Genomic DNA, 55,511 nt, shown 5'->3' on the forward strand with positions numbered 1-55,511 from the left:
CCGCCGCCCAGCCGATCAAGACCATCGCGCGCGGCCGGGCATGAGGACGAGAGCAGCTTCCGCAAGGCGTTTCGCAGACTGACCTTGATGTCACCGCAGGCTTACCGCACGCGGCGGACGGAGCGAGCCGTCTGAGGCTGGCGCGGGACGACCGACCGGGCGGGTCTGCGATTCAACCGCATTCGCGGCATACACCCTGCGCCTCGACAGCTTCGTTCTGCATCTGACTCCATTTCGTTCTCAAAGAACAAATCAGAGCCGCAAGAATCGGCTCGGACCAATTCCTACTGATTGGTTTATTCGCCCGAATGCCTGGCGCGTGAACGAAGAAAGGCTCGGGCAAAACGCGTGCGGGAGCGCGAACGCGCGTCTGCGATCTGGAAAGGCAATTGAAAGAGCGATGCAGGCACCCAGATTCGTCATTGCGAGCGCAGCGAAGCAATCTAGAACCTCGCCGCGGAAAGACTCTGGATTGCTTCGCTGCGCTCGCAATGACGACGTGAGCGTGCCCGACGCCCTCCTCCGCGCGCCCGACCGCCTACGCCGCCGCCTTCTGCCGCGCGACCAGCGCCTCGCCGAAGGCCTCGAACAGCTTGCGGTTGATGGGATTGCGCTGCGGATCGTATTCGGCGTGCCATTGCACGCCGAGCGCGAAGGTCGGGGCTTCCGCGATGCGGATCGCCTCGATGGTGCCGTCCTCGGCGATGCCTTCGATCAGCACGCGCTTGCCGGGCTCCAAGATGCCCTGGCCATGCAACGAATTGACCCTGATCTTCTCGCAGCCAAGCAGCTGCGCGAACGCGCCGCCCGGCGTCAGGTCGACGTCGTGGCGGTCGGCGAACACCACGGTCGGATCGGGGTGGATCTCGCCGTTCTCGAGCCGGGGCATGCGGTGGTTCATGCGGCCGGGGATTTCGCGGATCTCGGGATGCAGCGAGCCGCCGAAGGCGACGTTCATCTCCTGAAGGCCACGGCAGATGCCGAACAGCGGGATGCCGCGGGCGACGCACGCCATTGAGAGCGCCAGCGCGACCTCGTCGCGGTGGATGTCGTAGGGCTCGTGCTTCTCGCAAGGATCGACGTTGAAACGGGTCGGATGCACGTTGGCCCGGGCGCCGGTGAGGATGACGCCGTCGACGGTGTCGAGCAGCGCCCCGATATCGGTGATGTCAGGCGAGCCCGCGAACATCACCGGCAAGCCGCCGGAGACCTCGGCCACGGCGCGCAGATTTCGCTCGCCGACCATCTGGACCTGAAATCGATTTTCGACGCGATGGGCATTCCCGATCACGCCGACGACCGGCTTTCTCATCTGTCGTTCCGCGCCTCCTGCGGTGAGAAGATTCTCCAAACATGCCCTTGGGGTGGAACAAATTCAACAGAAGGGAGCGCGGGACGGCAATGCTATTTTCGCGCAAATGCCTCCCGGGCTTCCAACCCGGCCACCACGGGCAGGCCGGCGGCCTTCAGCGCGATTGCCGGCGCCTCGCCCGGCGAGGCCAGCCAGGGCAGCCTGGCCTCAAGTCCGCGCGTCACGGGCTCCCCGAGCGCGCCACCGAAATCGATCGGCCAGAACCCGTTGGGCACCACCTCGGCGCTGAGGCCGGCAATGGCGTAGCCGTCGCCCAGGACAGCTCCCGCATGGTCGCTGGCGACCAGGCGCGCGCTCTTGGGGTCCTTGAGATCGCCAAAGCTCACGAGCACGGGGATCAGCTCGCCCTGCACCGGGACAATGCCGGTCTGCCGGCTAATGTCCTTGAACGACACGCGGCTGCCGCGGGCGGCGCCATAGGCCCGGAGCGCCACGTAGTTGATGTCGTCGAGGTCGAGCTTGGCGTCCTGCCGATGCGCCAGCAATGCGACGAGGTTCTTGCCCCGGCCGAGGTCGACGAGCACAGCCTCTCCGCGCATCGTGGTGCGGCCGCTGCGGTTATAGTTGCGATCGGGCACGACGGCGAGAATGCCCGACCCGGTCTTGATCCCGTCGGGCGTCGTGACCTCGACCGTCAGGCGATATTTGTGGTCCGGCCGGTTGATCCGGATCTGGTCGCCGCCGACGAGCAAGGCCAGAAGCCCGAGCAGACCGGCCCATTTGCTGATGAAACCCAAGCGTCCCCACCTCTTCTTTCTTCCCGCTGTGCACCGTTCGCGCGGCAGCGTCAAACCGGCGCATTGCCGCTCTTGATCGGAGGCGCGTTTGTCGAAAGAGTGCCCCGATTGCAGCCGCCAAAGGACGGGATCCGACGTGACCATTTCCAGAGATGAACGGCCCCGCTCCGAGCTCGCGCACGATCAGGCCTGGGCGATCGCGGTCGGGGGCATCGGGGTCGTGCTGTTCACGGCAATGCTGCTGTTCACCTTGTATTTTGCCGCGACCCTGCTGCTGATCTTCACCGGCATGCTGCTGGGCGTCGGCCTCAACGCGCTGACTGGCGCACTCGGCCGCCGCGTGCCCCTACCGCATCCGGTCCGGCTCGCGATCGTCTGCACCGCCCTCGCCCTGGTGCTCGCGGGCGTCGCCTATCTCGGCGGTGCCACCATCGCCGAGCAGGCTTCGCTGCTGAGCAAGACCATCAAGTCGCAGATCACCAACGTCCGCAGTTTCCTCGACAGCCACGGCGTCGACACCAGCTTCTTCGATCTCGGCAATGCTGCGCCCGAAGCATCGATCGATGCGCCGGCGAACCCGACGCCCTCACCGCCAGCGGCCTCGCACAGTCCATTGCCCAGCGCGGGCGCCCTCGCCTCCAGCGGCGGTGCCATCGTGAGCCAGACCTTCAAGCTGCTGCTCGGCACCATCCACGGCGTCGGCAACATCTTCATCGTGCTGTTCCTGGGTCTCGCCTTCGCCGCCCAGCCGGGCGTCTACCATGACGGCCTGTTGTTCCTCGCGCCGGCCAGACATCGCACCCGCGTCAGGCTCATCATCGATCGCATCAGCGAAACGCTGGAGCGCTGGCTGATCGCGCAGATCACGGTCATGCTCGCGGTGGGCGCCGTGACCTGGATCGGCCTCGCCGTCATCGGCATCCCCGGCGCGTTCATCCTGGGGATCCAGGCAGGCCTGCTCGCCTTCATCCCGACCGTCGGCGCCATCATTGCCGGCGTCATCGTGGTGCTGGCGAGCCTTGCTTCGGGCTGGATCGCGGCGCTGTCGGCCTTTCTCCTCTTCATGGGCGTCCACGCCATGGAGAGCTACGTGCTGACGCCGATCCTCCAGCGCCAGGCACTGGACATCCCGCCAGCCACACTGTTCGCGTTCCAGATCCTGCTCGGGGTCGTGTTCGGCATCTGGGGCCTTGCGCTGGCGCTGCCACTGGTCGCCATCGCCAAGGTCGTCATCGACCACTTCAAGACGTATGAAGCCCCGGCCCTCGCGGAAGCGGCGTGAGCCGGCTCAGGTCGTCAGCACGGTCTCGGTGTGCTCGACCTCCGGAGGCGCGGCAAAATACTGGCCGACGAGGCCGCGCCATTCGGTGAAGTTCTCGGAACCGCGGAAATCGACCGTGTGGTTTTCCAGCGTCGCCCACTTCACCATCAGCCGGTAGCGCTGCGGCTTCTCGATCGACTTGTGCAGCTCGAAGCCATGAAAGCCCTTGGCGCGGCCGAAGGCAGCCTTGGCCTTGGTGACGGCGGCCTCGAAGTCCTTCTCGCTGCCCGGCTTGACGTCGATTTGCGCGATCTCGGTGATCATCGGTTTCCACCCGTTTTTGTTGGGTGGGCGTATCTACCGCAGCCGGCGCAAAAGAAGAAGGCGCCGAAACGGCGCCGGGCTGGCCGAAAAACGCAGATCACTCAGGCGAGCAGCAGGGCGGTGCCCGCCACGATCAACGCGCAACCGACGAACATCACGAACGGCCAATAGCTGCGGCCCTGCGTGTAGCGACCCTGGGCGCGGCGTTGCGTGATCAGCGCCGTCTCGTATTCGTCCGCGGTCGAGAACAGGCAGGCGAAACCGCCGCGGGTCGAGGCCGCAGCGGCTTCGAGTGACATCAGGGCGGCTTGCGGGTCCGGTCGAGGGATCGATTCCATGACCGTGAAGGTAGGGATCGAATGGTAAACACAAGATTACCGCAACGCCGCCTTGCTTCACGCCGTGGCGGGACGCACCTGCGGCGCACCGGGACGGGCAGCGCTCTGACGGCGCCAGTTCTCCAGCGACAGCGGCAGCTCTTCCGCCGCCTCGACGCGGTTGCGGCCGCCGCGCTTGGCCTGGTAGAGCGCGGTGTCGGCCGAAGCCAGGAGCACCTCGAGCTCGGTGCCGGCCGGACCGCCGGCGACGCCGATGCTCACGGTGGTGTCGACCGGGCCCTCGTCGACCACGACGCCGGATGTCTCGAACGCCTCGCGCACGCGCTCGGCGACCAGCACGCCCTCCTCCAGCGAACACGGCAGCAGCGCGGCAAATTCCTCGCCGCCGATGCGGCCCGACAGATCGGTGATGCGCAGATTGTTGACGACGACCGTGGAGAACAGCTTCAGCATCTCGTCGCCGGCGGGATGACCGAACCGGTCGTTGATCGACTTGAAGTGGTCGATGTCGAAGATCATCACGGTCACGGGCCGGCCGGCCTTTGCCTCGCGCTCGATCACGCGCGAGCAGGCTTCGGAGAAACCGCGCCGGTTGAGCATGCCGGTCAGGGGATCGGTCGATGCCGCCGTGCGGTGCGCGGTCACCGTGCGCTCGGACACCAACATGAAGATCACGAACACGGTGCCGACGGCATAGAGGATGAGCTCGACTGCGAACACCGTGACCCAGATGCTTGACGAGAAGCCGGCATCGTGCGGGCGCAGGAAGCTGCCGAGCACGATCGGCAGCATCAGCACGCAGCCGTGCATCACCGGCATCACCAAGGCCGGCCAGCGTCGTTGCAGGCTCTTGCGCCGTTCGGTCCAGAGCTCGCTGGCGGTCAGCGCCGCATAGACCGAGACGATGCCGGCGCCGACGATCATCCGCAGCATGGATGCCGCGGGATCGAGCAGCGTGACGGCGGCGACCCAGGCGAGCGCGCCGAGCACGAGACCCGGCCAGTTCGGCTTGCGGCCGTGGAAGACGCGCGCCGCATTCCACACCATGCCGCAGGCGACGAAGCCGACGGCATTTAACGCCAGATAAAGATGCGGTCCGAGCTTGTCGCCGGCCGCAGTCCATAGCGCGACGGAGGCGGCACCGAGGAGATAGGCGGTGCCCCACCATTTCAGCGCAGGACTGTCCTCCTGCCTGCCGAAAAACACCATCATGGCGCCGAGCAATGCGGCGACCATGGTGGCAACCAAATAGAGCGTGATGCTATCGAGCGACATCATGTCGGCCCCCTTTAGAACATAGCAGTTACGCGATCGGCCCCGCCGATTTGCGCGCCCTTCCAAAGGCGACGCTATGTCCCGCGGGTTCCATTCAGGTTGTTGCGGGTGGCCAAGTTTTCGGGAAACACGCCATCAATTTGCGTACAAACGAACAACAAAAAGGGCGCTGAAAACAGCGCCCTTTTGCATCTCATTGAAGCCGCTTTCGCGGCGAATGTGACCGAAGCGATTAACGCTTCGAGAACTGGAAGGACCGGCGGGCCTTGGCCTTGCCGTACTTCTTGCGCTCGACCACGCGCGAGTCGCGGGTGAGGAAGCCGCCCTTCTTCAGCACGGAGCGCAGCTCCGGCTCGAAGTAAGTGAGCGCCTTGGAGATGCCGTGACGGACGGCGCCGGCCTGGCCGGACAGACCGCCGCCGGCGACGGTGCAGATCACGTCGTACTGGCCCGAACGCGCGGCCACCGAGAACGGCTGCTCGATCATCATGCGCAGCACGGGACGCGCGAAATAGACCTCGACCTCACGCGAGTTGACCGTGACCTTGCCGGCGCCCGGCTTGATCCACACGCGGGCGACGGCGTCCTTACGCTTGCCGGTGGCGTAAGCGCGGTTGAACTTGTCGACCTTCTTCTCATGCTTGGGCGCGTCGGGCGCGGCCGCCGTCTTGAGCTGCGAGAGCTGGTCGAGCGACTGGATGGATTCGGCCATGTTATGCGGCCCTCGTGTTCTTGCGGTTCAACTTGGCGATGTCGATCTTCTCGGGCTGCTGCGCCTCGTGCGGGTGATCGGCGCCGCCATAGACACGGAGGTTACCCATCTGCACGCGACCGAGCGGACCGCGCGGGATCATACGCTCGACGGCCTTCTCGAGCACGCGCTCGGGATGCTTGCCCTCGAGGATCTGGCGCGCGGTGCGCTCCTTGACGTGGCCGACATAGCCGGTGTGCTTGTAGTAGGTCTTCTGCTCGCGCTTGCGACCGGTGAGGACCGCATGCTGCGCGTTGATGATGATGATGTTGTCGCCGCAATCGACGTGCGGGGTGTAGGTCGGGAGGTGCTTGCCGCGCAGCCGCATGGCAACGATGGTGGCGAGACGGCCGACGACCAGACCCTTGGCGTCGATCAGCACCCACTTCTTCGTCACCTCGGCCGGCTTTGCCGAAAAGGTTTTCATGTCAGAATTTCCGTGAGGGAGACATCGGCGCGAACACCGCACCGGACTGCGCGGGTTCTAGAGAAGAGAGGCGCAACGGTCAATGCCCGCAGATGGAAAATATTCCCGTAATATCATGCACTTAAAAATATGGTATCAAGATACCCGCAAAAACATCAAACATTTGGAATGGAATAGGTCGAGGTGACATGCGCGATCGGATCGGGCGAGCTTCCGGACAGCAGCTTCACCTCCCCGACCGCCAGGCGCTTGCCGAGCTTGAGCAGCCGGGCTTCCGCCAGCACGTCCTGCCCGGGCTGGCCCTTGCGCAGGAAATTGATGTTGAGATTTGTGGTGACCGCGAGCCCGATCGGCCCGATCGCCGACAACAGGACCACGTACATCGCGAAATCGGCGAGCGCCATCAGCGTCGGGCCGGACACGGTTCCGCCCGGCCGCAGCATCCTTTCGCTATAGCGCTGCCGCAGGAGGCAGGTCTGGCCGTCGGCGCTTTCGATCGTGATGTCATCGCCGCTGAAGGCCTGGGGAAACTCGTGACGGAGAAACTGCTCGAGCTCCGCCACGCTCATTTTCGCTAACGCCATGCTCCGCCTCACCCTCGCTTCACGTCCTCTGTTACATTAAGTTATCTGCGTCATCCAAATGCAATGATCCAGACGGAAACGCTTCCAATGTCCGCCCAGGCCGCCCGCGCCCCCTCCCCGCAACCGCCGATCCTGCTGCGCGAGACCGCAGGCCCGATTGCGATCCTGACCCTCAACCGCCCGGCCGCGCGCAACAGCCTCTCGGAGGCGATGATCGCAAGCCTGCATGCCGAACTCGACGCGATCCGCGACGACAAGGCGGTCCGCGGCGTCGTGATCGCGGCCAACGGTCCCGCCTTCTCGGCCGGCCACGACATGAAGGAGCTGACCGCGCGCCGCGCCGACCCCGATCGCGGCCGCGCGTTCTTCGCAGGGATGATGAATGCCTGCAGCGCGATGATGCAGGCGATCGTGCACCTGCCCAAGCCCGTGGTCGCATCCGTGCAAGGCATTGCGACCGCAGCGGGCTGCCAGCTCGTGGCAAGCTGCGATCTGGCGATCGCCTCGGAGGCGGCGAGCTTCGCCACGCCCGGCGTCGACATCGGCCTGTTCTGCTCGACCCCGATGGTGGCGCTGTCGCGCAACGTGCCGCGCAAGCAGGCCATGGAAATGCTGCTCACGGGCGAGCCGATCCCGGCCGCCCGCGCCCGCGAGATCGGGCTCATCAATCGCGTCGTCCCCGCCGGGACCGAGCGCGCCGCCGCAATTGCGCTGGCGGAAAAGGTCGCGCTGAAATCCGCCTACACCGTCAAGCTCGGCAAGGAGGCGTTCTACCGCCAGGCCGAGATGAGCCTTGCAGACGCCTATCGCTATGCGACAGAGGTGATGACCGAGAACATGATGGCTCGCGACGCCGAAGAAGGCATCGGCGCCTTCATCGAGAAGCGCACGCCGACATGGCGGGATGAGTGAAATTCGTCATTGCGAGCCAATGGGTCCGCGCGAAGCGCGGCCCGACGGGCTCGTGAAGCAATCCACGAATCCCTTCGCGGAAACGGACTGGATCGCTTGGTCGCTTCGCTCCTCGCAATAACAAGGAAAAAGAACGACAAATGAACCACGACGCCTATCCCGACAATTACATCCGCGGCATCCTCAACAGCGTGAAGTCGATCGCGATGGTCGGCGCCTCGCCGGTCAATGTGCGGCCGAGCTATTTCGCGTTCAAATATCTGGCGCAGCGCGGCTACGACATGATCCCGGTCAATCCCGGCCATGTCGGCAAGGAGCTGCTGGGAAAGCCTTTCGTCGCCTCGCTCTCCGACATCGGCCGTCCCATCGACATGATCGACATCTTCCGCAATTCCAGTCACATCATGCCCGTGGTCGAGGAGGCGCTGACGCTCGACCCGCTGCCGAAGGTGATCTGGATGCAGCTTGGCGGGCGTGACGATGTGGCGGCCGCGAAAGCCGAATCGGTCGGCATCAAGGTGGTGATGAACCGCTGTCCCAAGATCGAATACGGCCGCCTGTCGTCCGAGATCTCCTGGATGGGCGTGAATTCGCGCACGCTCAGCTCCAAGCGGGCTCCTGCGCCGACGCAGGGCATGCGTCTATCCCTCAATCGGATGAGCGTCGGCGGCGGCGACACGGCCGCCTCCGATCGCGCCGCCAAAAACAAGACCGAGCAAGGCTGACGCGATCGCGAAGGATTCATTTCGTCATCGCGACAATGCGTAGCACGATCGTTTCGATGTGAAGCGGCGGCTTGACGGCGGGCACCACGCCGATCAGCATGCCGCGCGATTTCAGACCAAGAGAACAGGACGCCTCAATGAGCGATCGCCTTCCGGGATTTTCCACGCTCGCCGTGCATGCCGGTGCACAGCCCGACCCCACCACCGGTGCGCGCGCAACGCCGATTTATCAAACCACCTCTTTCGTCTTCAACGACGCCGACCACGCCGCATCTCTGTTCGGCCTCCAGGCGTTCGGCAACATCTATACCCGCATCGGCAATCCGACCAACGCAGTGCTGGAAGAGCGCGTCGCCGCGCTCGAAGGCGGCACCGCGGCGCTTGCGGTGGCCTCGGGCCACGCCGCCCAGGTCGTGATCCTGCAGCAATTGCTCCAGCCCGGCGACGAGTTCATCGCGGCGCGAAAGCTCTATGGCGGCTCGATCAACCAGTTCACGCACGCTTTCAAGAGCTTCGGCTGGAACGTGGTGTGGGCCGATCCCGATGACATCGCGAGCTTCGAGCGCGCGGTGACGCCGCGCACCAAGGCAATCTTCATCGAGTCCATCGCCAATCCCGCCGGCAGCATCACCGACATCGAGGCGATCTCGACGGTGGCGCGCAAGGCGGGCGTGCCGCTGATCGTCGACAACACGCTGGCCTCGCCCTATCTGATCCGCCCGATCGACCACGGCGCCGACATCGTCGTGCACTCGCTGACGAAATTCCTGGGCGGTCACGGCAATTCCCTCGGCGGCATCATCGTCGACGCCGGCACCTTCGACTGGTCCGCAGGCGGCAAATATCCGATGCTCTCGGAGCCGCGGCCCGAATATCACGGCATCCGCCTCCAGGAGACCTTTGGCAATTTCGCCTTCGCAATCGCCTGCCGCGTGCTGGGCTTGCGCGACCTCGGGCCGGCGCTGTCGCCGTTCAACGCCTTCATGATCCTGACCGGCATCGAGACATTGCCGCTGCGCATGCAGAAGCACTGCGAAAACGCCAAGGCAGTCGCCGAATTCCTCGCGGGACATCCGGCGGTGGCCTCGGTCAGCTATGCCGGCCTTCCGAGCGACAAGTACAATCAGCTCGCACGCAAATATGCACCGAAGGGCGCAGGCGCCGTGTTCACCTTCAGCCTGAAGGGCGGCTATGACGCCGGCGTCAGCCTGGTGTCGAAACTGCAGCTGTTCTCGCATCTGGCCAATGTCGGCGATACCCGCTCGCTGGTGATCCACCCGGCCTCGACCACGCACAGCCAGCTCGACGATGCCGCCAAGGTCAAGTCCGGCGCCGGCCCCGACGTGGTGCGGCTCTCGATCGGCATCGAGGACAAGGAAGACCTGATCGCGGACCTGGAGCAGGCGCTGGGCGCGTAAGCCTCTGAGTCATTCCAGGGCGCGCGTAGCGCGAACTCTGGTGCGCAATTTGCGCACCAGAGAATCCCGACCTTGCCTGATCATCTCTGGGTTCCGGGTTCGGTCCTGTCGGACCGCCCCGGAATGACAGCGGCGCCGTTTTAACGACCGCCCCGTTAACAGTCATTAACCATGTCTGCCGCATACATCGTCTCTGGATCGCCCCTTGATTCGGAGCCGAGGATGCTGCGCTGGATGGTACCCGCCCTTGCGGCAATGCTGACTATCTCCGGCGCCCTCGCCGCCGACCTGCCGGCCACGCCGAGGCGGCGGGCCGCCGCTCCGCCGCCCGAGCCGCCGAAAGTCTGGGTCGAAACTGACCCGGACGCACTGATCTCGCCGGCTTATGGCATCGGCAGCTACATCCGCAATCTGCCGGGAACGCCGCTACTGCCCGGCTCGCACACGCTGCCGGGCTATTACGGCCGCCCGTGGGACTACGATTATCAAGGCGCATACTACGGCGGACCGCAGGTCGATTATTACTGGCGACTGCCCTACGCCTGCGGCGTTTACGGCTATTGCTGATCAGCGATCAGCTGACCTGACCGAGCGGAACTGCACGCGGCTGCGCTTGCACGGATTGCCGCGAGGCCAGACGCTCCACCTGCATCACGGAAAGAGTCAACACCACGATTGCGACCGCCTGATGCGCGAGCGCGAGGCCAATCGGGACCTGATTGAGCAGCGTGAGGATGCCCAGCACCGCCTGCAGGCTCACCGCCGCGAACAGCCACAGCGCGCCGCTCGCAGCTGGACCTGCGCGCGAGCGCACCGCGTCGATGGCGTGCAGCGCCGTCAGCGCGAACAGCAGATAGGCTGTCATGCGGTGCTCGAACTGCACCGTCAGCACGTTGTCGAACATGTTGCGCCACCACGGCGTCTCGAACCACAGCCGTTCGGCCGACGGAATCAACGCGCCGTCGATCTGCGGCCAGGTGTTGTAGGCTCGCCCGGCGCGCAGTCCCGCGACCAGCGCGCCGAAATAGATCTGCACGAACGTCACGACAAGAAGCAGCGCGCTCGTGAACCGGAGCCGCGCCGGTGCTGCGATCCGCGGCCGCTCCTTGAGCCGCCGCACGGTCCAGACGATGCCCGCGAAGATCAGAAGCGCGAGCATCAGATGCGTCGCCAGCCGATATTGCGACACCTCGGTGCGTTCCGTGAGGCCCGAAGCCACCATCCACCAGCCGACCGCCCCCTGAAGCCCGCCCAGCGCGAACAGCAGCCAAAGCCGCCGCTTCAATTCACCGGAGAGGCCGCCGCGCCACAGGAAGAACAGGAACGGCAGCAGATAGGCTACGCCGATGAAACGGCCGAGAAACCGGTGGCTCCATTCCCACCAGAAGATCTCCTTGAACTCGGACAGGCTCATGCCCGCGTTGAGCTCGCGATATTGCGGGATCTTCTTGTAGGCCTCGAACGCTTCGGTCCATTGCGCCTCGGTGAGCGGCGGCACGCTACCCGTGACCGGCTTCCATTCGACGATCGAGAGGCCGGATTCCGTGAGCCGCGTCGCGCCGCCGACCAGCACCATCAACGCGATCAGCCCGGCCACGGCGATCAGCCACGCGCGCAAGGCGCGATGCGGTTCGGACGAGGCGCAAATCGACGTCATTCGGGGCAAAAACCAGGACTTGAACCAGGGAGGCTTGAACCGGACTGCGCGCCCCTTATAGTCCCCCGCTCCCGCAGCGCAAGTTACGCGAAAGCCACGATATTCCGTCATGACGATCCGCACCCGCAAGTTCCTCGGCGCCATCCTGCTCCTGGTGCTGGCCACGGTCTGGGCCCTGCTCGGCATGGCGGCGGCGCAGATGCCGTGGATCGCCGAGTCCGGCTGGCGGCAGGCGATCTACTATGTGGTGGTCGGCCTGGGCTGGGTGCTGCCGGCGATGCCGATCGTGAGCTGGATGCAGCGGCCAGACCGCGTCAAGTCCGGCTCGTAACGCTGCCCGTCGGCTTCACCGGCGCGAAGGCAACACCCGAGACCAGCACGCGCAGCATGCGCAGCGACTGCAGCCGGCCGTCCCAGGAGATCCGCGGCAGCGCGCGCAGATTGGTGCGTCCTTCCGCATCCACGATGCCCGGGATCGTCGAGACGGCGCTGGCATAACCGGCCTCTTCCGCCATCACGACATGGCTGCGCCGGAATGCGGCGCGGTCCCCGAACGGAAAGGCGAGATGGCGGATCTCGCGCCCGAACGCCGCTTCCGCGACCGCCTTGCCCATCGTCATCTCGCGCAGCGCGGCTGCGTCCTTCATGTTGGCGAGTACGGGATAATTCACGGTCGCATTGCCAATCGTCACCAGCGGATCGGCAGCGAGCCTCGCGAGGTCCTCCCAATCCATCGACGCCTCGCGCGAGAGCGTGGCAAGATCGATCCGGTAGCGCGTGCAGAGATCGGCGATCGCCACCGACAGCTCCGCCGGCGGCAGCGAGCGCAACCAGCCCTCGAGATAGGAAAACAGCGCGCGCTTGCCGGCATTGTCGGTGACGGTGAAGCGCTGCTCCTTCTCGCCCATCATCAGGCTGACGCGGCCCTCGCGCGCAATCACCCGTTCGAGCCCGAGCCACCAGGCCTCGCCGACGCCATCGGGGAACGCGGTGGGGACATAGATCGTGAAGGGCTCGCCGTGGCGCGCCAGCACCGGATAGGCGAAGTTGATGAGGTCCTTGGTGGCGCCATCGAACGTCAGCGCCACGAAGCGGCGCTTTTCCGGCAGTGTCACCGCGCGGCGGCAGACCTCGTCCATGCCGAGGAAGTCATACTTCCAGCGCTGCAGCGCACGAATGGCGCGGTCGAGGAATTGCGGCGTGATCTCGTGCTCGCGCAGCGGCTGAAAGGCGCCGCGCCGGCGCGGCCGCACGCGTTGAAAGCGCAGGATGGCGCCGGCACCGCGGCCGCGCAGCGCCGCCTGACCGCTGAACCAGGCCAGCTCGAGCCGCAGCCGCTCCAGCCATCTGTCGTCGGATGCCAAGGTTCCACCTTCGCGCACGCTGGCGCCTTGTTCCCTGTCCTATCGTCATTACCCTTTGTTGACCTTTCTTTGCAAAGGTCGGCCAGAGGCCGAACTACGTCTATTTTGATTTCTCGACAGGTTTCGCAAATGACCATGGCTGCGGCGATGCAAAGCCGGACGGCAGAAGCGCCAGCGCGGTCGAAAGCGAGCCGCATCGCCCATGTCGATATCGTCACCGATCTCGGCGAGGTCGAGGCGGCCTGGCGCGCCTTCGAGCAGAGCGGCCACCTCTTCACGCCCTATCAGTGCTTCGACCTGCTCGGCCCCTGGCAGCAGCTGGTCGGTGCCCGCGAAGGGGCGCGCCCTTTCGTCGTGATCGCCCGCGACGCCGAGCACCGGCCACTGCTGCTGCTGCCGCTGTCCCTTCACCAGAGCCACGGCGTGCGCACAGCCTGCTTCATGGGCGGCAAGCACACGACCTTCAACATGGGCCTGTGGGACGCCGAATTCGCGGCGCAGGCGGTTCTCGCCGATCTCGACGCGCTGCTCGCGCCGCTCCGCAAGCACGTCGACGTGCTCTCGCTGACGCAGCAGCCCGAGCGCTGGCACGACCAGCAGAACCCGTTTGCGCTGCTGCCGCGGCAGAGCTCCATCAACGGCTGCCCGTTGCTGGCGATGGAGCCGGGCGGACCGCCCGAATCGCGGATCAGCAATTCCTTCCGTCGCCGCCTCAAGAGCAAGGAGAAGAAGCTCCAGGCCCTCGCCGGCTACCGCTACCATCTCGCGACGGCCGATGCCGACATCGTGCGCCTGCTCGACTGGTTCTTTCGCGTCAAGCCGGCGCGCATGGAGGAGCAGAAGCTGCCGAACGTCTTCGCAGAGCCCGGCGTCGAGCAGTTCATCCGCCGCGCCTGCCTGTCCCGGCGCGGAGATGGACGCGTGATCGACATCCACGCGCTCGAATGCGACGAGGAGGTGATCGCGATCTTCGCGGGCGTTGCCGACGGCCAGCGCTTCTCGATGATGTTCAACACCTACACGATGTCCGAGCACGCCCGGTACAGCCCGGGCCTGATCCTGATGCGCTACATCATCGACCACTGCGCCGGGCACGGCTACCGCTCGCTCGACCTCGGCATCGGTTCGGACGACTACAAGCGGATGTTCTGCAAGGACGACGAAGACATCTTTGACAGCTTCGTTCCCCTGACCTCGCGCGGAAAGCTCGCGGCAATGGCGATGTCGTCATTGAACCGCGGCAAGCGGCTGGTGAAGCAGAACCAGATGCTGTTCGACCTCGCCCGCAGGCTGAGGCAGGCGTTCGGGTAAGAATTCTCCGCTTGCGAGGTGCCCTTCCTTCTTCCCTTGCGGGAGAAGGTGGCGCGCGAATGCGCGCCGGATGAGGGGTATGTCTCCGCTCGCAGGACCGTTCGTGAGGATAGAACCCCTCACCCGTCTCGCCGCTATGCGGCGATGTCCAGCGGATGGATGGGTAACACAATAGACCGGATGGATAGGTGACAGTCGTTCATGATTTGATCAGCTGCGGCGCTGCGCTAGCGCAGCGCCGCAGCTCGCGTGTTTGCTGGTCGATGATGCCGATCGGCACGTCGAAGAAGCGCACTTGCCAGGCTCCGTCCTCGGTTTCCTCGACAGCGACTGCTTCACCGCCGAGAGCGCTGCAGATGTGGATGAGGTCGCCACGCCATTTGATCTCGCCGTTGGAGCGAACCTGGCGAACCGCGGCTTCGGATGGATAATCAGGCTTGGGAAGCCGCCTTGGCATCTCACGGGGCGAAGGCTGATAGCAGCTGGCAGGCGGGCGCTGGCCAAGCGCTTCGTGCGGCCGCTCTTCATTGTAGTCGCGTGCAAATGCCGAGAACCGACGAGCCTGCGCCGCCCGGGTTGGCGGCGGTGGCCGCATGGCTTCCAGAAGCGTGAGGTGAAAGCGCTCGTGCCGGCCGTTCTGCTGCGGGTGGCCAGGATCAATCCGTTCATGACGGATACCAAGCTTGATCCACCATACCGACAGCGCCGTCAGGCCGGTGGTTCCGGTCGAGGCGAATGGCGAGCCGTTGTCGGAGCGGATGATCTGCGGCAAGCCGTACTCGCGAAACGCCCGCTCCAGCAGTGGTTGGCATTCGCCATATTGCGTGCTGCCCGTCGCCGCCAAACTAATCAAATAGCGGCTGAAGCCGTCGGTCACTGTGAAGGGTTCAACCCGAGAGCCGTCGCCCAGTCGAATCCAGCCCTTGTGATCGAGAGCCCATACATGGTTGGCATGCCGAGGTACCGTCAGCTGCCCCATGCGCGGCGGCGCTCGTCGCCGCACCCGGCGACTGCTGACCAATCCCGCCCGTTTAAGAATCTCGCCTGCCGTCGAGGCCGACGGCCAATCGACGTCCCCTTGCCGAGCCTCGAGCCTGCTCACGATCTTGCGCGGTCCCCAGCTCGGCCGCTCAAGCCGCAGCCCCACGATCGCATCCACGATGTGCCGTGGTGTCGCGCGCCCATGCACCCGCGCGGCGTGGGAGCGTTCCGCAAGCCCCCCAGGCCCCTCCAGCCGGTAGCGTTCCAACCATTTGTAACCGGTCTTGCGACTGATCTCGTAGCGGTCGCAAAGCTCCGTCATCGTCCACAATCCGCTTCGCTGATCCGCGATGAACTTAATCCGTTGGTCCATTGCGCAGCTCTCTCGCCAAGGCATCGGCTGTTCCTCCCAGCCGACAGAGAACTGTCACCTATCCATCCGGTCTATTGTGTTACCTATCTATCCGGTCTGGACAGCGAGCCACCCTCTCCCGCAGGGGGAGAGGGCAAGAAAGATCAAGCCGCCACCACGCGCGGCACTTCCACGGCGTCCGACGGCTGCACCGGCTTGTTCAGCATCGTCACGTCGCTGAAGCCGACCGCCCTCAGCTGCTCGCACATCAGCGTGCGTGCATCGACCGCCATCGATCCGTCCGGCACCACGACGGCGCGGGCATGCGCCGTCAGCAGGTCCGCCGGCAGGTCGGAGGCGCTGCCGGCATCGATCAGGACGTGGTCGTAGGCCCGAAGCAGCGCATCGATCGCGAGCGTCACGCGCGGCGATTGCAACAGGCTGCGGTCGAAGCCGGGGCGGCCGGCCATCACCAGATGCAATCGTGAAAGCTTGTCCCGGGTGATGACCTGCGCGAAAGTCGCCTCGCCCTGCATCAGCTCGGCAAGGCCCGGCGCGGACGCATCGACCGACACAGCGGCAATGGTCGGCGATGACGCAGCGAGATCGACCACGACGACGCGCGCGTCGCGCGCCAGATGCCTGGCAAGCGTCAGCGCCGACAGCGTGATCGATTCACCGGCCGCGGTGCCGAGCACCGTGACTTTCTTCGCCGCCGCGCCTGCCCGGCGCAGGCTGTCGGCCAACTGCTCGATCTCGGTGAATTCGGAGATGTCGGCTTCGGCCGTCATCGCCGGCTGAAGCGACGGCTCCGGCTCGTCCACGACTGGATCGATGATCGGCGCGGCCACCGGCTCGGCCACCGGCTCAACCATCACGTCACGGCGCACCGGCGCCCGTGACGGCAGGACCGCCCCCACCGCGCGCGGCGCGGTCTGGCGCAGCAGCTCGCCGGTGACGACGACACCGGACGACAGCAGCAGCGTCGCGATGGTCGCGATCAGCACGATCGGCAGCTTCTTCGGATAGGCCGGCGTATTCGAGACGATGGCGCGCGAGATGATGCGGCCGTCCGTCGGCGCGGTGTCGATGGTCTCGCGGGTGTTGGCCTCGCGGTATTTGGCGAGATAGGTTTCCAGCAGGTCGCGCTGCGCCTTGGCTTCGCGTTCGAGCGCGCGGAGCTGCACGTCCTGGCCGTTAGTGGACGCCGCCTGCTTCTTGAGCTGCTCGAGGCTCGTCGTCAGACCGTCGACCCGGCTGCTGGCGATACGCGCGTCGCTTTCGAGCGTGCGCGAGATCTTGGCCGCCTCGTCGCGGATCTGATTGTCGAGGTCGCCGAGCTGCGCCTTCAACTCCTTGATCCGCGGATGATTGCCGAGCAGCGTGGACGATTGCTCGGCGAGCTGCGCGCGCAGCGTCACCCGCTGCTCCGACAGCCGCCGCATCAATTCGGAGTTCACCACCTCCGACGCCTCGATCGGCTTGCCGCTCTGGAGCATTTCGCGGATCAGCTTCGCCTTGGATTCCGCGTCGGCCTTGATCGAGCGCGCGTTGTTGAGCTGCGTGTTGATCTCGCCCATCTGCTGGTTCGACAGCGTGGTGTTGTTGGTGCCGACGAACAGGCTCGACTTGGAGCGGAAGTCCTCGACCCGCGCCTCGGCGTCGGAGACCTTCTTGCGCAGGTCCTCGATCTCGCCGGCCAGCCACTGGCTGGCGCTCTTGGCCTGCTCCTGGCGCGCGCTCTGCTGGAGCACGAGGTAACCCTCGGCGATCGAGTTGGCGACGCGCTCGGCAAGCTCCGGATCGGCGGACTGGAAGTCGACGACGATCACGCGCGACTTGTCGACGGCGTAGGCCTGCAGGCGCTCGTAATAGGCATCCAGCACGCGCTCTTCCGGCGTCATCGAGAACGGATCGCGGCCGATGCCGATCAGCGCCGCCAGCGATTTCAGCGGGGAAATGCCTTGCAGCACCGGATCGAATTCGGGGCGTTCCGCGAGCTTGTTCTTCTTGATGATCTCGCGCGCGAGATCGCGCGACAGCACGAGCTGCACCTGGCTGGTGACGGCCTCGGCGTCGAGCGCTTGCCGCTCCTCGGTGCGGTCGCTGCTCGGGCGCAGGAACACGTTCTCGCGCCCGTCGATCAGGATGCGAGCTTCGGATTTGTAGCGCGGCGTGACGAGGTTCACGATGGCGATCGATCCGACGAGCACCAGCATCATCGGCACGATGATCCAGCGGCGCTTGCGCGCCAATGCCCCGCCGAGCGCGTGCAGGTCGATGTCGCCGGCTTCGACGTGCGCCTGCTTCGCGACGACCGGCGCAGGCTTTGCCTCGATCTTGCTTTCGATCTTCGCCTCGATCTTGGGCGCGGCTTCGGCCCTGGATTTCGAGACAGCCCGCTCGATCACCGCCTTGTCCTTGCCGGCACGCCAGAACGCTAAACGCATCGAACACTCCCGCAGGCAACGCTGCGACTCTACCTCAGCCGCGGCGATTACACTCCATTAAGGTTGCCGCTGGGTTAATCGCGGCGTCCCGCCGACCGGCGCGCGCACGCTCGTCACCATTTGTTAACCACGAGGCCCCTTAATCCCTCTCGATTATTTCGTGACAATTGTTCGGTTTTCGCCGCCAAAGCGCTGGTTTTGATCATGCCCCCCACCCCCGACCGGCCGCTTCGCATCCTGCACGCCGTGCGCGCGCCAGTCGGCGGCATCTTCCGCCACATCCTCGACGTCGCCAATGGCCAGGTCGACCGTGGTCATCATGTCGGCATCCTCGCCGACAGCCTCACCGGCGGCGAACGCGCCGACAAGGCACTTGCCGAGCTCGCACCGCGGCTCAAGCTCGGCGTGCACCGGCTCGCGATCCGCCGCGAACCGTCGCCCGACGACGTCCTGGTGTGGCTTCGCATGCGGCGGCTGATTGCCGCGCTCAAGCCCGACGTCATGCACGGCCACGGCGCCAAGGCCGGCGCCTTCATCCGCATGCGTCGGCGCTCCGACGACACCATCCGCATCTATACGCCGCATGGCGGCTCGCTGCATTATCCCCTCAACACCTTCAAGGGCGAGTTCTACGCGCGGCTTGAGCGCACGCTGATGGACGCGACCGACCTGTTCCTGTTCGAGAGCGCGTTTGCCCGCGACACCTATCAACGCATCGTCGGCACGCCCAAGGGCGTGGTGCATTGCGTCTTCAACGGCGTCACGCCCGAGGAGTTCGAGCCGGTCGCGATCGCCGACGATGCCACCGATCTCGCCTATGTCGGCGAGTTCAGGCACATCAAGGGTGCGGATCTCCTGGTCGATGCCGTGGCGCGCCTGCACGAAGGCGGCAAGAAGGTCACGCTGACGCTCGGCGGCGACGGCGAGGAAACCGCGGCGCTGAAAGCGCAGGTCGAGCGGCTCGGTCTTTCCACCGCGATCCGCTTCATCGGGCACGTCAAGGCGCGTTACGGCTTCTCCAAGGGGCGCCTGCTGGTCGTTCCCTCGCGAGGCGATTCCATGCCCTATGTGGTGATCGAGGCGGGCGCGGCCGGCATTCCCATGATCGCGTCCCGCATCGGCGGCATCCCCGAGATCTTCGGCTCCGAGAGCCCGGCCCTGTTCTCGCCGAGCGATCCCGAAGCCATGGCCGAGGCGATCGCGGCCGCCATCGACGATCCGCAGACGACGGCGCAGCGCGCCGTGTCCTTGCGCGAACGCATCTCGGCGCATTTCTCGCAAGCCGCCATGGTTGACGGCGTGCTCGCCGGCTATCGCGACGCATTTGCCAATCATTAACCATCCTTAACTCCGCTTTAGAAAATCTTCCGATTTGTTCGATAATCGAAGTGCCAGGGGATGCTTGCCCGGGCACGCAAGGCCGTGCCGGGGGCTTTGGAATGGACGTGGACGCCCGTGGAACCGCTCAACGCACGCTCGATGCTCGATGCCGCGACCAGCGCCGCGGCAAAGCCCGCCGACCGCCCCTTCGTCGAGCGCCGCCGCCGGCTCTCACCCGCCGCGCTTGAAGTCGTCAATCAGAAAGTCGCCCGCGCCTATTCGCCGATCGTGATTGCCGGCTTCGTCCGTCTGGTTGATTTCGCGCTGCTCAGCCTTGTCGGCATTGCGCTCTATGTCGGCTATGTCATGCCGCTCGCCGGCGCCTTCAGCTGGGTTTATCCCGCCGAGGTCGTCGCGGTTGCGGTCGCCGCCGTGGTCTGTTTCCAGGCCGCAGACATCTACCAGGTGCAGTTGTTCCGTGGTCAGCTCCGGCAGATGACGCGGATGATCTCGTCCTGGTCGTTCGTCTTCCTGCTGTTCATCGGCATCTCCTTCTTCGCCAAGTTCGGCAGCGAAGTGTCGCGGCTGTGGCTTGCCGCCTTCTATTTCCTCGGGCTCGCCGCGCTGATGGCCGAGCGTCTCATCCTGCGCTCGCTGGTGCGCGCCTGGGCGCGCGAGGGCCGGCTCGACCGCCGCACCATCATCGTCGGCGCCGACAGCAATGGCGAGCAATTGGTCGAGGCGCTGAAGGCGCAGGAGGATTCCGACATCCACGTGCTCGGCGTGTTCGACGACCGCAACGACAGCCGCGCGCTCGACACCTGCGCCGGCGCGCGCAAGCTCGGCAAGGTCGACGACATCGTCGAGTTCGCCCGCCGCACCCGCGTCGACCTCGTGCTGTTCGCGCTGCCGATCTCGGCGGAGACGCGCATCCTGGAGATGCTGAAGAAGCTCTGGGTGCTGCCGGTCGACATTCGCCTCTCCGCGCACACCAACAAGCTGCGCTTCCGGCCCCGCTCCTATTCCTATCTCGGCGAGGTGCCGACGCTGGACGTGTTCGAGGCGCCGATCACCGACTGGGACCTGGTGATGAAATGGCTGTTCGACCGCGTCGTCGGCAGCCTCGCGCTGCTCGCCGCCCTGCCGGTGATGGGACTGGTGGCGCTGGCGGTGAAGCTCGACAGCCCCGGCCCGGTGCTGTTCCGCCAGAAGCGCTTCGGCTTCAACAACGAGCGCATCGACGTCTACAAATTCCGCTCGATGTACCACCATCAGGCCGATCCGACCGCCTCGAGGGTCGTGACCAAGAACGATCCGCGCGTCACCCGCGTCGGTCGCTTCATCCGCAAGACCAGCCTGGACGAGCTGCCGCAGCTCTTCAACGTGGTGTTCTCCGGGAACCTCTCGCTGGTCGGGCCGCGTCCGCATGCGGTGCAAGGCAAGCTCCAGAGCCGCCTGTTCGACGAAGCCGTCGACGGCTATTTCGCCCGCCACCGCGTCAAGCCGGGCATCACCGGCTGGGCCCAGATCAACGGCTGGCGCGGCGAGATCGACAATGAAGAGAAGATCCAGAAGCGCGTCGAGTTCGACCTCTATTACATCGAGAACTGGTCGGTGCTGTTCGACCTCTATATTCTCCTGAAGACGCCGATCTCGCTGCTGACCAAGAACGAGAACGCGTATTGAGTTTTGTAGTGCTCGAGCCCCACTGTCATCGCCCGGCTTGACCGGGCGATCCAGTAATCGCCGGCAGCGGAAACTGCCACGAACAGCTCGGCGTACTGGATGCCCCGCCCCCGTGCGCAAGGGCGCACTAGGCGGGGCATGACGGCGAAAGTTATGTCTACGAGTTGCGTAAGCGTATGAGTGTGTGATGGCGTATGCGGCGACAGCCGGCGAAGTGAAATTGGCCGCACCGGCTGCGCCCGGCGTGCTGGCGCTCCAGCGCGCGCTGGTGTGGCTGGTCGGCGCTTGCAGCGCCATCGTGTTCATCGAGCCGAGCCCCTACGAAATCGCGACGCTGCTCGCGACCGTCGCCTTCTTCGCCACCGGCCTGCGGCTGAAGCTCGTGCTGATGCCGCTGGTGCTGGTGCTGATCCTGCTCAATGTCGGTTACACGATCAGCGCGATCCCGCTGTTCGAGCAGTCTGAGGTGGTGAGCTGGATCGCGACCTCGTGGTACATGGCGGTGACCGTGGTGTTCTTCGCGATGGTCATCTCGGAAGACACCACGGCGCGGCTCGACATGCTGCGCCGCGGGCTCGTGGTCGGCGCGATGGTCGCTTCACTCGCGGCGGTCGCCGGCTATTTCCACCTGGTCCCGGGCGGAAACGACCTCCTGACGCTCTATGGTCGCGCGCGTGGCACGTTCAAGGACCCCAACGTGCTCGGCGCCTTCCTGATCCTGCCGGCCCTGTTCGCGCTCGAGAGCGTGGTCTCGGACAAGCTCGGCAAGGCATTCCGCAACGTCATCGCCTTCGGCATCATGTCGCTGGCGATCCTGCTTGCCTTCTCCCGCGCGGCCTGGGGCGGCCTCGTGCTGACCTCCGCCTTCATGCTGGCGCTGATGGTGCTGACCAGCCGCACCAATGCGCAGCGCTCGCGCATCGTCATCATGGCAATCGTCGCGGCGGTGCTGGGCCTCGCGCTGATCGCGGTGCTGCTGTCATTCGATGCCACCGCCGAGATGTTCAAGCAGCGCGCCAGCTTCGACCAGAGCTACGACGAGGGCCGCTTCGGACGGTTCGGCCGGCACATCCTCGGTGCGGAGATGGCGCTCGACCTGCCCTTCGGCATAGGTCCCCTGCAGTTCCACCGCTTCTTCCCCGAGGACACCCACAACTCCTACCTCAACGCCTTCATGTCCGGTGGCTGGCTCTCCGGCGTGTGCTATCCCGCGCTGGTCTTCACCACAGTCATCATGGGCTTCAGGCACATTTTCGTGCGCGTGCCCTGGCAGCGCGCTTATCTTGCCGTGTTCGCCGCCTTCGTCGGCACCGTCGGCGAAAGCTTCGTGATCGACACCGACCACTGGCGGCACTTCTGGATGATGCTGGGCACGATGTGGGGCATGATCGCGGCTGCGCAGGTCTACAAGCTCAGGGCCGGCGAGGACGCTCCTTCAGCTTGAGAGCGGGACGCTTCTCCGGCGGCGTATCGAGCAGGCCCTTCAGAGCCTCCGTCGCCGCGACCACACCCTTGTAGCCCTCATTGGTGAAGCGCAGCAGCAGGCGTAACTCTTCGTCCGAATAGCCGCCGCAAACCTTCTCCATGGCCTCCTGCATCGGCACATAGAACTGGCCGATCTTCATCGCGGCCTCCGGCACGACGGCGATGAACACCTTGCGGCGGTCTTTCTCGTCGCGTTCACGGCGGACGAGGCCCGCCTTTTCGAGCCGGTCGACCACGCCGGTGATGGCGCCCGTCGTGAGCCCCGTGACCTCGGCAAGACGGCCCGCGGTGACGCGTCCCTCGAGATAGAGGATGTCCATGCATTCGAGGTCGGAATTGGCAATTCCGGCAACGTTCGCAACGGTTTGGCCGTAGAGCACGCCCTGCGCGGAGGACCTGCGCATCGCCTCCTCCAATTCCCCCAACAACGCCGCGCGCGCCTTCGTCCTTGACAAGGCCAACCTCTTCTCTTACTCGATATATATCTTAGTCACTAAGAGATTTAGCGACCGTAATTTCTCCTAGCACCACGGAAACGTCGGGAGCAAGCCATGTCCAGCCGTCCTCGCAAGGCCTTGATCATCGGCGCCGGCATCGCCGGGCCTGTCGCCGCGATCCTGCTGCGCCGGGCCGGCATCGAGTCCGCGATCTATGAGGCGTGGCCCTACTCGAAGGGCATCGGCGGCGGCCTTCAGATCGCTCCGAACGGCATGCATGTCATGGACGAGATCGGCCTTGCGAAGGAGCTGGTCAGCCGCGGCTCGGTCGCAGAGTCTTTCGACTTCTATTCGCAAGCCGGCGAGCGGCTCGGCTCGATCAACCGCGACATGGAACGGCGCTTCGGCCAGCCGGCCGTCAACGTCTGCCGCGCCACGCTGAACGAAATCCTGATCGACAAGGCCTGGTGCGCCTGCGTCTCGCTCTATTTCGAGAAACGCCTGATCAAGATCGAGGACCGCGGCGACCAGCCGATCATCGCCTATTTCGCCGACGGCACCACCGCCGAAGCCGACTTCCTGATCGGCGCCGACGGCGTGCATTCGGTGGCACGGCGACAGGTGGTGCCGGACGGACCGCAACCGTTCAACACCGGCCTGATCGGCTTCGGCGGCTTCGTCCCGCATGCCGCGCTCGATGGCCGGCCGATCGGCCGGCACGTCGAGACGACGTTCGGACAGAGCGGCTTCTTCGGTTACGGCTATTGCAGCCCCGATCCCAACGACGGCGTGATGTGGTGGAGCACGCAGCCCGCGCACGATATGGACGCCGCGATGTTCCGCGCGCTTGACGAGGCCACGCTGAAGCAGCATCTGCGCGACTTCCACCGCGGCTGGCACGAACCGATCCCCGCCATCATCGAAGCGGCCGAGAACATCGTCGTCACCGACACGCTCGACGTCGCGACCCTGCCGACCTGGTCGCGCAAGCGCTCGCTGCTGATCGGCGATGCCGCGCATGCGACCAGCCCCCATGCCGGCCAGGGCGCTTCGCTCGCGCTAGAGGACGCGATGCGGCTCGCGCGCTTGATGCAGGAGGGCCAGGAGCTCGGCGCCACCTTCCAGGCCTTCGAGGCCGAACGCCGCCCGCGCACGGAAAAGATCGTCGCCATGGCGCGGCGCAACGGCAACAGCAAGCGGGAGTTCAGCGCCTCCGGCGCATGGATGCGCAATCAGATGATGAAATGGCTGCTGCCGCTGGGATCGAGGAGCATGGAGTTCATGTACGCGTACGACGCGCGCGCGGCGTAAGCACACGCCGCCATAGGGTGGGCAAAGGCGCAACGCGCCGTGCCCGCCATCTCTCCGCAATCGCGATGGACGTGGTGGGCACGCTCCGCTTTGCCCACGCTGCGACAGCGTGCGAGCGGAAAGACGGCGCTACGCTTCCACCGCAAACGTCAATCCAGCATGATCGACCAGCCGCTTGATCAGCTTGTGCTGCATCGCTGCGCCCGGGGTCCAGAAGCCGGCCGGAACGTCCGCTGCATCACGCAGCAGGCAGATCGCGCATTCGGAGATCATCTTCGAGGTCGAGCCGTAGCCGGGATCGCGGTCGCCGGTGACGCCGGCGCGTACCATGCGGCCGTCGGGCGCGATCGCGACGTAAAGCAGATTGAAGAGGCCGTTTTCGCGCTCCTCCTTCGACGGCCCCTCGCCCGGCTTTGGCGCGTTCGGGCCGGTCTTCTCGGCGTTGGCTGCCATCACGCGCTTCGCATTGGCCTCGCCCTTCTCGCCGGGACCGGTCAGGACCATCTCGTCGTAGACGAACTCCTTGCCGTAGGGAAAGCCCATCAGCATGTTGGAGCGGTGGACGTTGCGCGTGTTGATCAGCGCCATCATGAACGGCGCGGCCCAGGATTGCAGATCCTCCTCGTAAGCCGCCCTGTTGCCCTTCGGTTGCTTCGGACCTGCGAACCCGGGCGTCAGCGCAAAATGATCGTTGAGGATGGCGACGAGGCTGAGGTCCTTGGCGACCGCATCGAAGGTCGCTTTCGCACTCGCGGCGGTGCCGCCCGACAGCGTGCCGCGCATGTCGCGCACACGGCCCTTCACGCGCGCGGCCGGCGCGCCGAACACGCGTCTGGCTTCTTCCTGCACGAAGAAGGTTCCAAGCTCGAACGGCACGGAATCATAGCCGCAGGAGAACACGATGCGCGCGCCGCTCGCCTTGGCCGCCGCATCGTATTTGTCGATCATCTGCCGCATCCAGACCGGCTCGCCGCAGAGATCGAAATAAGCCACACCCGCACCGACGCAGGCCGCGAGCAGGTCCTCGCCATAGAATTGATACGGCCCGACCGTCGTGATCACAGACCTGGTCTGCGCCACCATCGCCTTCAGCGAGACCGCGTCCGACGCGTCCGCAACGATCAGCGGCGTGTCGGCAGGCGCACCGATCGCATCGCGGACCGATTTCAGCTTGTCGAGGCTGCGGCCCGCCATCGCCCATTTCAGCGCCGTGTCGTTCTTGTAATGCGCCGCCAGATATTCGGCCACGAGCTGGCCGGTGAAACCGGTCGCGCCGTAAACGACGATGTCGAATTTCGCAGAGCTCATGATCGGCCTTTACTTCTTCGCGTAGCTCACGCCCATGCCGGCACGGACGTCGCTTTGAATACCATAGGGCGGGATCGGATAGCGCAGACCGTTCCTGGCCAGCGCCTTCATGCCCTCGATCGCCTTGGCGAGATGCGACGGCTTGAGCGCCATCAGCATCTCCTCGTCCGGCACGCCGCCATAGCGCCGTTCGGCATAGCATGGCAAGGACAGGCTGGGCTCGCCGGTCTTGAGCGCCCGCCCCCAGGAATCCGCGCAAGCGGTCTCGCCGACGACGCCCCATTCGAACTTCTTGTAGCCGGTATATTGCAGCCCGTTGATCAGGATGATCATCTGCCCCGGCGTTGCATAGACCAGGCAGATGTCGGGCGGATCGAGCCGGCCGCTCGCCAGCGGACTGACGACGAGCGCCTGATACTGCCCGAACGGCACCACGTCCAGCGCCTCCTGGCGCTTGCGCGCGTCGTCCGCGGTGCCGTGCCAGACCCCGACATAGTTCGCGCCGGCGAGCCATGTCTCGTCCTGCGGCGCAAGCCCGATCACCGCGCGGCATTGCGCGCCGACGAGATCGTCGGCGGTGATGCCGACGGTCCAGCCCAGACGCGCGGCCATGCTGACGATCTGGTCGGTGGTGTGGATCGCATTCGGCCGGCGGATCTTCGGGATCGCCTCCATGTCCGCCGCGCGCGCGAACAGCTTCATGCCGATCACATTCGTCTTCAGCCGCAGCAGATTGTTGAGATCGGCGACGAGGCCGGCAAGATCGATCCTGTCTGCGCTCTGCTCCTGCATGGCGTTCCCTCCTTGCCGGCGATCGCGCGCCGCGTTTCTTGCTTTTCAGTCCTCGTTTTAATCCTTGCCCGGTCCCGGAAGCAACTCGCCGGTCCTGCCCATCAGGCGGTACGCCACGAGGCCGATCCACTCGCGCACGGCAACGTCGGTTCGTCGGAGGCCGTCCGCGCCCGAATTGGTGAAGGAGAAGAGATTGTCCCGTCCGCCCATTCGCCAGTCCACGGGATAGGCCTCGACGTCGAATCCGGCCTTGCGGAAGATTCCCATCGAGCGCGGCATGTGAAACGCCGACGTCACCAGGAGCCAGCGCTCGCCCGGCTTTGGCGATACCAATTGCTTGGTGAAGATCGCGTTCTCCCAGGTGTTGCGGGAGTTGCGCTCGAGGATCAGGCGTTCCTTCGGGATGCCGATGGCCTCCAGGACCGGCGCGGAATAGTCGGCTTCCCTCGACTCGGTCGAGATCAGGTTCGACGTGCCCCCCGTGAAGACGATGCGTGCATTGGGATAGCGGCGCGCAAGCTCGGCCGGCGCAAACAGACGATCGGCCGCGTGCGCGATCACCGGCGTGCGATGCGCCGCCGACAGATCGGTGTCGACGGAGCCGCCAAGCACGATGATGCCGTCGGGCGCACCGCGCGACGGGTCCCAGGGCGCAAAGCGCGATTCCAGCGGATAGAGCAGGAGATTGCCGAGCGGCGAGAACGCAGCGAGCGCGAGCAGGACCAGCGTGACCACCGCAAGCTTGCGGCCGAATGCGGCAAAGCGCGTCGCCATCAGCACCACGGACAGGATGCCGAGCTCGACCAGGAGGTTGATCGGCAGCAGCGCGATCCCGAGGGTCTTGGAAAGCGTGAAAAACAGGGGAGCCTCGCTCGAATGGTCGTGCCTGCCATATGCGGGCTTGACCGGCCCGGCCTTCTTCAGAAATCTTCTTGGAAGAGGATCGATCGCCGGGTCAAGCCCGGACCGATGAAACCAAGCGGACGCGGCAAATGACCCATCATCACCTGCATTCCAGCCCCGAAACCTGTCATTGGGGCTTCTTCGAAGCCGCGCTCGAGCCCGTCCTCACCGTGGCCAGCGGCGACGAGGTGACGGTCGACACCATCAGCGGCGGTCCGGACATGCTGCCCGACCGCGACGCCTTCCACATTCCGCCGGAGATGCACGAGGTTCACGCCAGGAACGAGCGCATGCTGCCCGGCCACATCCTCACCGGTCCGATTGCGGTCGAGGGCGCCGAGCCCGGGGACGTGCTTGCGGTCGAGATCCTCGACGTTCAGCTCCGGCAGGATTGGGGCTGGAACATGATCAAGCCGCTGTCCGGCACCCTGCCCGACGATTTCCACGAGACGCGCATCCTGAACATCCCGCTGGACCGGTCGCGGATGGTCGGCCGCATGCCGTGGGGCCTCGACCTGCCGCTCAAGCCGTTCTTCGGCGTCATGGGCGTGTCACCACCGCCGGCGTGGGGCCGCATCTCCTCGCTGATCCCGCGCGCGATGGGTGGCAATCTCGACAACAAGGAGCTCGGTGCGGGTGCGACGCTGTATCTGCCGGTGTTCGTTCCGGGCGCGCTGTTCTCCTGCGGCGACGGCCACGGCGTGCAGGGCGACGGCGAGGTTTGCGTCACCGCGATCGAGACCGCGCTTCGGGGCCGCTTCCGCCTGACGCTGCGCAAGGACCTGAAGTTCGACTATCCCCGCGCCGAGACGGCGACGCACTACATGACCATGGCGATGGATCCCGATCTCGACCAATGCGTGGTGCGCGCGCTGCGCGACATGATCGCGCTGCTCGGCGAGCGGCGAAACCTGTCGCGCCAGGACGCCTACACGCTGTGCAGCCTGGCCGCCGATCTGCGGGTGACCCAGACCGTCAACGGCGCCAAGGGCATCCATTGCATGATCGAAAAGGCGATCGTGCACGGCTGATCCGGCCCCGCCTTTCCCGACCCATCGACGCCAGGCCGCCGCCGGCCATCCCGCGCGGCGCGCTTTGCCGCGCCTGATTTCATGTGCGATTCCAATGGGCTGAGCGATCAGCCAAGGCCGCATTTGACTCCCACCCCCGAACCTAAATAGAGTCTTAAACGTTACTTTTATGTACCCGAGTATGAGGCTAGCGTTCGGGCCATGGCCACCGAAAAAGCCGAGACTGACCGTATTCCCGTAACCTTGGCGCTCTCGACCATCACCTATCTGGAGAAACTGGTGAGACAGGGCACCCACGGCACCAGCGTTCCCGGCGTCGCACGTACCTTGATCGAGGAAGGCATCCGTCTCGCCATCAAAGACGGGCTTTTGTCGATCCGCGACAACGGCAGAACGTGAGCACACGCCGGAGGTAAGGCGGACGGATCTCGAGCAGGCGGATGGCCGACATCTGCAACCTGGACCGTTACACATGCCTGCTCTTTCCCCGACTTCTTCACAGACTTTCTCACAGGGTTCTGCACAGACTTCTTCACAGGCTTCTTCGCAAGCTTGTTCGCAAACTTGGACCGACGAACGCATTGAGCTCCTGAAGCGGCATTTCGAGGCCGGCCTCTCCTGCCGCGAGATCGCCGCCGAAATCGGCGTCAGCCGCAACGCCGTGATCGGCAAGCTGTCCCGGTTGAACTTGACGCGCGGCCGGACGGTCGACGACCGCAAGGTTCACGACCGCGGCCCGGCGCCGGGGCGCGCGCGGAGAGCCGTCCCGCGCCTGCAATACGAGATGCTTGCCACGATCTATGGCGAGACCGATGCGCCCGTGGTCACCGGGCCGATCGACGAGGCCAACCGCTGCTCGCTGCTGGAGCTGTCCGAGAACCGTTGCCGCTGGCCGATCTCATCGCCGGGCGAAGACGATTTCTGCTTCTGCGGCAATGTCGCGCCCGACGGCCACTCCTACTGCGTCGGCCATAGCCGCCTTGCCTACCGGCCGAACTCGCGCATCCGCGCCATGCGCGGCTAGTTTCTGGTCACGCGTTGAAACCGCCATGCTCCAAAACGAAAAACCTCCGGCGGGGCATCACCGGAGGTTTCTGGAGGCTTAGCGTGAAGCTAAGAGCCGTACCTTTCGTATCCGGCCGAGAGCTATATAGCTTAGTAACTCAGGTAAGTAAATAAGTTTGAGGCGATTGAATCGCATGGCTCGTCTTCATCGGGAGCGCGGAAGGCTGCCGGATTTCCGAATTCATCATCACATAAAAAAGCCCCGGCGGTTTCCCGCCGGGGCTTATGTCATCTTCGGAAAGACCGAGCTTACCAGTTGCGCTGGGCGCGCAGCAGTAGGCTGTAGGTGTCCTGGTCCTTCAGCTCATACGTGGCCGCCGGCTTGGCAACGGCGGTCTGCGCACCGGGCGTGATCAGGCCCGAAAACTTCTGGTCGAGATGGCTGTAGGTGAAGTCGGCCGAGAAGGTCAGGTTCTTCACCGGCGTCCAGCGGGTGATGACACCGATCTGGCCGATGTTGAAGTCCGGGTTGCAGGTGCCGGTCAGGGTCGCGAACGCGGCGCTGCCGCAGATCAGGCTCTTCGCCGTGCCGCTGTAGTTGACCGCAGCCCACGCACCGTAGAGCGCGGTGTTCCAGAACGGGCTCCAGTTATGGGTGTAGGCACCGCGGAAGCCGTAGGTCTTGGTCAACTCGAGCTGGCCGCCCGGGCCGAACACTGCGTCAGACACGCCGGCAAAGCCGATGCTCTGATAGGCGGCGTTCGAGCTGCCGAACATCGAGTAGCTGGTCGCAGCCAGCTCCTGGAAGTTGTAGCGGCTCGCGCCCTCGGTGTAGACGCCCGAGATGTTGATCACGTCGCCTGCGCCGGTCGGGATGTTCTTGATGCCCAACGCGAGCTGAACGGCCCAGCCCCATTTGTCTTCCGGATGGCCGGTGGTTTCAGTGGCGCCGTAATAGCCGACATGGTTGTCGTGCGCGGCGACCGACGCCTGGAACAGGCCCCAGGCCTGGTCGACGCGAACCATGGCGACGAGGTCTGGCGAGCGCGTGCCGCCGAGGTCGTTCGAGCCGTAGGCCCCGCCGAGAACGCCGGTGGTGGACATGCCGGCGGTGTTCCAGATGTTGGTCTGGAAGACCTGCGTCTGGTCCTGCGCCGAGAACGCCGCCGTGATGCCCTGACCGAAATCGGCCGTATAGGTGATCTGGGCGACGCCGTTGGTGGTGCCGCTGCCGCCGACCAGCTGGTCGAAGTTGTTGCCGGGATAGTTGATCCAGGGCGCGTCGAATTGCGAGACCGACTTACCCAGGGTGAAACCGGCGAACTGGATGAAGGCGTAGTAGACGCCGAGCGAACCGCCGGAGATGCCGCCGTCGGTGCCGTTGACCGCGCCGCCGCTCGAGCCGACGAGACCGGTGCCGGCGGCGTTGAGGCCGAGGGTGCCGCTGTACTGGGTGCCGCCCGTGCCCGAGCCGGTGCCGACATAATTGCCGGTCGTCCAGGTGAAGACGGCGTCGAAATAGGTGCGGACCACGCCGTACTCGGTCGCAGTGCGCGTGTCGATGTTGAGATCTTCACGAGCGCGCATCGAGTAGTAGTTCGTCAGGCGGTTGTTGGCCGCGAAGACGTTGTTGTACTGGGCGCTGTAATTGCCGCCGGCATTGAGCGCCACTTCGGCACGCAGATAGCCGCCCAGCTTGATGCAGGTGTCGCTGCCAGGGATGTAGTAGAAGCCCGCACCGTAGAGCGAGCAGATCTTGACGTATTCGACCGCCTTGGCCTTCACCGGAAGATCGGCCGCCTGGGCTCCACCCACGGCGATCAGACCCGCCGCAGTGCCGAGCAAAAGGCTCTTCACCACTCTCATTTAAAACCTCCAAGTTGCTCATTTTACGGAGACCGGACCGTGAGGCCCCCCAAGATCCCCGTCTTTTCAAATCCGCTCGGCCGCTGTGCGCTTTCGGACACACCCGCATTCGAGCGAGGGACGTGAGCGAACCACCTGCAACGGGACGATCGAGTACCCCCCACCGTCGCGGCCAATATGCCTGCGTCGTTCCGCTAATCAAAATAGTTTATCAACTCAGCTTTATTGTTTCACTAACCCTGTGCCCCGCGCGCAACACCAATATGCTGAGCAGATCATATTTGTAGTTTTAGTGACAAAATAACGCAGCCCTGCACTTGCGTCAGAGCAGGCTTGCGTGGACTATGGCCCACCGCGAAGTTCGGCCTGAAGAATCAGTTCACGGGAGTGACGCTGTGTCCGCAACGAGGAAAGAGGGTGCGCGCCTGCGCTCCATCGGAAATCTGGATGTCATCAGGCGCTTCACCTGGGAGATATCGTCAATCAACATGTATCTGGAGGAGCTGCGCCAGTTCTGGGCGCGAACGCTCGGCATCAGCGGCCCGCAATGGCTGATCCTGATGGCTATCTCCGACCTCGACAAGGACGACGGCATCCCGGTCAACGTCGTCTCCAAGCTGCTCCACGTCGATCCGTCCTTCGTCACCACGCAGTCCAAGCTGCTCGAGAAGAAGGGTCTGTTGCGCCGCCGTCCCTCGCCGACCGACGCCAGGGTGGTCCGACTGTCCCTGACCGAGAAGACCCAGAAGCACCTGGCGAGCCTCAACGAACAGTACAAGACCATCAAGGAATTCGTCTTCCAGGAGTTCGACGAACACGAGCTGACGGAGTTCACCACCAAGCTCGCGATGCTGAAGACCCGACTGGAAAAGGCCTGCGTCCGCCTCACGCTCGACTTTTGATGCGAGCGCAAGACCAGGCGTCTAGATCCGCCCGGCGGCGCCGAGCCGCGATTCCAGCCAGTCGAAAATGTATTCGTTGGCAAGGCTCGGATTGTCCGCATGCGCCTGCGCCGCGCCGGTCTCCGCTGCGGTGAACACCTTCAGCATGACGTCCGAGCTTCCGAGCCCGGAGTTCTTGACGAGCTGACGCGCCCGGTCGGCCTTGAGCCAGCCGTCCTCGCCGAGCGTGATCAGCACCGGGCAGTCGGCGCTCGACGCCATCAGCGGGGCATGCGGCACCGGAACGATGCTGACGTCGCTCATCGCGAATCGGCTGGCGAAGAAAGCCCGCTCGTGCAGGTCCCACAGGCCGCCGTCGCAGACCGCTGCGGCGAGCCGCGGCTCCTGCAACACCGCGCGCGCCACGAAGGACGAGCCCCAGCCATCCGCGACGATTGCGACGCGATCGAAATCGACGTCGCCCCGCGTCTCCAGATAGTCCATGACGCACGGGATCGAGCTCTCGAGATCCCGCCGCCGCAACAGTGCATCGAGATAGTCGTCGCGCCGGTCGCCGAACAGGTCCAGCGCCAGCATGGAGAATCCGCGCTCGCGCGCATGCGGCGCGAGCTTGAACAGGAATTCTTCCTTCCGGTGGCCAGGCTCGCCGATGCAGATCACGGTCGGAGCCCGCCCACGTCCCGGCGCCGGCAGGAAGTAGCCCTCCAGCGGGTGGCCATCGAGCCAGGGGATGGTGACGACCTCGCCGGCCGGGCGGCGTGCCGCAAGATAGCGGCGGGCGCATTCCTGCATGGCCAGCACCGCGACCCAGCGGCGCTCATCGGCCGGGTCGAGTGGCATTGCCGCGGCGCCGTAATAATTCATCGCGCGCAGCCAATTGCGCTGCGCCGTCGCCATGTGGCCTTCCGCGAAAGCGGCCTCGGCGCGATGGCGATTGGCCTGCGCCAGCTTCTTCCACTCGCGATGCCAGGACTGATCTTCGCCCCGCTTCAGCTGCCGCGCGATCATCAGGCATTCGGCGATCGTGGCGCCGCCCTCCTGCGCCGCGGTCAGGAGCCGCGTGAATTCAGCGGATATGTCCTCTCGCTCCGGGCAAAGGATCCAGTCGTCGGAGAGGCATGCGGGTATCATCGGAGCTACGCTCTATCGTCGCGTTACCCTTGCTTGACTAGACTATTTCGGTTCATCGACCAAGCTGGCGTGCGTCAAATGAGACCCGTTTAAGATCACCATCGCTTGAACGCACGGGATGCGTCGCATGCGTGACATTCCAATTCGGCATGAGGTGACGAACACTGGCAAGAGGTGGCACACGATATCGGCTGCGCACCTCTTGCCATGACGATGATCATACCTAAATCGGCGCGCCGCCTGGCTGCTCAGCCGAGTCGCCAGCCGACCTCCTGCGTCAAACTTTCGTAGAAGGCGCGGTCGTAGGCCTGCTCGGGCGTGGCCCGCACGCGCTCGTCGAGGCGCATGGCGTCCTCGCCGACGAGAATGCGCCAACGCTCCGCCTTGACCCCGTCGAGGATGATCTTCGCGGCCTGTGCGGCCGTCGTCGGCGCGTCCTCGAGGAAGCTGCGGGCGCGTTCGGCAAACGCCGCCTGGACGTCCTCGTCCGTCATCCTGTCGGCGTCCGGCACGCCGGCCGCGACCATGCGCTTGCGGGTCAGCGCGACCTCGTCGGCATTGAGCCGCTCCGATCCGTCGGCGCTCTGCACCTTGCGCGAATTGGAGACGATGGAGGTGCCGATGTGGCCCGGCATCACCACCGAGCATTTGACGTGGGGCGCGTGCAGGCGGAGATCGTTGATCAACGCTTCGCTAAATCCCTTCACCGCGAACTTGGCGGAGCTGTAGGCGGTGTGCGCCTGGTTCATGCCGATCGAGGCCCAGAAGCCGTTGACGCTCGCGGTATTGACGATGTGGGCCTCGTCCGCGGCCACCAGCATCGGCAGGAAGGTGCGCACGCCGAGATAGACGCCGCCCCAGCAGATGTTGAAGGTGCGCTCCCACTGCTCGCGCGTGTTTGTGAACAGGCTGCCGCCGCCGCCGATGCCGGCATTGTTGAACAACAGATGGATCCGGTCCGTCTTCTGCTGCTCGGCGAGCTCGTCGCGAAAACGCTTCAGGTGATCCTCGATCGCGACGTCGGCGACATGCGTGGTGACACGCAGGCCCTGCGGCAGCTTCTCGAGCTCGCACAGCCGCTTGGTCTCCGCCATCGCGGCTTCCGAGACGTCGCACATCGCGACGTTGCAGCCTTCGGCCACGAGCTGCCGCGCGAGCTCGCGCCCCATTCCCGTGCCACCGCCGGTGATGACCGCGATCTTTCCAGCAAAATCCTTCATGGGACTTCGGTCCCTCCCCTCGTCGGTATGTTTCTTCGGAGCACCCCGTTGCGGGACGCCGGCGCGAAATGTAGCAGCGCCGCATCCGCGGGTAAAAGCGGATCGGCGCTGCTGTCTTCGCGGCCGTTATTTCGGCGGACGGACTATTCCGCCGCCTCGTTGCGCGCCCCGCTCAACGCGCCGAGCGCCTCCAGTGCCTTGCGGGTCGCTGCCTGCTGCGCACGTGATGCCTCCGGCATCGGTGCGCGCGGATACGTCTTCGGCAGACCCTGCAGCGTCTGCGCATAGCGCGTGCAGGCCGGCAGATTGTCGGCAATGATCGCGTTCCACAGCGTCAGGAGTTTCTTGTGCAGGTCGAGCGCGCGCGGATGGTCGCCCGCCTTCACCGCGTCCCACAGCGCGACGGAGGCATGCGGCGCCGCGGTCAGGATCGCCGCGATCGAGCCATGGGCCCCTAACGTATAGGACGGATACATCAGGGCATCGACGGCGCTGTAGATCAGCTTGTCCGGTGCCATCATCATGAGATCGGCGAACAGCTTGAGGTCGCCCGCGCTCTGCTTGACGCCGACCACCAGCGGCACCTCGGTCATGATCCGCGTCAGGAGCGCCGGCGAAAGATACGACCACGGCACCACGTTGTAGATGATGATGGGCATTCCGGTCTCATCGGCCATGGCGCGGAAATGCGCCACCATCGCCTCGTCGTCCGGCTTGAACAGGTAATGCACCGGCGTGACCTGGAGCGCGGCGACATTCATATCGCGCACGAGCCTGCCGCGGCGGATCGCATCGCGCGTCGAATCCACGATGATGCCGGCGATCACGGGAATGCGTCCCTTCACCGCGTCCACCGTGGCCGCCATCAGGTCGCGATATTCCTCGTGGTCGAGCGTGTGGCCCTCGCCGGTCGAGCCGCCGGCCGCAACGCCATGCGCGCCGGCCCCGATCATCCAGTCGACTTGCGGCGTCACGAGCTTGTAGTCAATCTCGCCATCCTTCCGGAACGGCGTCGTCATCGGCGGAATCACGCCGGTTGGTCGTACCTTCATGGTCTGCCCTCGCGTTTCCATTGCGTGTGACGGTGACCGCTCTTTTGGCGAGCATCCGTATATCTCCGAGCGTATCGGCTGCGCCGGCCGTGTGAAGGGCCGTCCGCGCGATACTGCCTCCACAATCGCTCATTCCTGCATCACCCCTGCCTGCATCATTTCTGCCCCGGTTCCCGTATTTGCCCGGCTTCGGTTTAAGGGTAATTTTTTTACAGTCCGAAACATCAAATGGACTCTCGGACGCTGGGTCGAGTCGGCTAGGCCAGCGTGTTGTGTGTGAGTCACAGGCTCTGGCACTCCGCTTGCATCCTTGTCGTGGTCAGAAACTACCGATGAGGTGACTGGAATGTTCGTGACCGTCGTTGCCGTGCTCTGCCGGCTGAGCGCAGCCAGCTCAGCCAGTTGCGTCGAGGAAATCGTGACCGACAGCAACATGACGCCTGAGATATCGATGATGCAGTGTGCGATCGGCGCACAGGCGCCGCTTGCGAAGTGGATGGGGGAGCATCCGATCTATCACGCCAATTGGCGCCTCGAGCGTTACAAATGCGTGCCGGGGCATTACGAGATCAAGGGTCACGCCTAAGACCCAGCAAAACTACCGATATCAATGCATCTGATATCGGGACTATCAGAGGAAACGCCCCGGGCCGCCTTGTCCTCCGCGCGGGCACCGTCAGCGCCAGCTCCGATCGCGCCGCTGCGGTTTGTGACAACGATCACGCCTTCCCTTTAAGCCACCGCGCGCAAAATCATCGCACGCGCGCGTCGCCCCTCCGGCGTCGGCATCAGCGCGTAATTGTGCGGCTGGTCGCGGAGCAGATGCAGCTCGACCGGCACGCCAACCGCCCTCGCTCTTTCAGCTAAATCGACGCTGTCCGGATACAGGAGATCGCGCGTCCCTGCGAAGATCGTCATCGGCGCGAGCGCGCGGAAGGCGCCGTTGAGCGGGCTGACGAACGGATGGCCGATATCGAGCTCGCCGGCATAGAGCCGTCCCGCCTCGGCGATTCCCGGAATGTCCTGGATCGGATCGCGCGCGGCGATCGCCATCTGCTCCGGGCGGCTGACCGAGGCATCGGCCGCCGGCGAGATCAGCATCATGCGATTCGGCTGCCGATGACCGCGATCGCGCAGCCACTGGCACGCCGCGAGCGCAAGACCCGCGCCGGCGGAATTGCCGACCACCGTCACCTTGGCGTCGCCTGCGTCTTCCAGCAGCATCCTGAGCAACTCGGCCGTCGCCGGCACGACGTCCTCGGCGGTCGCGCGCGGCGCCAGCGGATAGATCGGCACGACGCAACAGACGCGCGCCTTGCGCGTCATCTGGTCGATGAAGCGCCAATGCGCCGGCACGATCTCGTTGATGTAGCCGCCGCCGTGCAGGAACATGACGTAGTTGCAGCCTTCATGGCCGGAGGGCGGCGCGGTGTAGTAGACGGGCCAGCCGCCCATCTTGGTCAGGATCACCTCGACGTCACGGCCGAGTCCCGTCGGCTCGTAGGAGGCCGGCGCCAATGCCAGCTTCTGCACATGCGCCTGCACCGCCTCGGCTGATGCGAGCTGCTTCTTGTACGGAAGCTGTCGCAGCAAGAGGTTGAAGGCGCGACTTTGCAGGCTCGCCGCGGGATCGCGGCTTCGCTGCACGCAGAGGCCCGGGCAAAACTGCAAAGCCGACACAAGTCTCGCAACGCTCATGGTCCGTTCTCCGCCTGGCTCGGCATCCATATGGCGGCAAAAGGGGCTTGCCGACAGGCCTCCATGGGCGGATATAATGCGAGCGATCGCTCGCATTTTCTACTCGCATTCGGGATCGCAGGGCTCATGGCGCGCAAACCGCCGACAAATCCCCGGAAACATGCGTCCCAAGCGCGTTCGCGCGCCACCGTCGACGCGCTGGTCGAAGCAACCGCTCGCATTCTGGTCCGCGACGGCTTTGAGAAGACCAGCACCAACCGCATCGCCGAGATCGCGGGCGTCAGTGTCGGGTCGCTCTACCAGTATTTTCCCAGCAAGGAGGCGCTGGTCGTCGCCGTGATCGAGCGTCACAACGAGGAGATCATGAAGATCGTCCGCGCCGCCTTCGTCGAGGTCGCGGACATGCCGATCGAGAAGGCCGTGCGCCGCCTCGTCACAGCCGCGATCGAGGCCCATCATATCGATTCCAATCTGCACCGCGTCCTCGCCGAGCAGATCCCGCGCTCCGGCCAGCTCAAGGAAGTCGAAGCTTCGAACCGCGAGGTCCACGCCCTCGTGCGCGCCTATCTCGAAAGCCGCCGCAAGGAGATGCGCAGGATCGATCCTGATATCGCCGCCTTCGTCTGCGTCAGCGCGATCGAAGCGGTCGCACACAACACCGTGCTGAGCGGGGCGCAGATGCTCACGGAGAAGATGGTGCGGACGCTGGTGGACGAGACGACGCGGATGGTGGTGGGGTATTTGAGGTAGGCGGGCGGCAAGCCAAGGTACTTGCATTCCAGCGAAGCCGACGCTCCTTAAGCTCGCCGCATCTTCCGCCCGACGATCGCCCTCCTCCGGGGTCCAAAGCCGATCGTTGCGCGCCTCACTTCCGCCGGTACGAGATCACGACCCGCCGTAGCCCATCAGCCTCGGCTGCAATTTAAATATTTAATTTATTTAATTTCAGATGAATTAAATGTCGTATCATTTGAGATCATTGGGAGCAGGAACGCTCTTGCTCCGCAATGTCGGTATGTCATCACCGTTTTGCGCGTGTCAGGGAACGCGGCCTCATGAGCCTGCATTGTGGGTTTGATCTTCAATTTGTTCATGAGGTCGACAATGCATCTTCTCGTCAGAATGGTAGCGATTGCGACAGTCCCTGCTTGGATCGGATTGAACGCGGACCCTGCTGCAGCACAGGATTTCACCGACCGATGGTCCATCATTCCGAAGGCTCAAGCAGAGCCGGCGCCTGGGGGAGTAGACCAGATCAAGACGGATCAACCGGAGGCTCGACCTCCAAACGAACAAGAGCCATCGGCTGATCGCCCGGGCATGCGATCTTTCAATCGAGTCTTTTCGGGAAAGGCCTCCTATTATTGGTATTCCAAAGGCAAGACAGCAAGCGGTTCGACATTCAATCGGAATCACCTGACAGCAGCGCATCGGACCCTGCCGTTCGGCACCAAGGTCCGCGTGACCCATGGCGGAAGCAGCGTCATCGTCACCATCAATGACCGAGGCCCGTTCATTCGTGGCCGCGTCCTCGATCTCTCGCTTGCTGCCGCGCGCAGCCTGGGCATTACGGATCGCGGTGTAGCTCACGTCCGTGCCGAGGTGTTGTAGCGGAGGACTTTTGAAGCGCCGTGACATGGATAACCCGACGCCCCCTCGTGACCCACTTCCGTCTGCGTCCGCGATCGAGGCCGCCGCGCACAGCTCGGTGCTGAACCGGGAAGATCACGGAAGATGGTGCGGGCGCCGGTGGAGAAGACCACGCAGATGGTGGTGAGGTGTTTGAGACAGGTAGCGTCAGATCCTCAGCACCTCTGCGTCCAGGGAAGTCGGCGGAAACCTCGCCTGGTCAAAGCCGAGATGACGCCGAACTGAGAAGCGATCAGGAGCGTACAGCACGCCATCCGCGCCTCGAAGAACGCGACCAGGAAGACGTCTTTCACGTCGAAGCCATAGGCGGAGGGCGGCGCTGGACCCGAAACGAAAAGGCTCGCCACTGTGGGTGGTGGCGAGCCTTCGAGACTTAGCGTCCCTTCGATTTCGTATCGTTCATCGTTGCGCCAGGATTGGCTGAACTCGGGCTGCTCGATGCGCCCTGACCCGTTGCAGCAGCGGGTGAGTTACCTCCGCCTCCGCCTGCAGAGCCGCCTGCGCCAGAGCCACTTCCGCCGGACCCTCCCCCGGCACCGGCTCCCGCACCTGCGCCCGCTCCTCCAGCGCCTCCAGCGCCACCGCCGCCCGCTCCGCCGCCGGCTCCGCCACCGCCTTGTGCCGTCGCCGCCGCGATCGAACCGAGAATGAACGCTGCCGCCAACGCAATTTTCGTAACTCTCATCGTGTTTCCTCCGTTAAGGGTGCTTGCCAACGGAGGCCTTGGCACGTCGTTCCTAACTCGTGCGACCGATTGCTGCCGCAGCTTGTCAGCACGTCTAACGCCGTCGATTGTCCGAGGCGTCAAGTCATTTCGGAAAAACGTCATCCCAACAATGACTTCGCTACTGTGCATGGGGTTGTTTTCGGCATCCTGGTCCTGCCGGCCACCGGACCCGCCATGCCATACCGATCGCGCACGCGCCAACGGCGGGGAGCTCCACGCCGCCCCGTCGATCCACGCGACAAATGATTTGAGAAAAATGGTCGGAGCGAGAGGATTTGAACCTCCGACCCCTAGTCTCCCAGACTAGTGCGCTAACCGGGCTGCGCCACGCTCCGAACGTCGTTCCATTAGCTAGGATCGCTGCTTTGCGCAAGGCGACGTCACACCATTTTGGTGTCCTCGGCCAAAGCCCCCGGAACCGGGCGCAAGCTTGCCGATGGCGGCCCTAGCCGTCCTTCAACGCCTGATCCAGCATTTCCCTGGCTGCGACGAGGTCGGCGAGCGCCCGTCCCAGCCGCTCCCGGTCGAGCGCGCTGGGGCCGGCAGACGCTGCAGGCGCGCCGCCCTTGCGGAAGGTGGTGAGGATCTCCTCGTCGTCGATCTCGGCGAAGCGGAAGTCGATGCCTTCCTCCTCGTCGCCCTGGTAGTCGTCATCGTCGGTGTCGGTGATGCCCTTGATGGGGGCCTCGTCCTCGGGCTCCATCAGGCTCGCGCCGATGGCGTCCTCGATGGCGCCAAAGGAGACCGCGGCCGCGCTGTCGGCGAGACCCTGCACCGATTTGACGCCGTGCTCCTTGAGGATCCGTTGCACGCCGCGGATGGTGTAGCCCTCCCCGTACAGAAGCCGGCGGATGCCCTTGAGCAAATCGACGTCGTCGGGGCGGTAGTAGCGGCGGCCGCCGCTGCGCTTCATCGGCTTGATCTGGGCGAAGCGGGTCTCCCAGAACCGCAGCACGTGCTGCGGAATGTCGAGTTCCTGCGCTACTTCGCTGATGGTTCGGAACGCATCCGGCGCCTTGTCCAAATGCCAATCCTTTCCGAATGGCGGTTACGCCTCGGGTTGAGCCTTGCTGGCATCGCCATTGGTGCGATGCTGGGAATTGATGCGCTGCTTCAGGATCGCCGACGGCTTGAACACCATGACCCGGCGCGGCGAGATCGGCACCTCGGTGCCCGTCTTCGGGTTGCGGCCGATGCGCTGGCCCTTCTTGCGCACCATGAAGGAGCCGAACGAGGACAATTTCACCGTCTCGCCCTTCTCCAGGCAGTCGGTGATCTCCTTCAGCACGAGTTCCACGAAGGCGGACGATTCCGTGCGCGACAGGCCCACCTTCTGGTAGACGGCCTCGCACAGATCGACACGCGTTACGGTTTTGCTTTGATCGGTCATCGCCCTGCCCCACATCACGGCGAACAATTGTTGTCTGAAATTATGAGGTTACGATACGGCGGTCAACAGCGCTCATCAATGCCGAAGCATCGATAATCGGCGGTGATTCCGACAAAATTTTATCGACTGTTGCTACCAGCGCACGAGTGCGGAGCCCCAGGTGAAGCCGCCGCCCATGGCTTCCAGCAGAACCAGGTCGCCCTTCTTGATGCGGCCGTCCTTGCGCGCCACCGAGAGCGCCAGGGGGATCGAGGCCGCCGAGGTGTTGCCGTGCCGGTCCACCGTCAGCACCACCTTCTCGGGCGCGATGTGCAGCTTGTGGGCGGAAGCGTCGATGATTCGCTTGTTGGCCTGGTGCGGCACGAACCAGTCGATGCTGTCGGCGTTGAGCCCGGTCGCCTGGAAGGCGTCGACGATCACGTCGGTGATCATGCCGACCGCATGCTTGAAGACCTCGCGGCCCTCCATGCGCAGATGGCCGACGGTCTGGGTCGAGGACGGCCCGCCGTCGACGAACAGCTTTGCCTTGTGGCGGCCGTCGGAGCGCAGATGCGTGGTGACAATGCCGCGGTCGGTCGCGGCGTTGCCCGGCTGCTCCTGCGCCTCCAGCACCACCGCACCGGCGCCGTCGCCGAACAGAACGCAGGTGCCGCGGTCGTTCCAGTCGAGGATGCGCGAGAAGGTCTCCGCGCCGATCACCAGTGCGCGCTTGTAGGCACCGGTGCGCAGGAAATTGTCGGCCGTGGCGAGCGCGAACACGAAGCCCGAGCACACCGCCTGCAGGTCGAAGGCCGCGCCATGATTGATGCCGAGCCCGTGCTGCACGGCGACCGCCGTTGCCGGGAACGTGTTGTCCGGCGTCGAGGTCGCCAGCACGATCAGCTCGATCGATTGGGCGTCGAGGCCGGCGTCGGTGAGCGCGGCCTGCGCCGCCTTGATCGCGAGGTGCGAGGTGAACTCGCCTTCGGCTGCGACATGCCGCTCACGGATGCCGGTGCGCTGCACGATCCACTCATCGGAGGTGTCGATCCGCGCCGCCAATTGGGCGTTGGTCACCACCTGCTCCGGCAGATAAGAGCCGCAGCCCAGTACGACCGAACGAATTTTCGTCACGAAACAGCCTCCTGCGCGGCCTGCACGGGATTGAGTGCACCACCCTCGCGGTTGAGCATCTGATTGATCTTGTTCAGGAGATCGTAGTGAGCCATCTCATAGCCAACATCGATCGCGTAGGCAAAGCCTTCGGCATTGATTCCGCCGTGGCTCTTGACCACAAGCCCGTTCAGCCCGAGCAGCACTCCACCGTTCGACTTGTTCGGGTCCATCTTGTCGCGCAGGGCCTGGAAGGCATTGCGGGCAAACAGATAGCCGATTTTGGACAGCCAGCTCCGCTGAATCTCGTTACGGAGTAAGTCCGCCATCTGGCGCGCGGTTCCCTCGGCGGCCTTGAGCGCGATGTTGCCGCTGTAGCCCTCGGTCACGATCACATCGGCCAGCCCCTTGCCGATGCCATCGCCCTCGACGAAGCCGATATAGTCGAGTTCCGGCAGGTTCATCGCGCGCAGCATCTCGCCGGCCTCGCGGATCTCCTCGTGCCCCTTGATCTCCTCGGTGCCGATATTGAGCAGGCCGACCGTCGGACGCTTCTTGTCGAACACCACGCTCACCATGGCCGCGCCCATCACCGCGAGCGACACCAGATGGCGCGCATCGCCGCCGATCGTCGCCCCGAGATCGAGCACGACCGACTCGCCGCGCCTGGTTGGCCAGATCGCGCTGATGGCTGGGCGGTCGATGCCGGGCAGCGTGCGCAGATGGAACCGAGCCATCGCCATCAGCGCGCCGGTATTGCCGGCGGAGACCGCGACATCCGCCTCGCCCTGCTTGACCGCATCGATGGCCAGCCACATCGAGGAGGTCTTGCGGCCCCGCCGCAGCGCCTGGCTCGGCTTGTCCGAGCCGCTGACGGCGACATCGGTGTGGATGATCTTCGAGGCGGCCTTGAGCTGGGGATGCCGGTCGAGCTCGGGCTCGATCTTGGCGCGGTCCCCGACCAGCAGGAATTCGATGTCGCGATGCCTGCCCAGCGAGATGGCAGCGCCCGGAATGACCACGGCGGCGCCGGCGTCGCCTCCCATGGCGTCCAGCGCGATACGAACCTTGCTTGGCATGAAAGTCCTGGAAACCTGGTCTGGTGCGGTCTTGAGTTAGCGGGGCCGCAAAATGGGTTCGCCACGGACATGGCGACCGGCCAAGCGCCACGCCGCACCCGGACCGGGGCGCGACAATAGCGTTTTGTACCCCCGAAACAACCTCTTGCCCCCAGCCTTTTGCATTCGGGGCGATCCGGGAACGGGTGGATGAATTGGCAAGAAATACATCGAAATCAACCGGATATGGCCGGGCTTCAAACCATCGCGATAGACGGCTCATGTCCGGCCGCAAGCGGTCCGGCCGGATATGCCCCGGGCTATTTGCCCTTTTTCCTGTCCTGGAGGGCCTTCAGCGCTGCGAAGGGATGGTCCTCCGGATCGGGGGCGGTGACCTCCGCCTCGAACACCGCCCCTTCCTTGCGCGGATAGGGGTCGATTGCCAGGAACAGCGCGTCCGTGGCGAGACGGCCAAGGTCGATGATGCCATTGACGATCGCCTCCGGAGGGTCGGCGACCTCAGGCGGCTCCTCGTCGTCCTGCCCCTCCTCGATCAGGTCGGCCAGCCGGCGCGCCTCGGCCTCGGGGGCGAACATGAGGTCCACCTCCTCCTCGATCTCGCTCTCGATCGGATCGAGCGTGACGACGCAGGTCTGGCCGATCCGGCCGCGGACCAGCCCCGTGACCTGGAGCCGGCCGCCGCTTTTCGGCACGACATCAAAGCTCGCATGGGCGGACAGCACCTCCCGCAGACCCGCGATCTCGGCCATGGCCTGCCGCTCGGCCGCTGATGCCTCGAGCTCGCGATGCAGGCCGGTGTCGGGGACCTGCGCCACGATGACGGGCGCCCGCCAGGGATCTGGCTCGGATCCGGTCGTCGGTCGGGTCATGGCGTGACATCCTCTGGGAGCGCCGGGGGAAACTTGAACGACGCGCGCAGCAGCGCCGCTTCATCGGTCCGGCCGAGATCGGCTTCCGTGGCTCGGGCATAGGCCGCGAGGCTCCGGGCCTGATCCATGCCGGTACCATTCAAGATATTCTTGCAGATCGCCGACGCCAGCGCTTCGCCGCCACCGTCCATGGCCTGGTCATAAGCCTGGACGCGGCCGTAGAAGGCCTCGCCGAAAGCCCGCATCCGTTTCGGCACGGTCTGATCGCCTACCCCCATCTCGCGCAGATTGTCATCCATGTCCTCGCAGAAGCGGTCGAACAGCGCCTGGGACAGCTCCGTGGCGCTCTGGACGGTGCGCAGGCGGCGCAGCAGCAGCCACAGATGCAGCAGCAACAGGTCGAAACGACCGTTAACCGTATCCGGCACGCCCAAGTCCCGGTAAAATATGGGTTCTCGCGCCTGCGTCACGATCATGCCATAGATGGCCTCGATGGTGCCCGGGGCTAGCCGGGGTTTCCTGAAGTGATTGAACGGCCAAAGCATTGTGGTTTCCGCAAGCGGGCGCGCGCGTGTTGCATTCTGAGCCTCCGCCCGGTACTTCAGCGCCTCGCGCGACGCAAGGGGACGGAATCAGTTCCGCAATGACGATAACGAACCAGACCGGCCTGCGCGCTGACAAGCGGCGCGGCCTTCATGCACGCTGGCGCGGCTTGCGCCTGCTCGCGGCCGCGACCCTGGTCGGCGCCGCCCTTGCAGGCTGCACCGGCGAGCAATTCCAGAAGGGCTACATCCTGCCGCCCGGCGCGCTGGAGCAGATTCCGATCGGTGCGAGCCAGGACCAGGTGCTGATCGTGATGGGCACGCCCTCCACCGTCGCGACCCTCGACGGCGAGGTGTTCTATTACATCTCGCAGCGCTCGGAGCGGATGGTCGCCTTCATGAACCAGAAGGTGGTCGACCAGCGCGTCATCGCGATCTATTTCGACAAGAACCGGCGCGTGCGCCGGCTGGCGAATTACGGCCTGCAGGACGGCAAGATCTTCGACTTCATCAGCCGCACCACGGCGACGTCGGGCCAGGAGATGAGCTACCTCGCACCGCTGTTCAAGCTGCTGAGCTTCAACTGAGTCGCGACCGCTCTCGCGCGAAGCGGATACCGCTTCGCGCGAACAAAACGCGTCGAAACAAGATCTAAAGCCCGATCCAATTCCGTCGGAAGGTAAATCGCTCCAGCCTGCGGCGTCCTGCCGCTGTCCACGCGGCCCTTGCCGCCATGCGCGACTTGCCGCCGCACGCTGCGTTCCCTTACGCTCCCTGCAAAGCAAGAAGCAGGGAGTGGATTCGTGCCCAGGAAACTTCAGAACATTTCGTTGTCCCGCCGTCGCGTGCTCGCCGGTGCTGCCGGCCTTTCGGCCGCAGCGATCCTGCCGCGATCGAGCCTCGCCGACTGGAAGCCGACCGAGACCGTTCGTCTCATCGTACCGGCCGCAGCCGGCGGCTCGACCGACGTCATGGGCCGGCTGCTCGCTGCCCATCTGCAAACGGCCTGGGGGCAATCGGCCGTCGTGGAAAACCGCTCGGGCGGCGGCGGCACGATCGGAACCGCCGAGGCGGTCCGCGCCAAGCCTGACGGTCAAACCATCCTGGTCGGCAACCCCGGACCGAACGCGATCGCCTACAGCATCTTCAAGAACCTCAGCTACAAGCCGGAGCAGCTGCAGCCGGTTTCCAACATGATCCGGATCCCGAACATCGTCTCGGCGCATCCAAAGACCGGCATCAAGTCGATTCCCGAGCTGATCACCTACCTGAAGGGCAATCCGGACAAGCTCAGCTATGCCTCCTCCGGCGTCGGCCAGAGCCCTCACCTCACCGGCGCGTGGTTCCTCCAGCTCACCGGGCTGAAGATGACGCACATTCCGTTCCGCGGTGCCGGCCCGGCGCTCCAGGCCGCGCTTGCCGGCGACATCCAGATCCTGTTCGACAATCTCTATCCGAGCCTGCCGCAGGTCCAGAACGGCACACTCAATGGCCTCTGCGTCACCACGACCGAGCGCAGCGAGCTCGCGCCGAACCTGCCGACCATGCGCGAGAGCGCGCCGGAGCTGGCGAATTTCGACGTGTCCTCCTGGTTCTCCGTCTTCCTTCCGAAGGGGGTCTCGCCCGAGGTGCTCAGCGCGCTCAATCTCCAGATCAAGGCGATGCTGGAGCGCGACGACGTCAAGAAGCAGATCGCCGCCATGGGCGCCCGCGCCGACTACGGCACGCCAGAGCAGTTCGCCGCCTTCGTGGACGCCGAGACGAAGAAGTTCGCCGGCATCATCCAGAAGGAAGGGCTGCAGATGGACGTGCAGTAGCGCCACTTCCGTCATTGCGAGGAACGTAGCGACGAAGCAATCCAGACTGCATCTGCGGAAAGACTCTGGATTGCTTCGCTGCGCTCGCAATGACGTGGTGAGAGCGTGCAGTCCACCAAACAAAAACCCCGCGGCTCGCGCCGCGGGGTTTGTCTTGTGTCGTTGACGCCGCTCAGTGCGCCAGGATCGCCAGCAGCAGCAAGGCCACGATGTTCGTGATCTTGATCATCGGGTTCACCGCCGGGCCGGCCGTGTCCTTGTAGGGGTCGCCGACGGTATCGCCGGTCACCGCCGACTTGTGGGCATCACTGCCTTTGCCGCCGAAATGACCGTCCTCGATGTACTTCTTGGCGTTGTCCCAGGCGCCGCCGCCCGAGGTCATGGAGATCGCGACGAACAGGCCCGTCACGATCACGCCGAGCAGCATCGCGCCCACCGCGGAGAACGCCGCCGACTTGCCGGCTACCCCGCCGCCCGCGATCGCATAGATCACGAAGTAGACGACGATGGGCGACAGCACCGGAAGCAGCGAGGGGATAATCATCTCCTTGATCGCCGCACGGGTGAGCAGGTCGACCGCCTTGCCGTAATCGGGCTTGTCGGTGCCCTGCATGATGCCGGGCTTCTCGCGGAACTGACGCCGCACCTCCTCGACGATCGCGCCGGCGGCGCGGCCGACCGCGGTCATGCCCATCGCGCCGAACAGATACGGCAACAGGCCGCCGAACAGCAGGCCCACCACCACGTAGGGGTTGTTGAGCGAGAAGTCCGGATTGACGCCGGCGAAGTAGGGATGGCGCGCGGAGTCCGCAACGAAGAACTTGAGGTCCTGGTTGTAGGCCGCAAACAGCACGAGGGCGCCGAGACCGGCCGAGCCGATCGCGTAGCCCTTGGTCACCGCCTTGGTGGTGTTGCCGACCGCGTCGAGCGCATCGGTCGACTTGCGTACCTCCTTCGGCAGTCCCGCCATCTCGGCAATGCCGCCGGCGTTGTCCGTCACCGGACCGAAGGCGTCGAGCGCGACGACCATACCGGCCAGCGCCAGCATGGTGGCGGTCGCGATCGCGATGCCGAACAGCCCGGCGAGGCTGTAGGTGACCAGGATGCCGGCGATGATGACGATCGCGGGCAGCGCGGTCGCTTCCATCGACACGGCGAGGCCCTGGATCACGTTGGTGCCGTGGCCGGTGACCGAGGCCTGGGCGATCGACTTCACCGGACGATAGTCGGTGCCGGTGTAGTATTCGGTGATCCAGATGATCAGCGCGGTGACGACGAGACCGACCACGCCGCACTCGAACAGCGCCATGCCGGTGTAGTCGACGCCGTCGAGCTTGCCGAAGCCGATCAGGTAGTGGATCACGAGCGCAATACCGACCAGCGACAGGACGCCGGTGGCGATCAGGCCCTTGTAGAGCGCGCCCATGATCGACTGGCTCGGTCCGAGCTTGACGAAGAAGGTGCCGATGATCGAGGTGATGATGCAGATGCCGCCGATGGCGAGCGGCAGCGTCATCATGCTGGCGAGGATCGGCGTCTTGGCGAAGAAGATCGCCGCCAGGACCATGGTGGCGACCGCGGTCACCGCGTAGGTCTCGAACAGGTCGGCCGCCATGCCGGCGCAGTCGCCCACGTTGTCACCGACGTTGTCGGCGATGGTGGCGGGGTTGCGCGGATCGTCCTCGGGAATGCCGGCCTCGACCTTGCCGACGAGATCGCCGCCGACGTCCGCACCCTTGGTGAAGATGCCGCCGCCGAGACGGGCGAAGATCGAGATCAGCGAGGCGCCGAAGCCGAGCGCCACCAGGGCGTCGACGACGACCCGGCTGTCAGGCGCCAGCTTCAGCGAGTGGACGAGGAAGGCGAAATAGAGGGTGACGCCGAGCAGAGCGAGACCCGCCACCAGAAGCCCGGTGATCGCACCGGCCTTGAAGGCGAGCTCGAGGCCGCCGGCGAGCGAGGTCGTCGCGGCCTGGGCGGTGCGCACATTGGCGCGGACCGAGACGTTCATGCCGATGAAGCCGGCCGCCCCCGACAGGACGGCGCCGATGGCGAAACCAATCGCGACATAAAGTCCGAGGAAATAGGCAAGCAGCACGAAGATGACGATGCCGACGAGACCGATCGTGGTGTATTGGCGCCGCAAGTAAGCCTGTGCGCCTTCAGCGACTGCGCCTGCGATCTCCTGCATGCGCGGCGACCCCGCATCCGCGCTCAACACCGAAGACGTCGCCCAAATCGCGTAGACGACGGAAAGCACTCCGCAGAGCACTATCAACCATAATGCTGTCATGTGATTTTTGCCTCAGATCCTTGATGTAACCCCCGGCGCCTTTTGTTGTCCGTCGTGCGGTGCGGCGCCTTGATTTTGAACAAAGCCGCCCCCTAGCCCGAAGGGAGCGGCCCCAGTCGGTCACAAGCTTGCCAAAATCAAATTGAGGGTGCAACGCCGGATAAGGCCGAAACAGCCGATCTCGGCAGGTATTTGGGCCAGTCCCGAGAACTAAGATGCCGGTTTGGAGCAATTCCTAGAAGTGGCTGTAGGACAGCCGCTTCAAGGTCAGCTCCTGCCCCTGCCCGTCCAGGAAGCGCGGCCGCTCATGGCCCGCGACGATCGTGCCGATGGCCGTGACGGCCAAACCGGCCGCCTTGCCCGCGGCGATCAGCACCTCGCCTTGCTCCGGAGGCACGGTGCACAGCACCTCGTAATCGTCGCCGCCGGCCAACAGGGTCTCGACGCCAACGACCTTGCGCGCGATCAGGCCGGCCGCCGCCGCCGACAGCGGCATGGTCGCCACCCCGACCGTGGCCGAGACGCCGGAGGCCGCGCAAAGCTTGGTGAGATCGCCCGCGAGCCCGTCGGAGACATCCATCGCGGCATTTGCATGGTCGCTCACGGCCCGCGCCAGCGCGTTGCGCGGCTGCGGCACGCGATAGCGCGAGACCAGAAAATCCCGTGCAGCGGGATCGGACGCAAGCGCGGCGGCCACTGCGCCTCCCGTGAGCACGTCGAGGCCGAGCGCGGCATCGCCGATCGTGCCCGTCACCAGAATCAGATCGCCCGGGCGTGCGCCGGTGCGACCGACCATCCGCCCCCGCGGCACGCGGCCGAAGGCGGTGATGGAGATCATCTGCGGCCCTGGCGTCGAAACCGTATCGCCGCCGAGCAGCGAACAGCCGAAGGACCTTGCGTCCTCGCCGAGCGCATCCGCAAACGGCCGTAGCCAGGCATCCTCCCTGCTCCGCAGCGCCAGCGTCAGCACGAAGCCGGCTGGCACCGCTCCCTTGGCGGCGAGATCGGACAGATTCACCCGCAGCGCCTTGCGCGCGATCGTATCGGGCGGATCGGCGGCCAGATAATGGACGCCCTCGACGACGGCATCGGTGGTGACCACGATGTCCTCGCCCGATGACGACAGGATCGCGGCATCATCGACCAACCCGAACGCGCCGGGATCGGTCGCGAGAGGCCTGAAATAGCGCGCGATGAGGGAGTCTTCGGCGGAGGGATTTTGCGGGTTTGCCATGAGCCTAACCCCACTCTCCACTGTCATCGCCCGGCTTGCCGCCTTCGCTAAAGCTTCGGCGCGCCTGGGATTGTAGGCCTCGTCGAAGCCTTGGCGTAGACGGGACCGGGCGATCCGGTATTCCAGAGACGGTCGTGTCAAATCGATTGGCCGCGGCGTACCGGATCACCCGCCTTCGCGGGTGATGACAACGGAGTATGGGGCAGCCGTCTCGCATGAATTCACCGCCCTCGCGGGAGATTACCCCCGCCCGAACTCGTCACCGCGAAACTGACGGCCGATCTGGTCGAGCACCGCGTTCACCATGCCGGTCTCCTCGCGGTCCACGAAGGCGTTGGCGACGTCGACATATTCGGAGACGACGACGCGGCCCGGCACGTCCTTGCGATGCTGGAGCTCATAAGCCCCTGCCCGCAGCACCGCGCGCAGGATCGCCTCGATCCGCTTCAACGGCCAGCCCTTCGACAACGCCTCGTCGATCAGCGGATCGAGCTTCTTCTGGTCGCGCACGACGCCAGAGACGACGTCGCGAAAGAACGCAGCCTCCGCCGGCAGGTAGGTGTCGCCCTCGACCTCGTTGCCGAGCCAATGGCTCTCGAATTCGGCGAAGATGTCGTTGATGCCGGCGCCGGCGATATCCATCTGGTACAGCGCCTGCACGGCGGCGAGCCGTGCCGCACCGCGCCGGTTCGCCTTCTTCTCGGCAGCGCCTGCCGGTTTTTTGTTGTTGTCGGCCATGGTTCAGGCCTGCGCCAGGCGGCGTTTGATGCGCAGCATCGCAAGCGCGGCGCGCGCGGCATCGCCGCCCTTGTTGAGCTCGCTGGCGCGTGCCCGCGCCCAGGCCTGCGCATCGGTATTGACGGTGAGGATGCCGTTGCCGAGCGGCAGCTTCCGCGCCACGGCGAGATCCATCAGTGCGCGCGAGGATTCCTGCGAGACGATCTCGAAATGGATGGTATCGCCGCGGATGACGCAGCCGAGCGCGATCACGGCGTCGTAAGGCTTGCCGTTCGCCGCAGCCGCGTCGATCGCGATGGCGACCGCTGCCGGAATCTCCAGCGCGCCCGGAACGGTGATGACGTCATGGGTCAGGCCGGCGGCCTTCAGCTCAGCGACCGCGCCGTCCAGGAGCGCGTCCTGGAGATCGTCATAGAACCGTGCCTCGACGATCAGCGCGCGTGCGCCGGAAATGTTGGTCTGGTCCTTCAGGGGTGCGCGCCGCGCGTCTGCCATGGTCAACCTATTCTGTCATTGCCGGGCTTGACCCGGCAATCCATCGGGCAAGCACCTCTTAAGAGGATAGATGCGCGGGTCAAGCCCGCGCATGACGACTTTATGCGCCGGTCACTTCATTTCCGTCAGCCGCGCGGCGTAGCGGGCCATCAGGTCGACCTCGATATTGACCTCGTCCCCCGCCTTCCAGCCGCCGATCGTCGTCACCGTCAGCGTGTGCGGGATGATCAAGACCGAAAAGCTCGTGTCTTTCACCGTGTTGACCGTCAGCGAGACGCCGTCGAGCGTGATCGAGCCCTTGGTGGCGATGAAGCGCGCCAGCTCGCGCGTCGTCGAGAGCTCGAACCGCGCCATATCGGGCAGGTCCTCGCGACTGAGAAGCCTCGCGACACCGTCGGCATGGCCGGCGACGATGTGGCCGCCGAGCTCGTCGCCGATCTTCAGCGCCCGCTCGAGATTGAGCTTCGTTCCGACCTTCCAGCGATCTGCGGTCGTCAGCGCCAGCGTCTCCGCGGCGGCATCGACGTCGAACCAGGTACGTTGCTCAGAGTCCTTGCCGCCTGCGACGCCGGAGGCGACCACCGTCAGGCAGACGCCGTTGCAGGCGATCGAGGCGCCATCGGCAATGGTGGTCTGGTCATAGCTGCAGGCAATGCGCAGGCGGTGGAGCTGCCCCTGCGCCGTCGGCGTGAAGCCGACGATCTCGCCGATATCGGTGACAATGCCAGTGAACATTACGCGCGCTCGTAGACGGTGAGAGTATCCTTGTCGAATGTCTCGCTAGCATGAACCTTGTAGGCCTGCGACTGCGTGATTTTCGACAGGGGCAATGCATCGAGCGCATCGACGCCGCCAGCGCCCACCTCTTCCGCGCCGCGGAACAGCCAGATTTCGTCGACGAGATCGGCCGCGACGAAGGACGCGGCGACACGGCTGCCGCCCTCGACCATCAGCCGCGTGATGCCCTTCTCGGCCAGCGCGTGCAGCACGGCCGGCAGATCGAGCCCCGCTGCACCGCCCGACGCCACGCGCAACAATTGCGCGCCGGCCGCCCCGAGCCGCGTTGCGGCCGCAGCTTCCGCGAGCTCCGAACTCACCACCCAGAGCGGTGTTTCGCGCGCGGTGCGCACAAGCTTGCTCGCGCCGGGAATGCGCAGGCTCTGGTCGAACACCACCCGCACCGGCGAGCGCGCCGCCATGCCCGGCAGGCGGCAGGTGAGAAGCGGATCGTCCGCCAGCACCGTGCCGATACCGACCAGAATGGCGTCGCTCTGCGCGCGCAGAAGATGCACGCGATCACGCGCGGCTTCGCCGGTGATCGCGACCGGCTTGCCGCCGGCAGCGCCGATCTTGCCATCAGGCGAGACCGCGAGCTTCACGATCACATGCGGACGCTTGTCGCGGATGCGGCGGAAATGGCCGGCATGATCGAACGCGGCCTCTGCCGCGCACAGACCGACGTCAACCGTGATTCCGGCGGCGCGCAGGCGGGCATGACCCTGGCCCGCAACTTCAGGATTGGGGTCCTCGATCGCCGCGACCACCCGCTTGATGCCGGCGGCAATCACCGCATTGGCGCAAGGCGGCGACTTGCCGAAATGCGAGCACGGCTCCAGGGTAACGTAGAGCGTGGCCCCCCGCGCCGCCTCGCCTGCGCGGCCCAGTGCCTCGGGCTCGCCATGCGGTCGTCCGCCGGGCTGGGTCCAGCCGCGGCCGACGATAATTCCGTCCTTGACGATAACCGCGCCGACGGCCGGGTTGGGCCAGGTGCGCCCCTGCCCGCGGCGCCCGAGCGCCAGCGCCAGCTGCATGAAGCGGAGATCGGCGTCCTTGGCCTCGCGGGCCTTGTGCGCGAACTGATCTTCCAGGATGCGGAAGATCATTTGCGGATCGCGGCGAGCCGCGCTTCCTCCTCGCCGGAGAGCTCGCCGAGCACGTCGGCGAAATCCTTGGCCTCGCGGAAATTGCGATAGACCGAGGCGAAGCGCACATAGGCGACATCGTCGAGCGTGCGCAGATGCTCCATCACGGTCTCGCCGATCACCTCCGAGGAGATCTCGGCTTCGCCCCCGGTCTCGAGCTCGCGCACGATGGTGGAGACCATCTTCTCCACCCGCTCCGGCTCGACCGGCCGCTTGCGCAAGGAGATCGACACCGAGCGCATCAGCTTGTCGCGGTCGAACGGGACGCGGCGGCCGTTGCGCTTGATCACTGTGAGCTCGCGCAGCTGCACGCGCTCGAAGGTCGTGAAGCGGAATTCGCAGGCGACGCACACGCGACGCCTGCGAATGACGGATGAATCCTCGGTTGGACGCGAGTCCTTCACCTGCGTGTCGAGACTGTTGCAGTTCGGGCAGCGCATCCGCTTGGCCTAGCCTTACTGATAGATCGGGAACCGATCGGTGAGTGCCTGGACACGTTCCTTGATCGCGGCTTCGACCAGCGGCGCCTTGCCGTCGTCGGACTGCGCGATCGCGTTGAGAACCTCGGCGATCATGCCGGCGACCTGCTGGAATTCGGCGACGCCGAAACCGCGGGTGGTCGCGGCGGGAGTGCCGAGACGCAGGCCGGAGGTCACGAAGGGCTTTTCGGGGTCGAACGGAATGCCGTTCTTGTTGCAGGTGATGGCGGCGCGGACCAGCGCCTTCTCCGAGACGTTGCCCTTCAGCCCCTTCGGCCTGAGGTCGACGAGCATCAGATGGTTATCGGTACCGCCCGAGACAATATCGAAGCCGTGGCTCTTCATCGCCTCGGCCAGCGCCTTGGCGTTCTCGACGACGTTCTTCGCATAGACCTTGAAGTCCGGACGCAGCGCCTCGCCGAAAGCAACCGCCTTCGCCGCGATCACGTGCATCAGGGGGCCGCCCTGCAGACCCGGGAAGATCGCCGAATTGAGCTTCTTCGCCAGCACCTCGTCGTTGGACAGGATCAGGCCGCCGCGCGGGCCGCGCAGCGATTTGTGCGTCGTGGTGGTGGTGACGTGGGCATGGGGCACGGGCGAAGCGTGCACGCCGCCGGCAACCAGGCCCGCGAAATGCGCCATGTCGACCAGCAGGTAGGCACCGACGCTGTCCGCGATCTCGCGGAAGCGCTTGAAGTCCCAGGCGCGCGAATAGGCCGAGCCGCCGGCCACGATCAGCTTCGGCTTGACCTCTTCGGCCTGCTTGGCGACCGCATCCATGTCGATGATCTGGTCCTCGCGGCGCACGGTGTAGTGCGCAGCCTTGAACCACTTGCCGCTCATGTTGACGGGCGAGCCGTGGGTGAGATGGCCGCCGGCCGCAAGGTCGAGGCCCATGAAGGTGTCGCCGGGCTGGAGCAGCGCCAGAAACACCGCCTGGTTCATCTGGCTGCCGGAGTTCGGCTGAACGTTGGCGAATTTGGCGCCGAACAGCTTCTTGGCGCGATCGATCGCGAGGTTCTCGGCGACGTCGACCCACTCACAACCGCCGTAGTAGCGCGCGCCCGGATAGCCTTCCGCATATTTGTTGGTCATCACCGAACCCTGCGCTTCCAGCACGGCCCGGCTGACGATGTTCTCAGAGGCGATCAGCTCGACCTCATGGCGCTGCCGGCCGAGCTCGCCCTTGATGGCGGCGGCGATTTCCGGATCGGCCTGCTCGAGCGAGGCGGTGAAAAACGAATCGGGCGCGGAGGCGGTCTTGGCTGAGGTCATCTTGCGAATATCTCCACCGCCGCAGCCTTTTGGCGGGCTACGGGCGGTCTGGTGTGGCGATCGGAAGCGGCGAGCGCGATCTACCACATCGCCCGCCCCCGGCCAAGCATTTGCGGGTCGGGCCTGAGATTTATGCAAGATATGGTGGGGATTGGAGGTTTTCGGCCCCCGACGGTTTCATGGAACCGGTCCGCCCCGGACACCTTGACCAGGACCGCGTTGGCCTCCACCTCGCGAGCCGAGGTTGGCCGGTCCCTGCCGGCGCGATGTCACAGCCCCGTATACCCCGCCTTCACCGGGTCCACGCTGCCGTCGAGCTGCCGCAGATAGGTCAGGCCGCAGACTGTCAACCTGTGGGTGTCCTTCTCGCCGGCCTCCATCAGCGTATTGAGGTAGGTCGTGACCTTGGCCCGTGCCTCCTCGCTGGCCGCGGCGGTGCGGTTGGCGAGCAGGTCATAGGTCTGCATGATGCGGTCGATGGCGGCTTCCATGGCACCCTCTGGTTCACTTGAATTTTGGGAGT

Annotated in this window: 56 protein-coding genes and 1 tRNA gene; 20 read left to right on the plus strand and 37 right to left on the minus strand. The window is 65.1% G+C overall.

Going from position 1 to position 55,511, the window contains the following annotated elements; genetic code table 11:
• Positions 1-538: 538 nt before the first annotated feature.
• Complete coding sequence (locus tag HAP40_RS22045; RefSeq protein ID WP_166815735.1) at positions 539-1,312, minus strand: gamma-glutamyl-gamma-aminobutyrate hydrolase family protein; 774 nt, start codon at positions 1,310-1,312, stop codon at positions 539-541.
• A 92-nt stretch (positions 1,313-1,404) separates the two neighbouring features.
• Positions 1,405-2,109 (minus strand): hypothetical protein, encoded by a 705-nt coding sequence (locus tag HAP40_RS22050; RefSeq protein WP_166815734.1) that lies wholly within the window; start codon positions 2,107-2,109, stop codon positions 1,405-1,407.
• A gap of 136 nt (positions 2,110-2,245) precedes the next feature.
• Here HAP40_RS22050 and HAP40_RS22055 point away from each other — a divergent pair, with 136 nt between their 5' ends.
• The gene (locus tag HAP40_RS22055) at positions 2,246-3,391 is read left to right on the plus strand and encodes an AI-2E family transporter (protein ID WP_166815733.1); all 1,146 of its coding nucleotides are present in this window, start codon (positions 2,246-2,248) and stop codon (positions 3,389-3,391) included.
• A gap of 6 nt (positions 3,392-3,397) precedes the next feature.
• On the opposite strand, the gene HAP40_RS22060 is transcribed toward HAP40_RS22055, so the two are convergent.
• The 6 genes from HAP40_RS22060 to HAP40_RS22085 all read right to left on the minus strand — a co-directional run bounded on the left by HAP40_RS22060 (position 3,398) and on the right by HAP40_RS22085 (position 7,069).
• Positions 3,398-3,694: an antibiotic biosynthesis monooxygenase family protein gene (locus HAP40_RS22060; protein ID WP_166815732.1), complete on the minus strand. Its 297-nt coding sequence runs from the start codon at positions 3,692-3,694 to the stop codon at positions 3,398-3,400.
• Positions 3,695-3,795: 101 nt separating this feature from the next.
• Complete coding sequence (locus tag HAP40_RS22065; RefSeq protein ID WP_166815731.1) at positions 3,796-4,032, minus strand: hypothetical protein; 237 nt, start codon at positions 4,030-4,032, stop codon at positions 3,796-3,798.
• Positions 4,033-4,089: 57 nt separating this feature from the next.
• A complete protein-coding gene (locus HAP40_RS22070) occupies positions 4,090-5,310 on the minus strand; it encodes a GGDEF domain-containing protein (RefSeq protein ID WP_166815730.1) in 1,221 nt (406 codons plus the stop codon).
• A gap of 229 nt (positions 5,311-5,539) precedes the next feature.
• The gene (rpsI, locus tag HAP40_RS22075; protein ID WP_008547917.1) at positions 5,540-6,019 is read right to left on the minus strand and encodes a 30S ribosomal protein S9; all 480 of its coding nucleotides are present in this window, start codon (positions 6,017-6,019) and stop codon (positions 5,540-5,542) included.
• A gap of 1 nt (position 6,020) precedes the next feature.
• The gene (rplM, locus tag HAP40_RS22080) at positions 6,021-6,485 is read right to left on the minus strand and encodes a 50S ribosomal protein L13 (RefSeq protein WP_166815729.1); all 465 of its coding nucleotides are present in this window, start codon (positions 6,483-6,485) and stop codon (positions 6,021-6,023) included.
• A gap of 155 nt (positions 6,486-6,640) precedes the next feature.
• Positions 6,641-7,069 (minus strand): PaaI family thioesterase, encoded by a 429-nt coding sequence (locus HAP40_RS22085; protein WP_145630112.1) that lies wholly within the window; start codon positions 7,067-7,069, stop codon positions 6,641-6,643.
• An 87-nt stretch (positions 7,070-7,156) separates the two neighbouring features.
• Here HAP40_RS22085 and HAP40_RS22090 point away from each other — a divergent pair, with 87 nt between their 5' ends.
• From HAP40_RS22090 to HAP40_RS22105, 4 genes are all read left to right on the plus strand, one after another.
• Positions 7,157-7,981, plus strand: a complete 825-nt coding sequence (locus HAP40_RS22090) for an enoyl-CoA hydratase (protein WP_166815728.1) — start codon at positions 7,157-7,159, stop codon at positions 7,979-7,981.
• 140 nt (positions 7,982-8,121) lie between these two features.
• Positions 8,122-8,706 (plus strand): CoA-binding protein, encoded by a 585-nt coding sequence (locus HAP40_RS22095; RefSeq protein ID WP_166815727.1) that lies wholly within the window; start codon positions 8,122-8,124, stop codon positions 8,704-8,706.
• 137 nt (positions 8,707-8,843) lie between these two features.
• A complete protein-coding gene (locus HAP40_RS22100) occupies positions 8,844-10,124 on the plus strand; it encodes an O-acetylhomoserine aminocarboxypropyltransferase (RefSeq protein ID WP_166815726.1) in 1,281 nt (426 codons plus the stop codon).
• A gap of 222 nt (positions 10,125-10,346) precedes the next feature.
• On the plus strand, positions 10,347-10,691 hold the full coding sequence (locus tag HAP40_RS22105; protein ID WP_166815725.1) for a hypothetical protein: 345 nt from the start codon (positions 10,347-10,349) through the stop codon (positions 10,689-10,691).
• Between the two features lie 7 nt (positions 10,692-10,698).
• On the opposite strand, the gene HAP40_RS22110 is transcribed toward HAP40_RS22105, so the two are convergent.
• Positions 10,699-11,781: a COX15/CtaA family protein gene (locus tag HAP40_RS22110; RefSeq protein ID WP_166815724.1), complete on the minus strand. Its 1,083-nt coding sequence runs from the start codon at positions 11,779-11,781 to the stop codon at positions 10,699-10,701.
• A gap of 109 nt (positions 11,782-11,890) precedes the next feature.
• On the opposite strand from HAP40_RS22110, the gene HAP40_RS22115 reads away from it, so the two are divergent.
• Positions 11,891-12,112 carry a DUF2842 domain-containing protein gene (locus tag HAP40_RS22115; protein ID WP_166815723.1) on the plus strand — a complete coding sequence of 74 codons (222 nt, stop codon included), beginning with the start codon at positions 11,891-11,893 and terminating at the stop codon, positions 12,110-12,112.
• Here the strand turns inward: HAP40_RS22115 and HAP40_RS22120 are convergent.
• Positions 12,096-13,145 carry a polysaccharide deacetylase family protein gene (locus HAP40_RS22120; RefSeq protein WP_166815722.1) on the minus strand — a complete coding sequence of 350 codons (1,050 nt, stop codon included), beginning with the start codon at positions 13,143-13,145 and terminating at the stop codon, positions 12,096-12,098. The genes HAP40_RS22115 and HAP40_RS22120 overlap by 17 nt on opposite strands.
• 129 nt (positions 13,146-13,274) lie before the next feature.
• Between HAP40_RS22120 and HAP40_RS22125 the strand changes: the two genes are divergently transcribed.
• Positions 13,275-14,456, plus strand: a complete 1,182-nt coding sequence (locus tag HAP40_RS22125) for a GNAT family N-acetyltransferase (RefSeq protein ID WP_166815721.1) — start codon at positions 13,275-13,277, stop codon at positions 14,454-14,456.
• Positions 14,457-14,655: 199 nt separating this feature from the next.
• Here the strand turns inward: HAP40_RS22125 and HAP40_RS22130 are convergent, their stop codons facing one another.
• Positions 14,656-15,810 (minus strand): integrase core domain-containing protein, encoded by a 1,155-nt coding sequence (locus HAP40_RS22130; RefSeq protein ID WP_166815720.1) that lies wholly within the window; start codon positions 15,808-15,810, stop codon positions 14,656-14,658.
• A gap of 143 nt (positions 15,811-15,953) precedes the next feature.
• A complete protein-coding gene (locus HAP40_RS22135) occupies positions 15,954-18,239 on the minus strand; it encodes a GumC family protein (protein WP_166815719.1) in 2,286 nt (761 codons plus the stop codon).
• Positions 18,240-18,443: 204 nt separating this feature from the next.
• Between HAP40_RS22135 and HAP40_RS22140 the strand changes: the two genes are divergently transcribed.
• The 3 genes from HAP40_RS22140 (at position 18,444) to HAP40_RS22150 (ending at position 22,689) form a co-directional block, all read left to right on the plus strand.
• Complete coding sequence (locus HAP40_RS22140) at positions 18,444-19,577, plus strand: glycosyltransferase family 4 protein (protein WP_166815718.1); 1,134 nt, start codon at positions 18,444-18,446, stop codon at positions 19,575-19,577.
• Positions 19,578-19,694: 117 nt separating this feature from the next.
• Entirely contained in the window at positions 19,695-21,245 is a 1,551-nt protein-coding gene (locus HAP40_RS22145) for an undecaprenyl-phosphate glucose phosphotransferase (RefSeq protein ID WP_166815717.1), read from the plus strand.
• 187 nt (positions 21,246-21,432) lie between these two features.
• Positions 21,433-22,689, plus strand: a complete 1,257-nt coding sequence (locus HAP40_RS22150) for an O-antigen ligase family protein (RefSeq protein WP_166815716.1) — start codon at positions 21,433-21,435, stop codon at positions 22,687-22,689.
• Here the strand turns inward: HAP40_RS22150 and HAP40_RS22155 are convergent.
• The gene (locus HAP40_RS22155; protein ID WP_166815715.1) at positions 22,658-23,134 is read right to left on the minus strand and encodes a MarR family transcriptional regulator; all 477 of its coding nucleotides are present in this window, start codon (positions 23,132-23,134) and stop codon (positions 22,658-22,660) included. The two genes, HAP40_RS22150 and HAP40_RS22155, sit on opposite strands and share 32 nt — an antisense overlap.
• A 147-nt stretch (positions 23,135-23,281) precedes the next feature.
• Between HAP40_RS22155 and HAP40_RS22160 the strand changes: the two genes are divergently transcribed.
• The gene (locus HAP40_RS22160) at positions 23,282-24,478 is read left to right on the plus strand and encodes an FAD-dependent monooxygenase (RefSeq protein WP_166815714.1); all 1,197 of its coding nucleotides are present in this window, start codon (positions 23,282-23,284) and stop codon (positions 24,476-24,478) included.
• Between the two features lie 129 nt (positions 24,479-24,607).
• Here HAP40_RS22160 and HAP40_RS22165 read toward each other — a convergent pair whose 3' ends face one another.
• The 3 genes from HAP40_RS22165 to HAP40_RS22175 are packed head-to-tail and all read right to left on the minus strand — an operon-like array spanning position 24,608 to position 27,403.
• Positions 24,608-25,786, minus strand: coding sequence for a saccharopine dehydrogenase family protein (locus tag HAP40_RS22165; protein WP_166815713.1), 1,179 nt, complete (start codon positions 25,784-25,786; stop codon positions 24,608-24,610).
• A gap of 9 nt (positions 25,787-25,795) precedes the next feature.
• Complete coding sequence (locus HAP40_RS22170) at positions 25,796-26,578, minus strand: DUF169 domain-containing protein (protein ID WP_166815712.1); 783 nt, start codon at positions 26,576-26,578, stop codon at positions 25,796-25,798.
• Between the two features lie 57 nt (positions 26,579-26,635).
• The gene (locus HAP40_RS22175; RefSeq protein ID WP_166819407.1) at positions 26,636-27,403 is read right to left on the minus strand and encodes a YdcF family protein; all 768 of its coding nucleotides are present in this window, start codon (positions 27,401-27,403) and stop codon (positions 26,636-26,638) included.
• A gap of 167 nt (positions 27,404-27,570) precedes the next feature.
• Here HAP40_RS22175 and HAP40_RS22180 point away from each other — a divergent pair, with 167 nt between their 5' ends.
• From HAP40_RS22180 to HAP40_RS22190, 3 genes are all read left to right on the plus strand, one after another.
• Complete coding sequence (locus HAP40_RS22180) at positions 27,571-28,512, plus strand: acetamidase/formamidase family protein (protein ID WP_166815711.1); 942 nt, start codon at positions 27,571-27,573, stop codon at positions 28,510-28,512.
• A 201-nt stretch (positions 28,513-28,713) separates the two neighbouring features.
• A complete protein-coding gene (locus HAP40_RS22185; protein ID WP_007603456.1) occupies positions 28,714-28,911 on the plus strand; it encodes a hypothetical protein in 198 nt (65 codons plus the stop codon).
• A 73-nt stretch (positions 28,912-28,984) separates the two neighbouring features.
• Complete coding sequence (locus HAP40_RS22190) at positions 28,985-29,536, plus strand: GcrA family cell cycle regulator (RefSeq protein WP_166815710.1); 552 nt, start codon at positions 28,985-28,987, stop codon at positions 29,534-29,536.
• 290 nt (positions 29,537-29,826) lie between these two features.
• On the opposite strand, the gene HAP40_RS22195 is transcribed toward HAP40_RS22190, so the two are convergent.
• Positions 29,827-31,383 (minus strand): porin, encoded by a 1,557-nt coding sequence (locus HAP40_RS22195; RefSeq protein WP_166815709.1) that lies wholly within the window; start codon positions 31,381-31,383, stop codon positions 29,827-29,829.
• A gap of 395 nt (positions 31,384-31,778) precedes the next feature.
• Between HAP40_RS22195 and HAP40_RS22200 the strand changes: the two genes are divergently transcribed.
• Entirely contained in the window at positions 31,779-32,285 is a 507-nt protein-coding gene (locus tag HAP40_RS22200) for a MarR family winged helix-turn-helix transcriptional regulator (protein WP_166815708.1), read from the plus strand.
• A 21-nt stretch (positions 32,286-32,306) separates the two neighbouring features.
• On the opposite strand, the gene HAP40_RS22205 is transcribed toward HAP40_RS22200, so the two are convergent.
• The 3 genes from HAP40_RS22205 to HAP40_RS22215 all read right to left on the minus strand — a co-directional run bounded on the left by HAP40_RS22205 (position 32,307) and on the right by HAP40_RS22215 (position 35,688).
• Positions 32,307-33,416, minus strand: coding sequence for an alpha/beta hydrolase family protein (locus HAP40_RS22205; protein ID WP_166815707.1), 1,110 nt, complete (start codon positions 33,414-33,416; stop codon positions 32,307-32,309).
• A gap of 248 nt (positions 33,417-33,664) precedes the next feature.
• Complete coding sequence (locus HAP40_RS22210) at positions 33,665-34,636, minus strand: SDR family oxidoreductase (protein ID WP_166815706.1); 972 nt, start codon at positions 34,634-34,636, stop codon at positions 33,665-33,667.
• A 143-nt stretch (positions 34,637-34,779) separates the two neighbouring features.
• On the minus strand, positions 34,780-35,688 hold the full coding sequence (locus HAP40_RS22215; RefSeq protein WP_166815705.1) for a dihydrodipicolinate synthase family protein: 909 nt from the start codon (positions 35,686-35,688) through the stop codon (positions 34,780-34,782).
• Between the two features lie 346 nt (positions 35,689-36,034).
• On the opposite strand from HAP40_RS22215, the gene HAP40_RS22220 reads away from it, so the two are divergent.
• Positions 36,035-36,274, plus strand: coding sequence for a hypothetical protein (locus HAP40_RS22220; RefSeq protein WP_166815704.1), 240 nt, complete (start codon positions 36,035-36,037; stop codon positions 36,272-36,274).
• Positions 36,275-36,420: 146 nt separating this feature from the next.
• Here HAP40_RS22220 and HAP40_RS22225 read toward each other — a convergent pair whose 3' ends face one another.
• Entirely contained in the window at positions 36,421-37,386 is a 966-nt protein-coding gene (locus tag HAP40_RS22225) for an alpha/beta fold hydrolase (RefSeq protein ID WP_166815703.1), read from the minus strand.
• 126 nt (positions 37,387-37,512) lie between these two features.
• Between HAP40_RS22225 and HAP40_RS22230 the strand changes: the two genes are divergently transcribed.
• Together HAP40_RS22230 and HAP40_RS22235 are read left to right on the plus strand one after the other, a co-directional pair.
• Complete coding sequence (locus HAP40_RS22230) at positions 37,513-38,136, plus strand: TetR/AcrR family transcriptional regulator (protein ID WP_166815702.1); 624 nt, start codon at positions 37,513-37,515, stop codon at positions 38,134-38,136.
• Positions 38,137-38,490: 354 nt separating this feature from the next.
• Complete coding sequence (locus HAP40_RS22235; RefSeq protein WP_246741338.1) at positions 38,491-38,997, plus strand: septal ring lytic transglycosylase RlpA family protein; 507 nt, start codon at positions 38,491-38,493, stop codon at positions 38,995-38,997.
• A 1,023-nt stretch (positions 38,998-40,020) separates the two neighbouring features.
• On the opposite strand, the gene HAP40_RS22240 is transcribed toward HAP40_RS22235, so the two are convergent.
• The 7 genes from HAP40_RS22240 to HAP40_RS22270 form a co-directional block, all read right to left on the minus strand.
• Positions 40,021-40,098 (minus strand) — tRNA-Pro (locus HAP40_RS22240).
• A 110-nt stretch (positions 40,099-40,208) separates the two neighbouring features.
• Positions 40,209-40,787: a MerR family transcriptional regulator gene (locus HAP40_RS22245; protein WP_166815701.1), complete on the minus strand. Its 579-nt coding sequence runs from the start codon at positions 40,785-40,787 to the stop codon at positions 40,209-40,211.
• A gap of 24 nt (positions 40,788-40,811) precedes the next feature.
• A complete protein-coding gene (locus tag HAP40_RS22250; protein ID WP_027548240.1) occupies positions 40,812-41,153 on the minus strand; it encodes an integration host factor subunit alpha in 342 nt (113 codons plus the stop codon).
• A gap of 132 nt (positions 41,154-41,285) precedes the next feature.
• Positions 41,286-42,266, minus strand: coding sequence for a beta-ketoacyl-ACP synthase III (locus HAP40_RS22255; RefSeq protein ID WP_166815700.1), 981 nt, complete (start codon positions 42,264-42,266; stop codon positions 41,286-41,288).
• On the minus strand, positions 42,263-43,324 hold the full coding sequence (gene plsX, locus HAP40_RS22260) for a phosphate acyltransferase PlsX (RefSeq protein WP_166815699.1): 1,062 nt from the start codon (positions 43,322-43,324) through the stop codon (positions 42,263-42,265). Before plsX ends, HAP40_RS22255 begins: the two co-directional genes overlap by 4 nt.
• Positions 43,325-43,623: 299 nt before the next feature.
• Complete coding sequence (locus HAP40_RS22265) at positions 43,624-44,193, minus strand: YceD family protein (RefSeq protein WP_166815698.1); 570 nt, start codon at positions 44,191-44,193, stop codon at positions 43,624-43,626.
• Complete coding sequence (locus HAP40_RS22270) at positions 44,190-44,738, minus strand: ubiquinol-cytochrome C chaperone family protein (RefSeq protein ID WP_166815697.1); 549 nt, start codon at positions 44,736-44,738, stop codon at positions 44,190-44,192. The genes HAP40_RS22265 and HAP40_RS22270 overlap by 4 nt, the downstream gene beginning before the upstream one ends.
• A 98-nt stretch (positions 44,739-44,836) precedes the next feature.
• On the opposite strand from HAP40_RS22270, the gene HAP40_RS22275 reads away from it, so the two are divergent.
• Together HAP40_RS22275 and HAP40_RS22280 are read left to right on the plus strand one after the other, a co-directional pair.
• Entirely contained in the window at positions 44,837-45,322 is a 486-nt protein-coding gene (locus tag HAP40_RS22275; RefSeq protein ID WP_166815696.1) for an outer membrane protein assembly factor BamE, read from the plus strand.
• Positions 45,323-45,538: 216 nt separating this feature from the next.
• Complete coding sequence (locus HAP40_RS22280) at positions 45,539-46,552, plus strand: Bug family tripartite tricarboxylate transporter substrate binding protein (protein ID WP_246741337.1); 1,014 nt, start codon at positions 45,539-45,541, stop codon at positions 46,550-46,552.
• Positions 46,553-46,724: 172 nt separating this feature from the next.
• Here the strand turns inward: HAP40_RS22280 and HAP40_RS22285 are convergent, their stop codons facing one another.
• The 9 genes from HAP40_RS22285 to HAP40_RS22325 form a co-directional block, all read right to left on the minus strand.
• Complete coding sequence (locus HAP40_RS22285) at positions 46,725-48,845, minus strand: sodium-translocating pyrophosphatase (protein ID WP_166815695.1); 2,121 nt, start codon at positions 48,843-48,845, stop codon at positions 46,725-46,727.
• A gap of 235 nt (positions 48,846-49,080) precedes the next feature.
• The gene (gene thiL / locus HAP40_RS22290) at positions 49,081-50,079 is read right to left on the minus strand and encodes a thiamine-phosphate kinase (protein ID WP_334270707.1); all 999 of its coding nucleotides are present in this window, start codon (positions 50,077-50,079) and stop codon (positions 49,081-49,083) included.
• A 240-nt stretch (positions 50,080-50,319) separates the two neighbouring features.
• Entirely contained in the window at positions 50,320-50,817 is a 498-nt protein-coding gene (gene nusB, locus HAP40_RS22295) for a transcription antitermination factor NusB (protein ID WP_166815694.1), read from the minus strand.
• 3 nt (positions 50,818-50,820) lie between these two features.
• Positions 50,821-51,312, minus strand: a complete 492-nt coding sequence (gene ribH, locus HAP40_RS22300) for a 6,7-dimethyl-8-ribityllumazine synthase (RefSeq protein ID WP_166815693.1) — start codon at positions 51,310-51,312, stop codon at positions 50,821-50,823.
• Positions 51,313-51,423: 111 nt separating this feature from the next.
• Entirely contained in the window at positions 51,424-52,047 is a 624-nt protein-coding gene (locus HAP40_RS22305; protein WP_166815692.1) for a riboflavin synthase, read from the minus strand.
• Complete coding sequence (ribD, locus tag HAP40_RS22310; protein WP_166815691.1) at positions 52,047-53,195, minus strand: bifunctional diaminohydroxyphosphoribosylaminopyrimidine deaminase/5-amino-6-(5-phosphoribosylamino)uracil reductase RibD; 1,149 nt, start codon at positions 53,193-53,195, stop codon at positions 52,047-52,049. The genes HAP40_RS22305 and ribD overlap by 1 nt, the downstream gene beginning before the upstream one ends.
• Positions 53,192-53,674, minus strand: coding sequence for a transcriptional regulator NrdR (gene nrdR / locus HAP40_RS22315; RefSeq protein ID WP_027529969.1), 483 nt, complete (start codon positions 53,672-53,674; stop codon positions 53,192-53,194). The genes ribD and nrdR overlap by 4 nt, the downstream gene beginning before the upstream one ends.
• 15 nt (positions 53,675-53,689) lie before the next feature.
• Positions 53,690-54,988, minus strand: a complete 1,299-nt coding sequence (gene glyA, locus HAP40_RS22320) for a serine hydroxymethyltransferase (RefSeq protein WP_166815690.1) — start codon at positions 54,986-54,988, stop codon at positions 53,690-53,692.
• Between the two features lie 269 nt (positions 54,989-55,257).
• A complete protein-coding gene (locus HAP40_RS22325; RefSeq protein WP_008548182.1) occupies positions 55,258-55,479 on the minus strand; it encodes a hypothetical protein in 222 nt (73 codons plus the stop codon).
• Positions 55,480-55,511 lie beyond the last annotated feature (32 nt).

Source organism: Bradyrhizobium sp. 1(2017) (assembly GCF_011602485.2).
Lineage (GTDB): Bacteria > Pseudomonadota > Alphaproteobacteria > Rhizobiales > Xanthobacteraceae > Bradyrhizobium.

Bases quoted from the DNA above. Each gene is read 5' to 3' on its own strand.
- HAP40_RS22045 (WP_166815735.1), bottom strand. From the start codon at position 1,312: ATGAGAAAGCCGGTCGTCGGCGTGATCGGGAATGCCCATCGCGTCGAA.
- HAP40_RS22060 (WP_166815732.1), bottom strand. From the start codon at position 3,694: ATGATCACCGAGATCGCGCAAATCGACGTCAAGCCGGGCAGCGAGAAG.
- HAP40_RS22065 (WP_166815731.1), bottom strand. From the start codon at position 4,032: ATGGAATCGATCCCTCGACCGGACCCGCAAGCCGCCCTGATGTCACTC.
- HAP40_RS22070 (WP_166815730.1), bottom strand. From the start codon at position 5,310: ATGATGTCGCTCGATAGCATCACGCTCTATTTGGTTGCCACCATGGTC.
- rpsI (WP_008547917.1), bottom strand. From the start codon at position 6,019: ATGGCCGAATCCATCCAGTCGCTCGACCAGCTCTCGCAGCTCAAGACG.
- rplM (WP_166815729.1), bottom strand. From the start codon at position 6,485: ATGAAAACCTTTTCGGCAAAGCCGGCCGAGGTGACGAAGAAGTGGGTG.
- HAP40_RS22085 (WP_145630112.1), bottom strand. From the start codon at position 7,069: ATGGCGTTAGCGAAAATGAGCGTGGCGGAGCTCGAGCAGTTTCTCCGT.
- HAP40_RS22090 (WP_166815728.1), top strand. From the start codon at position 7,157: ATGTCCGCCCAGGCCGCCCGCGCCCCCTCCCCGCAACCGCCGATCCTG.
- HAP40_RS22095 (WP_166815727.1), top strand. From the start codon at position 8,122: ATGAACCACGACGCCTATCCCGACAATTACATCCGCGGCATCCTCAAC.
- HAP40_RS22100 (WP_166815726.1), top strand. From the start codon at position 8,844: ATGAGCGATCGCCTTCCGGGATTTTCCACGCTCGCCGTGCATGCCGGT.
- HAP40_RS22105 (WP_166815725.1), top strand. From the start codon at position 10,347: ATGCTGCGCTGGATGGTACCCGCCCTTGCGGCAATGCTGACTATCTCC.
- HAP40_RS22110 (WP_166815724.1), bottom strand. From the start codon at position 11,781: ATGACGTCGATTTGCGCCTCGTCCGAACCGCATCGCGCCTTGCGCGCG.
- HAP40_RS22115 (WP_166815723.1), top strand. From the start codon at position 11,891: ATGACGATCCGCACCCGCAAGTTCCTCGGCGCCATCCTGCTCCTGGTG.
- HAP40_RS22125 (WP_166815721.1), top strand. From the start codon at position 13,275: ATGACCATGGCTGCGGCGATGCAAAGCCGGACGGCAGAAGCGCCAGCG.
- HAP40_RS22130 (WP_166815720.1), bottom strand. From the start codon at position 15,810: ATGGACCAACGGATTAAGTTCATCGCGGATCAGCGAAGCGGATTGTGG.
- HAP40_RS22135 (WP_166815719.1), bottom strand. From the start codon at position 18,239: ATGCGTTTAGCGTTCTGGCGTGCCGGCAAGGACAAGGCGGTGATCGAG.
- HAP40_RS22140 (WP_166815718.1), top strand. From the start codon at position 18,444: ATGCCCCCCACCCCCGACCGGCCGCTTCGCATCCTGCACGCCGTGCGC.
- HAP40_RS22150 (WP_166815716.1), top strand. From the start codon at position 21,433: ATGGCGTATGCGGCGACAGCCGGCGAAGTGAAATTGGCCGCACCGGCT.
- HAP40_RS22155 (WP_166815715.1), bottom strand. From the start codon at position 23,134: ATGCGCAGGTCCTCCGCGCAGGGCGTGCTCTACGGCCAAACCGTTGCG.
- HAP40_RS22160 (WP_166815714.1), top strand. From the start codon at position 23,282: ATGTCCAGCCGTCCTCGCAAGGCCTTGATCATCGGCGCCGGCATCGCC.
- HAP40_RS22165 (WP_166815713.1), bottom strand. From the start codon at position 25,786: ATGAGCTCTGCGAAATTCGACATCGTCGTTTACGGCGCGACCGGTTTC.
- HAP40_RS22170 (WP_166815712.1), bottom strand. From the start codon at position 26,578: ATGCAGGAGCAGAGCGCAGACAGGATCGATCTTGCCGGCCTCGTCGCC.
- HAP40_RS22180 (WP_166815711.1), top strand. From the start codon at position 27,571: ATGACCCATCATCACCTGCATTCCAGCCCCGAAACCTGTCATTGGGGC.
- HAP40_RS22185 (WP_007603456.1), top strand. From the start codon at position 28,714: ATGGCCACCGAAAAAGCCGAGACTGACCGTATTCCCGTAACCTTGGCG.
- HAP40_RS22190 (WP_166815710.1), top strand. From the start codon at position 28,985: ATGCCTGCTCTTTCCCCGACTTCTTCACAGACTTTCTCACAGGGTTCT.
- HAP40_RS22195 (WP_166815709.1), bottom strand. From the start codon at position 31,383: ATGAGAGTGGTGAAGAGCCTTTTGCTCGGCACTGCGGCGGGTCTGATC.
- HAP40_RS22205 (WP_166815707.1), bottom strand. From the start codon at position 33,416: ATGATACCCGCATGCCTCTCCGACGACTGGATCCTTTGCCCGGAGCGA.
- HAP40_RS22210 (WP_166815706.1), bottom strand. From the start codon at position 34,636: ATGAAGGATTTTGCTGGAAAGATCGCGGTCATCACCGGCGGTGGCACG.
- HAP40_RS22215 (WP_166815705.1), bottom strand. From the start codon at position 35,688: ATGAAGGTACGACCAACCGGCGTGATTCCGCCGATGACGACGCCGTTC.
- HAP40_RS22220 (WP_166815704.1), top strand. From the start codon at position 36,035: ATGTTCGTGACCGTCGTTGCCGTGCTCTGCCGGCTGAGCGCAGCCAGC.
- HAP40_RS22225 (WP_166815703.1), bottom strand. From the start codon at position 37,386: ATGAGCGTTGCGAGACTTGTGTCGGCTTTGCAGTTTTGCCCGGGCCTC.
- HAP40_RS22230 (WP_166815702.1), top strand. From the start codon at position 37,513: ATGGCGCGCAAACCGCCGACAAATCCCCGGAAACATGCGTCCCAAGCG.
- HAP40_RS22235 (WP_246741338.1), top strand. From the start codon at position 38,491: ATGCATCTTCTCGTCAGAATGGTAGCGATTGCGACAGTCCCTGCTTGG.
- HAP40_RS22250 (WP_027548240.1), bottom strand. From the start codon at position 41,153: ATGACCGATCAAAGCAAAACCGTAACGCGTGTCGATCTGTGCGAGGCC.
- plsX (WP_166815699.1), bottom strand. From the start codon at position 43,324: ATGCCAAGCAAGGTTCGTATCGCGCTGGACGCCATGGGAGGCGACGCC.
- HAP40_RS22265 (WP_166815698.1), bottom strand. From the start codon at position 44,193: ATGACCCGACCGACGACCGGATCCGAGCCAGATCCCTGGCGGGCGCCC.
- HAP40_RS22270 (WP_166815697.1), bottom strand. From the start codon at position 44,738: ATGCTTTGGCCGTTCAATCACTTCAGGAAACCCCGGCTAGCCCCGGGC.
- HAP40_RS22275 (WP_166815696.1), top strand. From the start codon at position 44,837: ATGACGATAACGAACCAGACCGGCCTGCGCGCTGACAAGCGGCGCGGC.
- HAP40_RS22285 (WP_166815695.1), bottom strand. From the start codon at position 48,845: ATGACAGCATTATGGTTGATAGTGCTCTGCGGAGTGCTTTCCGTCGTC.
- thiL (WP_334270707.1), bottom strand. From the start codon at position 50,079: ATGGCAAACCCGCAAAATCCCTCCGCCGAAGACTCCCTCATCGCGCGC.
- nusB (WP_166815694.1), bottom strand. From the start codon at position 50,817: ATGGCCGACAACAACAAAAAACCGGCAGGCGCTGCCGAGAAGAAGGCG.
- ribH (WP_166815693.1), bottom strand. From the start codon at position 51,312: ATGGCAGACGCGCGGCGCGCACCCCTGAAGGACCAGACCAACATTTCC.
- HAP40_RS22305 (WP_166815692.1), bottom strand. From the start codon at position 52,047: ATGTTCACTGGCATTGTCACCGATATCGGCGAGATCGTCGGCTTCACG.
- ribD (WP_166815691.1), bottom strand. From the start codon at position 53,195: ATGATCTTCCGCATCCTGGAAGATCAGTTCGCGCACAAGGCCCGCGAG.
- nrdR (WP_027529969.1), bottom strand. From the start codon at position 53,674: ATGCGCTGCCCGAACTGCAACAGTCTCGACACGCAGGTGAAGGACTCG.
- glyA (WP_166815690.1), bottom strand. From the start codon at position 54,988: ATGACCTCAGCCAAGACCGCCTCCGCGCCCGATTCGTTTTTCACCGCC.
- HAP40_RS22325 (WP_008548182.1), bottom strand. From the start codon at position 55,479: ATGGAAGCCGCCATCGACCGCATCATGCAGACCTATGACCTGCTCGCC.